At 63.1% G+C, this 53,963-nt stretch carries 60 protein-coding genes (1 of these 60 running past the window's edge); 33 read left to right on the top strand and 27 right to left on the bottom strand.

The window, feature by feature from the left end:
* A protein-coding gene (locus NKJ84_RS12820) for a GNAT family N-acetyltransferase (RefSeq protein WP_352506743.1) crosses the window boundary here: on the bottom strand, positions 1-431 show its 5' portion. The gene continues 58 nt to the left of window position 1, outside the view; only the first 431 of its 489 coding nucleotides appear in the window; the start codon lies at positions 429-431; its stop codon lies beyond the left edge, outside the window.
* On the bottom strand, positions 424-1,200 hold the full coding sequence (locus NKJ84_RS12815) for a transglycosylase SLT domain-containing protein (RefSeq protein ID WP_352506742.1): 777 nt from the start codon (positions 1,198-1,200) through the stop codon (positions 424-426). The genes NKJ84_RS12820 and NKJ84_RS12815 overlap by 8 nt, the downstream gene beginning before the upstream one ends.
* A 207-nt stretch (positions 1,201-1,407) precedes the next feature.
* Here NKJ84_RS12815 and NKJ84_RS12810 point away from each other — a divergent pair, with 207 nt between their 5' ends.
* Complete coding sequence (locus NKJ84_RS12810; protein ID WP_352506741.1) at positions 1,408-1,980, top strand: methylated-DNA--[protein]-cysteine S-methyltransferase; 573 nt, start codon at positions 1,408-1,410, stop codon at positions 1,978-1,980.
* A 52-nt stretch (positions 1,981-2,032) separates the two neighbouring features.
* Here the strand turns inward: NKJ84_RS12810 and NKJ84_RS12805 are convergent, their stop codons facing one another.
* Positions 2,033-2,359, bottom strand: coding sequence for a hypothetical protein (locus NKJ84_RS12805; RefSeq protein ID WP_352506740.1), 327 nt, complete (start codon positions 2,357-2,359; stop codon positions 2,033-2,035).
* A 299-nt stretch (positions 2,360-2,658) separates the two neighbouring features.
* On the opposite strand from NKJ84_RS12805, the gene NKJ84_RS12800 reads away from it, so the two are divergent.
* Both NKJ84_RS12800 and NKJ84_RS12795 read left to right on the top strand, forming a co-directional pair.
* A complete protein-coding gene (locus tag NKJ84_RS12800) occupies positions 2,659-2,871 on the top strand; it encodes a cold-shock protein (RefSeq protein ID WP_023678332.1) in 213 nt (70 codons plus the stop codon).
* A 275-nt stretch (positions 2,872-3,146) separates the two neighbouring features.
* Positions 3,147-3,347: a hypothetical protein gene (locus tag NKJ84_RS12795; protein WP_352506739.1), complete on the top strand. Its 201-nt coding sequence runs from the start codon at positions 3,147-3,149 to the stop codon at positions 3,345-3,347.
* 342 nt (positions 3,348-3,689) lie between these two features.
* Here the strand turns inward: NKJ84_RS12795 and NKJ84_RS12790 are convergent, their stop codons facing one another.
* The 3 genes from NKJ84_RS12790 to NKJ84_RS12780 all read right to left on the bottom strand — a co-directional run bounded on the left by NKJ84_RS12790 (position 3,690) and on the right by NKJ84_RS12780 (position 6,300).
* Positions 3,690-4,298 (bottom strand): glutathione S-transferase family protein, encoded by a 609-nt coding sequence (locus tag NKJ84_RS12790; RefSeq protein WP_352506738.1) that lies wholly within the window; start codon positions 4,296-4,298, stop codon positions 3,690-3,692.
* Between the two features lie 257 nt (positions 4,299-4,555).
* Positions 4,556-5,410: an EAL domain-containing protein gene (locus NKJ84_RS12785; RefSeq protein WP_352506737.1), complete on the bottom strand. Its 855-nt coding sequence runs from the start codon at positions 5,408-5,410 to the stop codon at positions 4,556-4,558.
* Positions 5,407-6,300 (bottom strand): EAL domain-containing protein, encoded by an 894-nt coding sequence (locus tag NKJ84_RS12780; protein WP_352506736.1) that lies wholly within the window; start codon positions 6,298-6,300, stop codon positions 5,407-5,409. The genes NKJ84_RS12785 and NKJ84_RS12780 overlap by 4 nt, the downstream gene beginning before the upstream one ends.
* Positions 6,301-6,504: 204 nt before the next feature.
* On the opposite strand from NKJ84_RS12780, the gene NKJ84_RS12775 reads away from it, so the two are divergent.
* Entirely contained in the window at positions 6,505-7,707 is a 1,203-nt protein-coding gene (locus tag NKJ84_RS12775; RefSeq protein WP_352506735.1) for a pyridoxal phosphate-dependent aminotransferase, read from the top strand.
* A 6-nt stretch (positions 7,708-7,713) separates the two neighbouring features.
* Here NKJ84_RS12775 and NKJ84_RS12770 read toward each other — a convergent pair whose 3' ends face one another.
* Together NKJ84_RS12770 and NKJ84_RS12765 are read right to left on the bottom strand one after the other, a co-directional pair.
* On the bottom strand, positions 7,714-8,109 hold the full coding sequence (locus NKJ84_RS12770; protein ID WP_352506734.1) for a (R)-mandelonitrile lyase: 396 nt from the start codon (positions 8,107-8,109) through the stop codon (positions 7,714-7,716).
* A gap of 30 nt (positions 8,110-8,139) precedes the next feature.
* On the bottom strand, positions 8,140-8,739 hold the full coding sequence (locus NKJ84_RS12765) for a methyltransferase family protein (protein ID WP_352506733.1): 600 nt from the start codon (positions 8,737-8,739) through the stop codon (positions 8,140-8,142).
* A gap of 143 nt (positions 8,740-8,882) precedes the next feature.
* Here NKJ84_RS12765 and NKJ84_RS12760 point away from each other — a divergent pair, with 143 nt between their 5' ends.
* The 3 genes from NKJ84_RS12760 to NKJ84_RS12750 all read left to right on the top strand — a co-directional run bounded on the left by NKJ84_RS12760 (position 8,883) and on the right by NKJ84_RS12750 (position 13,302).
* A complete protein-coding gene (locus tag NKJ84_RS12760; RefSeq protein ID WP_352506732.1) occupies positions 8,883-9,749 on the top strand; it encodes an alpha/beta fold hydrolase in 867 nt (288 codons plus the stop codon).
* Between the two features lie 163 nt (positions 9,750-9,912).
* A complete protein-coding gene (locus NKJ84_RS12755) occupies positions 9,913-11,964 on the top strand; it encodes an elongation factor G (RefSeq protein ID WP_352506731.1) in 2,052 nt (683 codons plus the stop codon).
* Between the two features lie 840 nt (positions 11,965-12,804).
* Positions 12,805-13,302: a methyltransferase family protein gene (locus NKJ84_RS12750; RefSeq protein ID WP_352506730.1), complete on the top strand. Its 498-nt coding sequence runs from the start codon at positions 12,805-12,807 to the stop codon at positions 13,300-13,302.
* A 256-nt stretch (positions 13,303-13,558) separates the two neighbouring features.
* On the opposite strand, the gene NKJ84_RS12745 is transcribed toward NKJ84_RS12750, so the two are convergent.
* Both NKJ84_RS12745 and trxB read right to left on the bottom strand, forming a co-directional pair.
* Positions 13,559-14,455 carry a LysR family transcriptional regulator gene (locus tag NKJ84_RS12745; protein ID WP_023719100.1) on the bottom strand — a complete coding sequence of 299 codons (897 nt, stop codon included), beginning with the start codon at positions 14,453-14,455 and terminating at the stop codon, positions 13,559-13,561.
* A 97-nt stretch (positions 14,456-14,552) separates the two neighbouring features.
* Entirely contained in the window at positions 14,553-15,527 is a 975-nt protein-coding gene (gene trxB, locus NKJ84_RS12740; protein WP_254819256.1) for a thioredoxin-disulfide reductase, read from the bottom strand.
* Between the two features lie 254 nt (positions 15,528-15,781).
* Between trxB and NKJ84_RS12735 the strand changes: the two genes are divergently transcribed.
* Positions 15,782-16,258, top strand: a complete 477-nt coding sequence (locus tag NKJ84_RS12735; RefSeq protein ID WP_352506729.1) for an Lrp/AsnC family transcriptional regulator — start codon at positions 15,782-15,784, stop codon at positions 16,256-16,258.
* Positions 16,259-16,528: 270 nt separating this feature from the next.
* Here the strand turns inward: NKJ84_RS12735 and NKJ84_RS12730 are convergent, their stop codons facing one another.
* From NKJ84_RS12730 to NKJ84_RS12720, 3 genes are all read right to left on the bottom strand, one after another.
* Positions 16,529-17,104 (bottom strand): D-sedoheptulose-7-phosphate isomerase, encoded by a 576-nt coding sequence (locus NKJ84_RS12730; RefSeq protein ID WP_254819255.1) that lies wholly within the window; start codon positions 17,102-17,104, stop codon positions 16,529-16,531.
* A gap of 7 nt (positions 17,105-17,111) precedes the next feature.
* Complete coding sequence (rfaE1, locus tag NKJ84_RS12725; RefSeq protein WP_352506728.1) at positions 17,112-18,590, bottom strand: D-glycero-beta-D-manno-heptose-7-phosphate kinase; 1,479 nt, start codon at positions 18,588-18,590, stop codon at positions 17,112-17,114.
* A gap of 139 nt (positions 18,591-18,729) precedes the next feature.
* Positions 18,730-19,362, bottom strand: a complete 633-nt coding sequence (locus NKJ84_RS12720; protein WP_352506727.1) for a LysE family translocator — start codon at positions 19,360-19,362, stop codon at positions 18,730-18,732.
* A 176-nt stretch (positions 19,363-19,538) separates the two neighbouring features.
* Here NKJ84_RS12720 and rfaD point away from each other — a divergent pair, with 176 nt between their 5' ends.
* From rfaD to waaC, 3 genes are read left to right on the top strand one after another with little or no spacing between them, the layout of a single operon-like run.
* On the top strand, positions 19,539-20,489 hold the full coding sequence (gene rfaD, locus NKJ84_RS12715) for an ADP-glyceromanno-heptose 6-epimerase (protein WP_352506726.1): 951 nt from the start codon (positions 19,539-19,541) through the stop codon (positions 20,487-20,489).
* The gene (waaF, locus tag NKJ84_RS12710) at positions 20,462-21,469 is read left to right on the top strand and encodes a lipopolysaccharide heptosyltransferase II (RefSeq protein ID WP_352506725.1); all 1,008 of its coding nucleotides are present in this window, start codon (positions 20,462-20,464) and stop codon (positions 21,467-21,469) included. The genes rfaD and waaF overlap by 28 nt, the downstream gene beginning before the upstream one ends.
* Positions 21,466-22,440 (top strand): lipopolysaccharide heptosyltransferase I, encoded by a 975-nt coding sequence (waaC, locus tag NKJ84_RS12705; protein ID WP_352506724.1) that lies wholly within the window; start codon positions 21,466-21,468, stop codon positions 22,438-22,440. The genes waaF and waaC overlap by 4 nt, the downstream gene beginning before the upstream one ends.
* Positions 22,441-22,577: 137 nt before the next feature.
* Here waaC and greA read toward each other — a convergent pair whose 3' ends face one another.
* Together greA and NKJ84_RS12695 are read right to left on the bottom strand one after the other, a co-directional pair.
* Positions 22,578-23,051, bottom strand: coding sequence for a transcription elongation factor GreA (gene greA, locus NKJ84_RS12700; protein ID WP_023719113.1), 474 nt, complete (start codon positions 23,049-23,051; stop codon positions 22,578-22,580).
* 316 nt (positions 23,052-23,367) lie between these two features.
* Positions 23,368-23,925 carry a tetratricopeptide repeat protein gene (locus tag NKJ84_RS12695; RefSeq protein WP_254819249.1) on the bottom strand — a complete coding sequence of 186 codons (558 nt, stop codon included), beginning with the start codon at positions 23,923-23,925 and terminating at the stop codon, positions 23,368-23,370.
* A 236-nt stretch (positions 23,926-24,161) separates the two neighbouring features.
* Here NKJ84_RS12695 and NKJ84_RS12690 point away from each other — a divergent pair, with 236 nt between their 5' ends.
* From NKJ84_RS12690 to NKJ84_RS12680, 3 genes are all read left to right on the top strand, one after another.
* The gene (locus NKJ84_RS12690; RefSeq protein ID WP_254819248.1) at positions 24,162-24,587 is read left to right on the top strand and encodes a DUF3775 domain-containing protein; all 426 of its coding nucleotides are present in this window, start codon (positions 24,162-24,164) and stop codon (positions 24,585-24,587) included.
* A 76-nt stretch (positions 24,588-24,663) separates the two neighbouring features.
* Positions 24,664-25,629 (top strand): extensin family protein, encoded by a 966-nt coding sequence (locus tag NKJ84_RS12685; RefSeq protein ID WP_352477870.1) that lies wholly within the window; start codon positions 24,664-24,666, stop codon positions 25,627-25,629.
* A gap of 115 nt (positions 25,630-25,744) precedes the next feature.
* Complete coding sequence (locus NKJ84_RS12680) at positions 25,745-26,584, top strand: extensin-like domain-containing protein (protein WP_352506723.1); 840 nt, start codon at positions 25,745-25,747, stop codon at positions 26,582-26,584.
* Here the strand turns inward: NKJ84_RS12680 and NKJ84_RS12675 are convergent.
* Positions 26,566-26,883, bottom strand: coding sequence for a hypothetical protein (locus NKJ84_RS12675; RefSeq protein ID WP_352506722.1), 318 nt, complete (start codon positions 26,881-26,883; stop codon positions 26,566-26,568). The genes NKJ84_RS12680 and NKJ84_RS12675 overlap by 19 nt on opposite strands.
* 250 nt (positions 26,884-27,133) lie before the next feature.
* Here NKJ84_RS12675 and NKJ84_RS12670 point away from each other — a divergent pair, with 250 nt between their 5' ends.
* Entirely contained in the window at positions 27,134-27,841 is a 708-nt protein-coding gene (locus NKJ84_RS12670) for an LssY C-terminal domain-containing protein (protein WP_352506721.1), read from the top strand.
* A gap of 42 nt (positions 27,842-27,883) precedes the next feature.
* Here the strand turns inward: NKJ84_RS12670 and NKJ84_RS12665 are convergent, their stop codons facing one another.
* A complete protein-coding gene (locus NKJ84_RS12665) occupies positions 27,884-28,903 on the bottom strand; it encodes a zinc-dependent alcohol dehydrogenase family protein (RefSeq protein ID WP_352506720.1) in 1,020 nt (339 codons plus the stop codon).
* 125 nt (positions 28,904-29,028) lie between these two features.
* Here NKJ84_RS12665 and NKJ84_RS12660 point away from each other — a divergent pair, with 125 nt between their 5' ends.
* A complete protein-coding gene (locus NKJ84_RS12660; RefSeq protein WP_352506719.1) occupies positions 29,029-29,955 on the top strand; it encodes a LysR family transcriptional regulator in 927 nt (308 codons plus the stop codon).
* A gap of 76 nt (positions 29,956-30,031) precedes the next feature.
* Positions 30,032-31,342: a hemolysin family protein gene (locus tag NKJ84_RS12655; protein WP_352506718.1), complete on the top strand. Its 1,311-nt coding sequence runs from the start codon at positions 30,032-30,034 to the stop codon at positions 31,340-31,342.
* A 117-nt stretch (positions 31,343-31,459) separates the two neighbouring features.
* On the opposite strand, the gene arr is transcribed toward NKJ84_RS12655, so the two are convergent.
* The gene (gene arr / locus NKJ84_RS12650) at positions 31,460-31,867 is read right to left on the bottom strand and encodes an NAD(+)--rifampin ADP-ribosyltransferase (protein ID WP_352506717.1); all 408 of its coding nucleotides are present in this window, start codon (positions 31,865-31,867) and stop codon (positions 31,460-31,462) included.
* Positions 31,868-32,077: 210 nt separating this feature from the next.
* Here arr and NKJ84_RS12645 point away from each other — a divergent pair, with 210 nt between their 5' ends.
* On the top strand, positions 32,078-32,371 hold the full coding sequence (locus tag NKJ84_RS12645) for a hypothetical protein (protein ID WP_352506716.1): 294 nt from the start codon (positions 32,078-32,080) through the stop codon (positions 32,369-32,371).
* Between the two features lie 52 nt (positions 32,372-32,423).
* Here NKJ84_RS12645 and NKJ84_RS12640 read toward each other — a convergent pair whose 3' ends face one another.
* On the bottom strand, positions 32,424-32,714 hold the full coding sequence (locus NKJ84_RS12640) for a hypothetical protein (RefSeq protein WP_352506715.1): 291 nt from the start codon (positions 32,712-32,714) through the stop codon (positions 32,424-32,426).
* Positions 32,715-33,081: 367 nt separating this feature from the next.
* On the opposite strand from NKJ84_RS12640, the gene NKJ84_RS12635 reads away from it, so the two are divergent.
* From NKJ84_RS12635 to NKJ84_RS12625, 3 genes are all read left to right on the top strand, one after another.
* Entirely contained in the window at positions 33,082-35,079 is a 1,998-nt protein-coding gene (locus NKJ84_RS12635) for an ABC transporter ATP-binding protein/permease (RefSeq protein WP_352506714.1), read from the top strand.
* Between the two features lie 258 nt (positions 35,080-35,337).
* The gene (locus tag NKJ84_RS12630; RefSeq protein WP_352450557.1) at positions 35,338-35,811 is read left to right on the top strand and encodes a VOC family protein; all 474 of its coding nucleotides are present in this window, start codon (positions 35,338-35,340) and stop codon (positions 35,809-35,811) included.
* Positions 35,812-35,892: 81 nt separating this feature from the next.
* A complete protein-coding gene (locus tag NKJ84_RS12625; protein ID WP_352506713.1) occupies positions 35,893-36,687 on the top strand; it encodes a class I SAM-dependent methyltransferase in 795 nt (264 codons plus the stop codon).
* 33 nt (positions 36,688-36,720) lie between these two features.
* Here the strand turns inward: NKJ84_RS12625 and NKJ84_RS12620 are convergent, their stop codons facing one another.
* Positions 36,721-37,614 (bottom strand): transcriptional regulator GcvA, encoded by an 894-nt coding sequence (locus NKJ84_RS12620; RefSeq protein WP_352506712.1) that lies wholly within the window; start codon positions 37,612-37,614, stop codon positions 36,721-36,723.
* A gap of 204 nt (positions 37,615-37,818) precedes the next feature.
* On the opposite strand from NKJ84_RS12620, the gene NKJ84_RS12615 reads away from it, so the two are divergent.
* The 5 genes from NKJ84_RS12615 (at position 37,819) to NKJ84_RS12595 (ending at position 40,952) form a co-directional block, all read left to right on the top strand.
* On the top strand, positions 37,819-38,004 hold the full coding sequence (locus NKJ84_RS12615) for a DUF1127 domain-containing protein (protein WP_352506711.1): 186 nt from the start codon (positions 37,819-37,821) through the stop codon (positions 38,002-38,004).
* A 73-nt stretch (positions 38,005-38,077) separates the two neighbouring features.
* Positions 38,078-38,563 carry a VOC family protein gene (locus tag NKJ84_RS12610; protein WP_254819234.1) on the top strand — a complete coding sequence of 162 codons (486 nt, stop codon included), beginning with the start codon at positions 38,078-38,080 and terminating at the stop codon, positions 38,561-38,563.
* Entirely contained in the window at positions 38,560-39,324 is a 765-nt protein-coding gene (locus tag NKJ84_RS12605; protein ID WP_352506710.1) for an SDR family oxidoreductase, read from the top strand. Before NKJ84_RS12610 ends, NKJ84_RS12605 begins: the two co-directional genes overlap by 4 nt.
* Positions 39,325-39,559: 235 nt before the next feature.
* Positions 39,560-39,994 carry an FKBP-type peptidyl-prolyl cis-trans isomerase gene (locus tag NKJ84_RS12600; RefSeq protein ID WP_352506709.1) on the top strand — a complete coding sequence of 145 codons (435 nt, stop codon included), beginning with the start codon at positions 39,560-39,562 and terminating at the stop codon, positions 39,992-39,994.
* A 280-nt stretch (positions 39,995-40,274) separates the two neighbouring features.
* Positions 40,275-40,952 carry an HAD family acid phosphatase gene (locus NKJ84_RS12595; protein ID WP_352506708.1) on the top strand — a complete coding sequence of 226 codons (678 nt, stop codon included), beginning with the start codon at positions 40,275-40,277 and terminating at the stop codon, positions 40,950-40,952.
* A 49-nt stretch (positions 40,953-41,001) separates the two neighbouring features.
* On the opposite strand, the gene NKJ84_RS12590 is transcribed toward NKJ84_RS12595, so the two are convergent.
* A complete protein-coding gene (locus NKJ84_RS12590) occupies positions 41,002-41,982 on the bottom strand; it encodes a quinone oxidoreductase family protein (protein WP_352506707.1) in 981 nt (326 codons plus the stop codon).
* Between the two features lie 98 nt (positions 41,983-42,080).
* On the opposite strand from NKJ84_RS12590, the gene NKJ84_RS12585 reads away from it, so the two are divergent.
* A complete protein-coding gene (locus NKJ84_RS12585; protein WP_352506706.1) occupies positions 42,081-42,473 on the top strand; it encodes a winged helix-turn-helix transcriptional regulator in 393 nt (130 codons plus the stop codon).
* A gap of 72 nt (positions 42,474-42,545) precedes the next feature.
* Here NKJ84_RS12585 and NKJ84_RS12580 read toward each other — a convergent pair whose 3' ends face one another.
* On the bottom strand, positions 42,546-43,151 hold the full coding sequence (locus tag NKJ84_RS12580) for an NADPH-dependent FMN reductase (protein ID WP_352506705.1): 606 nt from the start codon (positions 43,149-43,151) through the stop codon (positions 42,546-42,548).
* A gap of 90 nt (positions 43,152-43,241) precedes the next feature.
* On the opposite strand from NKJ84_RS12580, the gene NKJ84_RS12575 reads away from it, so the two are divergent.
* Positions 43,242-43,610, top strand: a complete 369-nt coding sequence (locus NKJ84_RS12575; RefSeq protein WP_352506704.1) for a winged helix-turn-helix transcriptional regulator — start codon at positions 43,242-43,244, stop codon at positions 43,608-43,610.
* Positions 43,611-43,660: 50 nt separating this feature from the next.
* Here the strand turns inward: NKJ84_RS12575 and NKJ84_RS12570 are convergent, their stop codons facing one another.
* From NKJ84_RS12570 to NKJ84_RS12555, 4 genes are all read right to left on the bottom strand, one after another.
* The gene (locus NKJ84_RS12570) at positions 43,661-44,026 is read right to left on the bottom strand and encodes a hypothetical protein (RefSeq protein ID WP_352506703.1); all 366 of its coding nucleotides are present in this window, start codon (positions 44,024-44,026) and stop codon (positions 43,661-43,663) included.
* 98 nt (positions 44,027-44,124) lie between these two features.
* The gene (locus tag NKJ84_RS12565) at positions 44,125-44,520 is read right to left on the bottom strand and encodes an acyl-CoA thioesterase (RefSeq protein ID WP_352506702.1); all 396 of its coding nucleotides are present in this window, start codon (positions 44,518-44,520) and stop codon (positions 44,125-44,127) included.
* Positions 44,521-44,720: 200 nt separating this feature from the next.
* Positions 44,721-45,689, bottom strand: a complete 969-nt coding sequence (locus NKJ84_RS12560) for an MBL fold metallo-hydrolase (protein ID WP_352506701.1) — start codon at positions 45,687-45,689, stop codon at positions 44,721-44,723.
* Positions 45,690-45,970: 281 nt separating this feature from the next.
* Positions 45,971-46,897: a LysR family transcriptional regulator gene (locus NKJ84_RS12555; RefSeq protein ID WP_352506700.1), complete on the bottom strand. Its 927-nt coding sequence runs from the start codon at positions 46,895-46,897 to the stop codon at positions 45,971-45,973.
* Between the two features lie 106 nt (positions 46,898-47,003).
* Here NKJ84_RS12555 and NKJ84_RS12550 point away from each other — a divergent pair, with 106 nt between their 5' ends.
* From NKJ84_RS12550 to NKJ84_RS12535, 4 genes are all read left to right on the top strand, one after another.
* Positions 47,004-47,795 carry an alpha/beta fold hydrolase gene (locus tag NKJ84_RS12550; protein WP_352506699.1) on the top strand — a complete coding sequence of 264 codons (792 nt, stop codon included), beginning with the start codon at positions 47,004-47,006 and terminating at the stop codon, positions 47,793-47,795.
* Positions 47,796-47,922: 127 nt separating this feature from the next.
* The gene (locus NKJ84_RS12545; protein ID WP_352506698.1) at positions 47,923-48,474 is read left to right on the top strand and encodes a GNAT family N-acetyltransferase; all 552 of its coding nucleotides are present in this window, start codon (positions 47,923-47,925) and stop codon (positions 48,472-48,474) included.
* Positions 48,475-48,981: 507 nt separating this feature from the next.
* Positions 48,982-50,598 carry a GMC family oxidoreductase gene (locus NKJ84_RS12540; RefSeq protein WP_352506697.1) on the top strand — a complete coding sequence of 539 codons (1,617 nt, stop codon included), beginning with the start codon at positions 48,982-48,984 and terminating at the stop codon, positions 50,596-50,598.
* Positions 50,595-51,806, top strand: coding sequence for a mandelate racemase/muconate lactonizing enzyme family protein (locus NKJ84_RS12535; RefSeq protein WP_352506696.1), 1,212 nt, complete (start codon positions 50,595-50,597; stop codon positions 51,804-51,806). Before NKJ84_RS12540 ends, NKJ84_RS12535 begins: the two co-directional genes overlap by 4 nt.
* Before the next feature lie 615 nt (positions 51,807-52,421).
* On the opposite strand, the gene NKJ84_RS12530 is transcribed toward NKJ84_RS12535, so the two are convergent.
* On the bottom strand, positions 52,422-53,360 hold the full coding sequence (locus NKJ84_RS12530; protein WP_352506695.1) for a diacylglycerol/lipid kinase family protein: 939 nt from the start codon (positions 53,358-53,360) through the stop codon (positions 52,422-52,424).
* A gap of 345 nt (positions 53,361-53,705) precedes the next feature.
* Here NKJ84_RS12530 and NKJ84_RS12525 point away from each other — a divergent pair.
* The coding region (locus NKJ84_RS12525) for a hypothetical protein (RefSeq protein ID WP_352506694.1) at positions 53,706-53,963 on the top strand (258 nt) is incomplete at its 3' end.

The raw sequence follows: 53,963 nt of genomic DNA, 5'->3' as shown, positions 1-53,963 counted from the left end.
GCGTTCTCGACGGTGTTGGTCTTGAGATCAACATGCGCCGCGCCCCTTGCCTGAAACACCGCGAAGGCGTGGCGCATCAGCGCCTCGGCTATGCGCTTGCCGCGCGCCTCGGGATGAACGGCAAGATCCTTGACGAACCCCGTCGCCCAGCAGAGCGCCGCGCCCGCCAACCGCCCCTTGCCGTCGATGACCAGGAAACACAAAGCGGGATCGAATTCCGCGTCGCCCGAAATGCGTGGCCACCATTCGTCGAACGGCCCATCGGCGCCGTCGTCGAACACCGCGGTCAAAAGTGCATGCAAAGCGAGCGCATCGGCGGCTTCGAAGCCGCGCATGAAAAAACCTTCTGGCCAGCGCGGCGCCAGAAGCGCGTCGTCCAAAATCTTGCGCAGTCTTATGTCGTTCGGCGCCGGCGGACGCGGCTCAGGCATCGGGTTGCATACGGCGCCGCAGGTTGTCGCTGCCGAGGCCGGTTTCGCTCAGCATCCCCTTGCGCTTGGCGTCGTAATAATAGCCGCTCTGGTAGAGCCGGTCGGCGCGCTTGGGATTGCCGCCCGACACCAGCCAGGCGCCGCGCAGATATTTCACCGCATATTTCAGGTTGGTCTCGGCGTCGAACAGGCCGCTCGCCGGTCCGTCATAGCCCATGCCGCGCGCCGTCGCGTGCTTGATCTGCATCAGCCCCCAATGCCCGTGATTGTAGGCTTTCGGGTTGAAGGTGCTCTCGCGGTTGACGACGCTGCGCACCAGATCGACCGGCACCTGATAAAGCGCGGAATATTTCTCGATCAGCCGCTCGATCTCGCTGCGGGCGCCGGCGTTCGACTGGCCCTCCGCCGGGTCGGTCGCGGCCAGAACGGCCGGGTTTTGCGGCACCGTGTAGGCAACCGGCTGAATGCCGGGCATGGCGGCAGTCTGGCCGGTGACCGGCATGGCGACGGCAGCCACTGCGGTGGCTGGCTGGGCATTGGTGGTCATGACGGCCGGGGTCGTTGCCGCCAGCGGCGTCGGCCCGGCAAAGGCGGCGGCCGGCTCGACCGTCAGTGCTGCTGTCTGGGCGAGGCCGGACGGTTCCGGCAGCACCGAAACAGTGTCGGGCAGCGCCAGCGTGAAGCCGGCATCGGTGTTGGCCGAGTTTTCCGTGAAGGCAGGCGTCGGGGTCGCCGGCGAAGTCGAGGTGCAACCGCTGAGAGCGGCCACGGCCAACACCGCCGCTAGGACGGGAAAGAGGAATTTTGCTGGCAAGCGGCGCTCGGGTCCGGTTCGTCGGGTGTTAAGAAGTCCTTACACCAGCATCTTTCCCCGGGCAATCCGCGGTAGACGGTGGTTTTCGGGTGGCGATCCGGGCCGGGAAATGCGATATTGTTCTGGATTTGTACTTCGAAGGATTCCGGAAAGGAGCACGCCATGGACGCCTCTCATGCCACCGCCGGCCACGCGGTCTTCGAAACCGTGCTCGGCTACATGGGTATCGCCTGGAGCGAAGCCGGGCTAACCCGGCTCTGCCTGCCGCAGCGCAACCGCGACGCGGTAGAGCGCCGGCTGCTGCGCCATACCTCCGACGTCGAACAAGCCGTGAAGCCCGAGCCGCAATGGGTTGCCGAGCTGATCGCGTCGATCACGGCCTATGCCGCCGGCGAGGATATCGATTTCTCCGGCGTGCCGGTCGATCTCAGCGGCGTCGACGAGTTCCGCCTGGCGATCTATGACGCGGCGCGAAAGCTCGCCTTCGGCGAAACCACCACCTATGGCGAACTGGCAAAACGCGCCGGCCATGCCGGGCTGGCGCGTGAGACAGGCGCGGCGCTTGGCGCCAACCCGGTGCCTCTGATCATTCCCTGTCACCGCATCCTTGCCGCCGGCGGCAAGATCGGCGGCTTTTCCGCCCCCGGCGGCTCGGCTACCAAGGAAAAGATGCTGGCAATGGAAGGCGTACGCGTCGGTCCGCCGCCGCCCGCGCAGGTGTCGTTCGGGTTTTAGGTGTGCTGATATTCAGGTGAGGCCGGCACCCCCGCGCACCATCTCGACCAGCCTAATCCGGAAGCAGGCGCCGGCGGAAGCGCCGATCGATCTCCACCCGCTTGCATTTGTAGACGGTGCACGAATTCGTATCGGCACTCGGCACCGACGCCCGCGCCCTGACCTCGCCGATGTCGCAGAATTGCTGGCTCCGCACATAGCGGTCGTAGAGCGCCAGGCCCGGCACGCGCGTCGATCTGTAGCGCAGGATGACCGCCCCCTCGCGCGCGATCGTCGCCTGCACCTTGCCGCAGCTCATGCGGGTCGGGTCGTAGCGCGAGACCGCCTGCGCCTCGGCGGCCACCAGCGTCAGGCAAGCGGCAAGCAGAACGACTTTCATGTCCCTCTCCCCAAAACCCGGTCGCGCCCGAAGCCGGCGCGATCCTCCCGCGTCAGGCGCGCAACGACGACGCTCTCACGCGATTGGGGCGGCCGTTGGGCAGCGTTGCCGCCGCGCCATTTTCCGCCCCGTCTTGTTTTTTGCGCGAAGGCATACTATATGCGGTCCATTGATATTTCGGCCGATCGATCCGGGCCTCGCGATATTCGCGTTTGCTGACGTTCTATCTCCAAAATCTCGATACAAACCGGCTGGGTTTCGGTCCAGTCAAACTAAAGCAAACGTAAAGGACTATCGAAATGGCAACAGGTACGGTCAAGTGGTTTAATTCCACCAAGGGTTTCGGCTTCATTCAGCCTGACAGCGGCGGCGCGGACGTTTTCGTTCACATCTCCGCAGTCGAGCGTGCTGGACTGTCGACCCTGGTCGAAGGCCAGAAGATCAACTTCGAGATCGAGCAGGACCGCCGCACAGGCAAGTCGTCCGCTGGATCTCTGAGCAAGGCAGCCTGATTTTGCGAATGGCGTGCGCCGGGCGATAGCCCGGGGCGCGCGGCAAGTCACGGATGTACTGGCGGTCGCGCGAGAAGCGCGCCGGAGCGAAAGACCCCGACAAGCCGAAGCAGCAGATTGCTGCCGGCCCGGCCAAAACGCTCCCGATCAGGCTACCAAGCATGGGAAGGCGGGATTTTGTCCCGCCTTTTTGCTGTCTGGATTCCAGTGAACCGCTGCCTTGGGCCTATAGTCCCACTTCGTGGTGTTTTGGCCTAATGTGGTACTATTAATTCATGAGCAAGCTTGAACAGATTGAGAAATCCGTTGCCGAACTAAGCCCCGAAGAGCTCAAGGCGTTTGCCGCATGGTTCGAGGCTCTGCAAGCCGACATGTGGGACCGGGAGATCGAAGCCGACGCCAAGGGCGGCAGGCTGGACAAGCTTGCCGAGCAGGCCTTGGCTGATCATCGCGCCGGCCGGACCCGGCCTCTGTAAATCATTTTGCCACTCCCTCGTTTTGGGAGGCTTACTCAAAACTGCCCTCGTTGAGCAAAGGCGAACAGACGTTTCGCCAAACTGAGTTCCGACCCGTTCCACCCATCGCTGCATTTCAAACAGGTCGGCCGCTACTGGTCGGCGCGGGTTGATCTGTTCGCCACCACGACGACGTGGTCTGGTTCTGGATCGGCCCCCATTCCGAATATGACCGCCTGCTGAAATAGTACTATCCGGATTTCACGCCACCGGCCGAAGGCCGCAAGCCCGACCGGGCGTCGCGCCTTTTGGCGCGCCCCGTCCGGAGCGAGCCGCGAAGCGGCGACAAGCGTGAGGACAGAACTAAGGCAACCAGTCCAGCGGCACATGCCCCGGATCGGCCTCGACCCGTTGCAGCCAGGCGGCAACCGCCGGATAGGCGTCGAGCTGAAACCCGCCCGTCTCGGCCGTATGCGTATAGGCATAGAGCGCGATGTCGGCGACGCTGAGCGCACTGCCCGCGAAGAAGCTGCTCCCGGCCAGGTGCTGGTCCATGACGCCGAGCGCCTTGTTGCCGCGCTCCAGCGTCACCGCCAGCCGCTCGGGTGTCGCGTCTTTCGCGCGTTCTGGAAAGGTGAGCAGCGCTCTGCGCACCGCGATATAAGGCTCGTGGCTGTATTGCTCGAAGAACAGCCACTGATAGGCCAGCGCGCGTTCGTATCTGTCCGCCGGCAGAAACCGCGTGCCTTCGGCGAGGTAGAGCAGGATGGCGTTGGATTCGGCCAGCCGCCGGCCGTCGTCGAGTTCGAGCAGCGGCACCATGGCGTTCGGGTTCTTGGCGACATAGTCGGGCTTGCGCGTCTCGCCGGTATGCGAGCTGACCTCGACATTGGTGAAAGGGATGCCGAGCTTGGCCATCAACAGGCGCGGCTTGTAGCAATTGCCGCTGTCGATCATTCCATAGAGTATCATCGATGCTCCCCTTGCTCGCAACCACCCGTCTCAAGGCTTGATCCAGCCTCTATCGCGGCAGCGGCGGCTTCATCCAGTGATTTGTTTTGGCGTAACCATCAGCGCCGCTGATGCATTACAGGATATGTCGAGATTCAAGTCAGGCCGAGCCGAGAAGGGCGGGTTCCGAGAACCGGAGCGTACTGTTTGGGTACGTGAGCACTGGAAGCGCAGGACCCCCCGTTCGCAGGCCGGCATCACTTGAATATCGGCATATCCTAGCCGAACAAGGGGATGACGTTGCTGTCCCTGCCAAGCAGCCTGTCGATCGACAGCGGCTCCTCGTCGAACAGCGTTCCGGCCAGCGCCGGCCGGGCAAGGTAAAAGCCCTGCAGCAGGTCGACGCCGCCATCCAGCGCGACGCGCAGATGCGTGGCGTTCTCGACGCCTTCGACCAGCACCTTGGCGCCGCGATCGTGCAGCGTCGAAACCAGCGGCCGGAAAAACCGCTCGGCGGCGGCATGGCGGCAGAATTCGGCGAACCAGGTGCCGTCGATCTTGACGATGTCGGGCTGCACGAGGGCGACCCTTTCTTCGGTAGAATGCCCTGTGCCGAAATCGTCGATGGCAATGCGGACGCCGTCGCGCCGCATCTCGCGCGCCAGGCTGACAAGCACCTTGTCGCCGGCAGCCTGCTCGGTGATCTCGCAGACCAGCATGCCGGGATGCAGGCCGAAATCCGCCAGATGCCTGGTCATCAGCCTGATTTCGGCCAGCGCCCGTGCGGGGTCATCGTTGATCAGCGGATTGTAGTTGAAAAACAGGTCGAGCCCGTCGACGCCGATGTTGCGGAAGTTGCGCAAATGCAGCACCCGGCACATGGTTTCGACAAACAGCCGATCCGCTGCCGGCACACCTTCGAAGAAGATTTGAGGCGCCACCGGCCTGCCTGCACGATGCGGCTCGATCAGTCCCTCGACCGCGACGGCGGCGAGAAACCTGCCGCGCGGCGCGAAGACCGGCTGGTAGGCGCTCCTCAGCCGGAATGCGCCGTAGACGCCATATTCGATGCCGACCTCGTCGGCAAAGATCGCCTCGCCGACCTTGCGCCGCATGTCGGCCCGCCCGGTCACGATGTCACCCTGCGGCCAAAGGCCCGCATCGGCCGCCGCGATGGCGAAACGGCCGCAGAAACCTTCTCAGCATCGGCCGGCACCGCGGCCGCCTGCCCGCTCTTGTCGAAGACGTGGAAGCTGGTTGGCGCAAGCTCGGGGCGCGCCAGCACATAGCCCTGCACCATCGAGGCGCCCGACTTTTCGGCAAGCTCGAGCTGCCAGCCCGTCTCGATGCCCTCGAACACCGTACGGATGCCTTGCTCTTCGAAGCTTGTCACCATGGCGGTCAGCAAGGCGAAGCCGGCACCGGACTCCATCAGCGTCATGATCCAGTCGGCGTCGAACTTGACGATGTCTGGCCTGAGTTCCTTGATGCGATTGATGTCGGATTCGTCGGCGCCGTAATCGTCGACCGCAATGCGCAAACCATTGCCCCTGAGCGCCTCGACGAAATTGTAGAGCGTTTCCTGCGACGCCGATTTCTGCTCGGTGACCTCGCAGACGACGCGGCGCGGATCGATGTCGGCCTCGTGCAGCACCAGCCGCATGTCGCGCAGCGCCTTGTCGGCGATGCTGCGATCGGTGAACACCGATGGATCGAAGTTGATGAAGATGGAGGCGTCTCGCGGCAGGCAGGCGCCGGCGTTCAGAAGGTGCAGCGTCCGTGTCAGCGCCTCGATGTGCAGGCGGTCGACCGCCGGACAGCTGTTGAAGAAACTCATTGGCGGCTGCGGCTCGCCGTCGCGGAACGGCCGGATCAGCCCCTCGAACGCGACGACGGAAAGCTTGCCCTTGTTGAAGGCGAAGATCGGCTGGAAAGCGCTTTGCAGCGTATAGACCCCCCAGACACCGCTGGCGGTGCCGTCATCATGGCGGACGATATGGGCAAGCTCCATGCTGCGCGTCACGGTTCCTCGCTATGCGAGACAGGCGGACCGGCTACGGTCCCTGCCGTTCAAGCTTTTACCGATCGTTGATGAATTTATTGTTGCCAGCATTGCGCGCTGGCTCATTCGACAATGCCTGCGCTGGGCTTGCGCTTGACCAGATGATGCGACATGAGAGGCGCCGCGGCGCCTTCGCCGCGCCGGTCCTTCCTGGAGATATCTGTCATGGCCTTTCTTGCCGACGCCCTTTCCCGCGTAAAGCCTTCCGCGACCATCGCGGTGACGCAGAAGGCGCGCGAGCTGAAAAACGCCGGCCGCGACGTGATCGGGCTGGGCGCCGGCGAGCCGGACTTCGACACCCCCGACAACATCAAGAGCGCCGCGATCGAGGCCATCCGCCGCGGCGAAACTAAATATCCGCCGGTCTCCGGCATCGTGCCGCTGCGCGAGGCGATCGCGAAAAAATTCAAGCGCGAGAACAATCTTGACTACCGGCCGGAGCAGACCATCGTCGGCACCGGCGGCAAGCAGATCCTGTTCAACGCCTTCATGGCGACGCTGAACCCCGGCGACGAGGTGATCATCCCGCGGCCTTACTGGGTGAGCTATCCCGAAATGGTGGCGATCTGCGGCGGCACCTCGACTTTTGCCGACACCTCGATCGACAACGGCTTCAAGCTGACGGCGGCCGTGCTGGAAAAGGCGATCGCGCCGCGCACCAAATGGCTGTTGATGAACTCGCCGTCGAACCCCTCGGGCGCCGCCTATACCGAAGCGGAGCTCAAGAGCCTGGCCGACGTACTGTTGAAGCATCCCCACGTCTGGGTGCTGACCGACGACATGTACGAGCACCTGACCTATGGCGACTTCGTCTTCAAGACCATCGCCGACGTCGAGCCTAAGCTCTATGAGCGCACGCTGACCATGAACGGCGTGTCGAAAGCCTATGCCATGACCGGCTGGCGCATCGGCTATGCAGCAGGCCCGGTGCCGCTGATCAAGGCGATGGACATGATCCAGGGCCAGCAGACCTCCGGCGCCTGCACCATCGCCCAATGGGCGGCGGTCGAAGCGCTGAACGGGCCGCAGGATTTCATCCCGAAGAACAAGGCGATCTTCCAGGGCCGGCGCGATCTCGTCGTCTCGATGCTCAACCAGGCACGCGGCATCACCTGCCCATCGCCGGAGGGTGCGTTCTACGTCTATCCCTCCTGTGCCCAGCTGATCGGCAAGACGACCAAGAGCGGCAAGGTGATCGACAGTGACGAAACCTTTTGCTCGGAACTGCTCGAGGCCGAGGGCGTGGCGGTTGTTTTCGGCTCGGCCTTTGGCCTCGGCCCGAACTTCCGCATCTCCTACGCCACGTCGGAGGCTCTGCTCGAAGAAGCCTGCACGCGCATCCAGCGCTTCACCGCCGCGCTGGTCTGAGACGTTTCAGCCGCCATACTGCTCGTCGCTGACCTTCTCCAGCCAGTCGGCATGCACGCCCTCCAGCGCCTCCTGCATGGCGATGTGCGTCATCGCCGATTTCGGCGCGGCGCCGTGCCAGTGCTTTTCGCCGGGCGCAAAGGAGACGACGTCGCCGGCCCTGATCTCCTGGATCGGCCCGCCCCAGCTTTGCGCGAGACCGGCACCGGACGTGACGTAGAGCGTCTGGCCGAGCGGATGCGTATGCCAGTGGGTCCGGGCGCCGGGCTCGAAACTGACCAGTGTGGCGCGTAGCCGCGCCGGTGCCTCCTTCTCGATGATCGGCGTCTGCAAAACCCGGCCAGTGAAGTATTTTTCCGGCGCAACAATCGTCGGCACGCTGCCACAGCCAATAATCTTCATCGTCGCAAATCCTCGATCCAATCCAGTGTCTTAGAGACTACCACTTTCGTCCGATGCCGGCTGCATCTCCTGCCGGCTGCGGGCAAAACGCGGCCAGAACAGGCCGGCACGTCCGCTATAGGCCTGGTAGGCACCGGCCAACCTTGTACGTGAAAATTTTCGCTCTTCGTCCAAGGCCGCGATCACATAGATCGCAACGATGCCGGCGACCGGCACGACCGCCCACACCGACCAGGTCGCGATACCCCATCCGATCCAGAAGATGATGTAGGATGTGTAGAACGGATGACGGACATGGCTATAAGGGCCTTCGGTCACCAGGCTGTCGGGATTGTCCGGATCAAACGCGAAACGCAGCCGCGCCTTGCGCGAAACCGAGATCGCCCACCAGAACAGCGCCGAGCTTGCCAGTTCGACGGCAAACCCGCCGATCTTCGCTGCAACCGGTTGCCGCTCGATCCACAGCAGCGCCAGAAAGAACAGCGCCGTGCCGACCACGACGGCCGAAATGATCATGGCGCCTTGAGACATGCTCGGCGACTGGAAATGCCCGCGCATCGACCAGGCATATTGGCCGAGCGTCGCGATGCTGCTGATCGAGAGGAGAAGGTCGAGCGTGGATTCCATCATCAGGCTCCGGGGGTTAGCTGTGGTGGATTCGGCCATCATAGCCGGCAGAAACCGAGAAATCATTTCTTAACCACCGTTCTAAACAACATGGTGACCTCAGCATGCGATGTTGACCTCGAGACAATTCGAAGGTCCAACCGGATATGGCCGTTTCCCACCGCACGATCCGCACGCCGCAAGCGGATTTGCGCCTCAGCCAGTCGTCGGGACCCGGCATCCCGCTTGTCCTGATCCACGGCTCGGGCAGTTCGCGCACCGTATTCGCCCGCCAGTTCGACAGCCCGTTGGCCGCCGCCCATCGGCTGATTGCTTTCGACCTGCCCGGCCATGGCGAATCGTCGGACGCCCGCGATCCGGCGACGGACTACACCATCGCCGGCCTTGCCCAATCGGCGGCTCAGCTCCTCGATGCCTTGGGCATCGGTCGCGCCGTTGTCTTCGGCTGGTCTCTTGGCGGGCACGTGGCAATCGAGCTCGCGAGTTTTCACCGCGCCGTCGGCGGGCTGATGCTGACCGGCGCGCCGCCGGTATCGAAGGGTCCTTTCGGCATGCTGCGCGGCTTCCATGCGCATTGGGACATGCTACTGGCGTCCAAAAAGACGTATTCCGAACGCGATGCCGAGCGCTTCGAAACGCTCTGCTTCGGAGACACCGCCGACCCGTCCTTTCGCAAAACCATCCTGCGTACCGACGGCCGGCTGCGCGCCGCGGTGACGCGCGGCATGCTCACCGGCAAGGGCGCCGACCAGAGACAGGTGATCGAGCAGGCCGCGTTTCCGGTCGCCGTCGTCAATGGCGAGAACGACCCGTTCGTCCGGCTCGGCTATTTTGAAACGCTCGCCTACGGCTCGCTGTGGGAGCATTGCCACATCATTCCCGGTGCCGGGCATGCGCCTTTCTGGGAGCGTGCGGACCTGTTCAATCCGTTGCTCGCGCGCTTTGCCGAGACGGTGTCAGTGCAGCGCATTGAGGCAACGCCACTGGCGTCGCGCCGAACCGGCACCGGCTGAACCGGCCCCAACTTCAAATCCCTTCAACCTCAAATCCCTTGCCCTCCCGGCCTGCCCGTGGGACGATGCCCTTTGGGTAGGTGGCAAATTGAAAAAAGCCTCGCCCGCGACGGCCGACAGGCCGGCCGCCGCTCACAGGGAAACGCCTGAGTGGAGGTCAGCCATGGGTACTCGCGCCGGAGGACGACGCACGGGACCGAAATGCATTGCCATAGTCGGTCCCTTTGCAAGCGGTAAGACGACACTTCTCGAAGCCATACTCGCCCGTACAGGCGCCATTCCCCGCCAGAATCCCGTTTCGTCCGGAAATACCGTTTCCGATCATTCGCCGGAAGCGCGCGCTCACGGCATGAGCGTCGAGGCGACCTTCGCCACAACCGATTTCATGGGCGAGCCGTTCACCTTCGTCGATTGTCCCGGCTCCATCGAATTCTCCTTCGAAGCCGAGCCGGTGCTGGCTGCCTGCGACGTCGCCGTGGTCGTCGCCGAGGCTGACGAGAAGAAGATCCCTGCCCTGCAGCTGATCATGCGCAAGCTCGACGATCTCGGCGTGCCGCGTATGCTGTTCCTGAACAAGGTCGACAAGGCGATATCAGGCGTGCGCGACACGCTGAAGATGCTGCAGCCGGCAAGCACGGTGCCATTGCTGCTGCGCCAGATCCCGCTGCGCAAGGACGGCGTCGTCATCGGCTCGATCGACCTCGCTCTGGAGCGTGCCTACATCTATCGCGAATATGCCGAGAGCGAGGTCGCCCAGATCCCGAGCGACGACAAGGCGCGCGAGCTCGAGGCGCGCTTTTCCATGCTGGAGACGCTCGCCGACCATGACGACCGCCTGATGGAGCAATTGCTGGACGAGATCGAACCGCCAAAGGACGCGATCTTCGATGACCTCGCCGCGGATCTGCGCGACGGCACGGTGACGCCGGTGCTGATCGGCACCGCCGAGAAGGGCAACGGTGTGCTGCGCCTGTTGAAGGCGATCCGTCACGACGCACCCGATATCGCGGCGACGCGCCAGCGTCTCGGCGCTCCCGACGGCAATGCCACCGTGGTCCAGGTGATGAAGACCATCCACACCGCGCATGGCGGCAAGCTGTCGGTCTCGCGCATCCTGTCCGGTCAGGTCGCCGACGCCGCCGAGCTGTTCCTTCCCAGCGGCGAGACGGCAAAGGTCTCCGGCATCTACAAGATGCTCGGCAAGGACCAGGTCAAGCTGACTTCGGCCAAGGCCGGCGACACGGTGGCGCTCGGCAAGCTGGACGCCGTCAGGACCGGCCAGACGCTGAGCTCGACCAAGGGCGGCATCAAGCCGCTGGTCACGCTGACCCCGCCGCAACCGGTCTTCGCCTTCGCGCTGCGGCCGAAAGAGCGCAAGGACGAGGTCAAGATGTCGGCGGCCATCCAGCGCCTGGCCGAGGAAGATCCCTCGCTCAGTCTGCATCACAACCAGGATTCAGCCGAAACCGTGCTGTCCGGTCATGGCGAGATGCATGTGCGCGTCGTGCGCGAGCGGCTGGAAGGCAAGAACCAGATCCCGGTTGAAGGCCATGTGCCGGCCGTGCCCTATCGGGAGACGATCCGAAAAGCGACGCAGCAGCGCGGCCGCCACAAGAAACAATCGGGCGGCCACGGCCAGTTCGGCGACGTAGTGCTGGAGATCAAGCCGCTGCCGCGCGGGTCAGGTTTCCAGTTCACCGATACGATCACCGGCGGCGTCGTGCCGAAGACGTACATCCAGTCGGTCGAGACCGGCGTGCGCGATTACCTGAAATCCGGCCCGCTCGGCTTTCCGGTCGTCGATGTTGCCGTCAACCTTTCCGACGGCTCCTACCATGCGGTGGATTCCTCCGACATGGCCTTCCAGATGGCGGCGAAGCTGGCGATGAAGGAAGGCATGGCCGCCTGCTCGCCGGTGCTGCTCGAACCGGTGATGAAGGTCGAGATCGTCACGCCGTCGGATGCGACGTCGAAGATCATCGCGCTGATCCCGCAGCGGCGCGGCCAGATCCTCGGCTACGACGCGCGGCCCGACTGGCCGGGATGGGACGTGGTCGAGGCGACCATGCCGCAGGCCGAGATCGGCGACCTCATCATCGAGCTGCGCTCGGCCACGGCTGGTGTCGCCAGCTATCGGGCCGTCTTCGACCACATGGCCGAACTCACCGGGCGGTTGGCCGACGAAGCGCTGAACGCCAACGGCAAGGCCGCCTGAACAGCAGCTTGCGGCGGCCAGAACACAAGGAAGCAAACAAGGAAACGGCGCCCGGATCATTCGGGCGCCGTTTCGTTGCGGACCGACTTCGTGGGAGGCGAAACGGCAGGTCCGCCGCATGCTTGCCGCCGGTGTCTGGCGGCGGAGGATGGTTCGGACGCGGTAGCTGCCTGAGCCCGGGTCGTCCGAGTGATGCCCCCATCCCCCGGACGAGCCACACCGCGTCCTATGCTCTGCTTACCCGATTTGGCGTGCCAACGCATGTTACCCGAGGTTACATGTCACTGTTACGCGCCAGTTCCGGCCGATTTTCCGGCGAAGTGTTGGTTTCGGGCAACAAAAAAGCCGGATCAATGAAGACCCGGCTGAGTTTGATTGGAAGTGCCTGTTAAGGCTAACCTCCAGAGGGGAACACTCGAGAGCGCTAATGGGAGGAGAACGCGCTCAGGAGATGATCTATATATGTGCTCTTCATGCCCAAGAAACAAGCATCTATTTTGCAACACTCACATGCAAAAAGGCGCCGGCTGTGGTCTAATCCGTCCCGAAGCGCAATAGGACCAGTTGAATCGCTGAAATACAGCGTGCGGCAAGGCAAAAATCGATCCGCAGCCGCGAATCAGCAGCGATTCCTGCTCGGAAAGTCGAAAAACGCACAATGACGTGGAATCGTGCAGCACGCGTTTGTTTTTTCGGCAGCCAGACCTTGCTGGTGCATGCCGCCCAAAAAGCCCGCCATCGAGCTTGACCTGAGGGTGTAGCGGTTTGGGTTACATGCCGGACAAGACCTGAAGCGCTTTGCAGGAGACCGTTCAAGGCCGCACCCGTAAGGAGAGCTATATGCGAGCCACTTCGGCGATCGCCGGCAGCGTCATCTTCCTTGCGGCAGCGCCCGGCGTGGTCGCCGGACTGCTGCCTTGGCTGCTGACCGATCGCTATCGCCTGCCCTGGTCGAGACTGCTCGGTTTCGTTCCTGTGGGCTGGCTGCTGATTGTGGCCGGCACAATCGTGCTGCTGCACGCCTTTGCCCGTTTTGCTCTGGAGGGCCTGGGTACGCCAGCCCCGGTCGCGCCGACCGGGAGGCTGGTCGTCGGCGGCATCTATCGCCATGTCCGCAACCCGATGTACGTCGCCGTGCTGTCGATCGTCCTCGGCCAGGCACTGCTGTTTTCGAGCGGGACGGTCGCCGCCTATCTAGTCATCGCCGCGGCCGCCATGATCTCCTTCGTAAAACTATATGAGGAACCGACGCTTGCCCGCCGCTACGGCGCCGAATACGAAGCCTACCGCCGGGCCGTACCAGGCTGGCTGCCCCGGCTGACGCCTTGGCGCGGCTAATTTCTGGACGCCGACAATTGGCGAAACCGGTGAGACAGCTCCTTTCTCCCCGTCACCATACGGGGAGAAGTGCCCGGCAGGGCGATGGGGGGGCATCAGGACTGCCCATCGAAGGGCAAGTGCGACGAAGGCTGGCGCTGCCCCTTCTCTGGCTGCCGCCATCTTCTCCACGTATAGTGACGGGAAGAAGGACGAATTCGCCGAAGCCTTCGCCATCGCCCGACGTTGCTCAGAAGTCGACGAGCGGCACTGGTAACTAAAACGACCAGCTGCGCGCCTTGGCGATGATGAAATCGCGGAAGACATGCAGCTTCGCCTGGTTCTTCATCGCGTCGGGATAGGCGAAATAGGTATCGAAGGACGGCACTTCGGTTTCGGGCAACAACTGCACCAGCCCGGAATCCTTGCTGACCACATAATCCGGCAGCATGGCGATGCCGGCGCCGCCCTGCACCGCTCGCTTGATCGACAGAATGTCGTTGATCTGCAGCGTCGGCACCCTTTGCCCACCTTCGAAATCGCCGACCGTCTCCAGCCAGTTCAGTTCCGACAGATGCGCCGGCACCGGCACGCCGAAGGTGACGATGCGATGGGCCTTCAGCTCGGCGATCGAATTCGGCTTGCCGTATTTGTTCACATAGGAGGGCGCCGCGTAGAGATGGAAATGCACGGTGAACAGGCGGCGCTGGATGAGGTCCGGCTGCTGCGGCTGGCGCAGCCTGATGGCGCAGTCGGCCTGGCGCATGGTGAGATCGAGCTCCTCATTGGCCAGGATGAGCTGCAGGCTGACCTCGGGATAGAGCTCGATGAATTCCTGCACGCGCTCGGTCAGCCAGCCGGCGCCGAGGCCGACCGTGGTCGTCACCCTGAGCACGCCGGAGGGCCGGTCCTTGGTTTCGGTCAATCGTGATTTGATGGTTTCGAGCTTCATCAGCACGTCGTGTGCCGTGCGGAACAGCATCTCGCCCTGCTCGGTCAGCACCAGGCCGCGGGCATGGCGATTGAACAGCGGCACGCCGACGTCATGCTCGAGCGCGCTGACCTGCCGCGAGATCGCCGATTGCGACAAATGCAGTGTTTCCGCGGCATGGGTGAACGACCCCGCTTCCGCCGCGGCGTGAAACACGCGTAGCTTGTCCCAATCCAACGCCATGATTTCCCCTCGTCCTGTTTTCTGGCGTCCGCCTGTTTTGGCGTCTAAATGAAAAATCAGGCTTTTGCGCGGCTTGTCTCAGCCGCTTGTTCAACAATCACTCCGCCGCTTCGCGGTGAACCTCGATCCCCGCCAAATATTTTTCCGCCTCGAGCGCGGCCATGCAGCCGAGACCGGCCGCCGTCACCGCCTGGCGGTAGATGTCGTCGGTCACATCGCCGGCGGCGAACACACCCGGCATATCGGTGCGGGTCGAATCCGGCGCCGTCCACAGATAGCCGTTCGGCTTCTGCTTCAGCTTGCCGGCAAACAGCTCGACCGCCGGCGCGTGGCCGATCGCCACGAACACGCCGTCGACCACCAGATGCATCTCCTGCCCGGTCACCACGTTGCGCAGCTTCAGCCCTTCGACCGACGGCGGCAGCGGCGCCTTGCCGGGCCTGCCGGTGATCTCGTCGACCACCGTGTCCCAGATGATGCGGACATTGTCTTTCTGCAGCAGCCGCTCGCGCAGGATGCGCTCGGCGCGGAAATCGCTGCGCCTGTGGATAACGGTGACGCTCTTGGCCAGGTTGGAGAGATAGAGCGCTTCCTCCACAGCCGAATTGCCGCCGCCGATCACCGCGACATCCTTGCCGCGATAGAAGAAGCCGTCGCAGGTGGCGCAGGCGGAGACGCCAAAACCCATGAAGGTCTGTTCGCTCGGAATGCCCAGCCATTTCGCCTGCGCGCCGGTGGCGATGATCAGCGCGTCGGCGGTATAGATCGTGCCGGAATCGCCCTTGGCGCGGAACGGCCGCACGTTCAGGTCGACCTCGGTGATGATGTCGTTGACGATGTCGGTGCCGACATGCTCGGCCTGCCTGAGCATTTCGCTCATCAGCCATGGACCCTGGATCGGTTCGGCGAAGCCCGGATAGTTTTCGACGTCGGTGGTGATCATCAGTTGCCCGCCCTGCTGCAGGCCGGCGACCAGCATTGGCTTGAGCATGGCGCGGGCGGCATAGATTGCCGCCGTATAGCCGGCGGGGCCGGAGCCGATGATGAGAACAGGCGCGTGCTTGGTGATCATGAAAAGCCTCTGCGGGGAGCAGCCATGGATTGTGGCATAAACTCTCGTCGATTGTTGCGCGTAATGTAAGTGTTGCCTGCGACGCCAGCAAGGCAAGTTGCCGTTCGTCCCCGGAAAGCTTCGGCACCGGCGACGGCGACAAGCAACCGCAGCGAGATGATGCGAAAATCCTCGATCCAGCGGATGGAATAGACAGCAAAGTCGTTTAACTACAAAGTCGCGAAAGATTCTTTCGCGTCACCACGGAAGCCGCCATGCCGATCAAGGCCGATCTCGATGCCATCGACTGGAAGATCCTGCGCGAGCTTCAGCAGGACGGACGCATGACCAATGTCGAACTGTCGAGCCGCGTCGGCATTTCGGCGCCGCCGTGCCTGCGCCGCGTCCGGCGGCTGGAAGAAGCCGGCGTCATCCGCGGCTACCGTGCCCTGCTCAACGCTCCGGCACTCGGCCTCGACGTCGTCGCCTTCTGCCTGATCGGCCTGCATCACCAGGCTGATGCCGAGCTCAAGACCTTCGCCGAGCGCACCCGCGGCTGGCCGATCGTGCGCGATGCCTGGATGGTGTCGGGCGAATCCGATTTCCTGCTGCATTGCGTGGCGAGCGATCTCGGCACCTTCCAGACCTTCGTCATCGAGGAACTGGCCTCGGCCCCAAATGTCGACACGGTGCGAACCGCGCTGACCATCCGCCGGGTCAAGGACGAAGGGCTGGTGGCGTTTTCGGCTTGAGACCAGGCAAAGCGCCGGAGAAACAAAATCCGGAAACAAAAAACCCGCCTCGGCGGGCGGATCGTCGGTGGGAATCATCACCACAGTTAAATTAGTAGCATAGCTGCCGGCACAAAGCAAGAACAAAATGTGGCTATGCGTCAAATAATAATCGCTACAGACTGGCGCTGCCCTCACCTTGCCCTCCCCGTGAAGGACGGGGGAGGGGTCGCCAGCGTTGCGGCTACTTCTCCCCGTTGACAATTGACGGCCTCTACTGGCCTGGCGCAATCACCCTGCGTCGCAGAGGCGCGTTTCGACCAGTTCGCAGAGATGGTGGTAAAGGCACAAATGCCCCTGCTGGATGATCGGCGTCGAGGTCGAGGGTACGTTGAGCAGGATGTCGGAGAGCGGCTTCAGCTTGCCGCCGGTGTCGCCGGTCAGGCTGACCACCGTCATGCCCATCATGCGCGCTTGCTGGGCGGCGGCGAGGATGCTTGGCGAATTGCCGCTGGTCGAGATGGCGAGCAGCACGGCGCCTGCCGAACCATGCGCCTCGACCTGGCGCGCAAACACCGTGTCGAAGCCGTAATCATTGCCCCAGGCGGTCAGCACCGCCGCGTTGGCCGGCAGCGCGATGACGTTGTAGGCCTTGCGCTCCCTGAGGAAGCGGCCGACCAGCTCGCCGGCGATATGGATGGCGTCGCTGGCCGAACCACCATTGCCGGCTATCAGCAGCGCCTTGCCCTGCGAAAGCGCGGCGACGACGGCGCTGACCGCCCGCTCCATCTCGCTGGTCAGGTCGCGCTCGATCATCGCCGAAATCGCGGCCGCCGAGCGGGCCAGGTAATCGTTCAGTTCGGACATGAAACCCTCAGTTCCCGGCGCGCAGTCTGCCGATGGTGCCGGTCGTGCTCTTGCCGGCGACGAGATCGACCAGCACGACGCGCCCCCCGGCCTTCTGCACGACATCGGCGCCAACCACCTGATCGACCGTATAGTCAGCGCCCTTGACCAGTATGTCGGGGCTCAGCGCCTCGATCAGTGAAAGCGGCGTATCCTCCTCGAAGATGACGACGGCGTCGACCGAGGCAAGTGCTGCAAGCACGCAGGCCCGGTCATGCTGGTCGTTGACCGGGCGTCCCGGCCCTTTCAGCCGGCGCACCGAGGCATCGCTGTTGAGGCCGAGCACCAGCCGGTCGCACTGGCTGCGCGCCGCATGCAACAGGCTGACATGGCCGGCATGCAGGATATCGAAACAGCCATTGGTGAAGCCGACGCTCAAGCCCTCGTCCTTCCACGCAGCCACCAGCCGTGCTGCGGCGGCGGCATCGAGGATCGCATCCTTGTGGGCGACCGGACCATGCGAGCGAAACAGCGCACCGGTGAGTTCCTCGATCGTCAGCCGCGCGGTGCCGCGCTTGCCGACGACGACGCCGCCGGCGGCGTTGGCGATCGATCCGGCCATCACACGATCAGCCCCTGCTGCAAGAGCCAGCGCGAAGGTCGCGATTACCGTGTCGCCGGCGCCCGAAACGTCGAACACTTCGCGCGCCTGCGTGGCGATATGGCGGGCGTCGTCCGCACCGACGACGCTCATGCCCTTTTCGCTGCGCGTCGCGACGACGAAATCGAAACCGTGCGCCGAAATCAGCTTGCGCGCCGCCGCCTCGATCTGGTCATCGGCAAACACTGCGCGGCCGACCGCCTCGCCGAGTTCCTTGCGGTTGGGCGTGATTGCCGTCGCGCCGGCATAACGCGCATAATCCCTACCCTTCGGGTCGACCAGCACCGGCTTGCCCGCTTCCCGGCAGATCGAGATCAGCTCACCGGCGACGCCGTCGAGCAGCACGCCCTTGCCATAGTCGGACAGGATGACGATGTCGGCGCGCACCAGCGCTTCGCGAAAATGCCCGACCAATGTCGCGTGCTCGGCATCGCCCAGCGGCTTGATTTCCTCTTCGTCGAAACGCAGCACCTGCTGGTTGAGCGCGCTGAAGCGGCTTTTGGACGACGTCATGCGATCGGCATCCTGTGCCAGCCCACCGGTGTCGACGCCAAATTCGCCGAGCATGCGCATGAGGTTCTTGCCGGCCTCGTCGGCGCCGATCACCGAGACCGGTATGACGGCAGCGCCGAGCGAAACGATATTGGCGACGACATTGCCGGCGCCGCCCATCGCCAGCGTTTCGCCGCGCCCGTGCAGCACGGGGATCGGCGCTTCCGGCGAAATGCGCTCGATCACGCCGTTGACGAAACGGTCGAGTATGAAATCGCCGACCACCAGCACGGTGGCGCTGCCGAAGCGCGAAATGGCGCGGTGAAGTGGTTCAGGAGAGGGCAGCTTGATCATGTTAACGCGCGGGAGGGCCGATTTTCGGTGACGGGGAATTCGATTGGCAGGGCCGGCCGTTCATGGCGATGCCGATATACCGCAATTTCAGCCGACGCAACGGCAGGCCTTCGACCGATCGCGGTGGCGAGGCAATGCGTCAGCTTTTCTGCAACGCGACATGCACGCCCAGTCCGACAAGCACCGCACCGCCGGCGCGCCGCATCAGGCGCTGCGCCCGGCTCGACTGCCTTAGCCTGGCGATCACTGCGCCGGCCAGCACCACGCAAACAATGTCGGCCGACGAGAACATCAAATTGACGATCGTTCCAAGCACGACGAACTGCAGCCAGACCGGAAACGCTGCTGAGGCATCGATGAATTGTGGCAGGAACGCCATGAAGAAAATCGCCGTCTTGGGGTTGAGCACCTCGACGGCAACGCTCTCGAAAAAGGCGCGGCGGGCGGATTTCGGCTGAATTCCCGGCAAGACAACGTCGCTTTGCGCCTTGGCGCGAAACAGCGAAACACCGAGCCAGATCAGATACAGCGCACCGACCAGCTTGACCGCCATGTAAAGCACCGGCACGGCATGGAACAGCACCGACAGGCCGACAGCGGCGACGAAGACATGAACGTAGCCGCCAAGATGGATGCCGAGCGCCGCCATCAGGCCGGACCAGCGGCCGCGCGCCATGGTTTGCGCAGCGGCATAGAGCATGGCGGGGCCGGGGATATAGGCGAAGATCGCCGTGGTGGCGAAAAAGGCGACAAGCAGTTCGGTTGACGGCATTACCTTGCTCCTGTCGCCGGTTGGCCGGCAGGCCGACTGAAACGTGACGTTTGCGGCGGCACTGTGGCGCTCATCCAACCGCCCCGCCACCTGCTTTGTCGACAGCCCGGCCCGCCTCCCCTATAAGGCCAGAATCCGACGAGGGCTACAACCGGCACAAGGTACCAGAGGATTTCATGATCATCGTCACGGGCGGCGCCGGCATGATCGGTTCCAACATCGTCGCTGCGCTCAACGCTGACGGTTTCAGCGACATCCTCGTCATCGACGACCTCACCGACGGCCACAAGATCGCTAATCTCGCCGATCTCGAGATCGCCGACTATCTCGACAAGGACGACTTTTTGGCGCGGATGGAGGCCGGTGACCTCGGCCGCATCGAGGCGGTTTTCCACCAGGGTGCCTGCTCGACCACCACCGAATGGAACGGCAAGTTCATGATGGAGGTCAACTACACCTATTCGAAGCACCTGCTGCACGCCTGCCTGGCCTTGCGCGTACCCTTCCTCTATGCCTCGTCCGCTTCGGTCTATGGCGGCGGCGCCGAGTTCCGCGAGGAGCCGGAATGCGAGCGGCCGCTGAACGTCTATGCCTATTCGAAAAAGCTGTTCGACGACTATGTCCGCCGCACCGTTTTCGATACCGATCACTCGCCGGTCGCGGGCCTGCGTTATTTCAACGTCTATGGACCGCGCGAGGCACATAAGGGCGCCATGGCCTCTGTCGCCTTCCATTTGTTCAACCAGGTCGAACGCGGCGAAAACCCCAAGCTGTTCGGCGCCTATGGCGGTTTCGGGCCCGGCGAGCAGAGCCGCGACTTCATCCATGTCGGCGATGTCGCCGAGGTCAATCTGTGGCTGTGGAAACGCGGTTCCAGCGGCATCTTCAACTGCGGCACCGGCAAGGCCCAGCCGTTTCGCGCCATTGCCGAAACGGTGATCGATACGCTTGGCAAGGGCCAGATCGAATTCATCGAGTTTCCCGACCACCTCAAGGGCAGCTACCAGAGCTTTACGCAAGCTGATATGTCCCGCTTGCGCGCAGCCGGTTACAATGGCCAGTTCCGCACAGTGGAAACCGGCGTCAGAGACTATGTCGAATGGCTGAAAGCCCAACGATCCTCGTGATCGGCCCACGCTGGGTGGGCGACATGGTGATGGCGCAGTGCCTGTTCCAGGCGCTGAGGGAGCTTCATCCGAACGCCGCCATCGACGTGCTGGCGCCGGCGTGGGCAGCACCGCTGGTCAAGCGCATGCCCGACATCCGCCAGCAGATCGACCTGCCGCTGCCATCTGGCGCGTTCGAATTCCGCGTCCGAAGGCGCTTCGGCCGCCTGCTGCGCGGCCGCTACGACATGGCCTTTGTCCTGCCGGGAAGCTGGAAGTCGGCGCTGATCCCGTTCTTTGCCGGCATTCCGCGCCGTGTCGGCCATCTCAAGGAAATGCGCTACGGGCTGCTGACCGACATCGTGCCCTTGCCCGATCGCCTGAAACGGCGCACCGCGCAGGCCTATTTCAGCCTTGCCCGCGGCGGCGCCTTCCATGCGCCGAAGCTCGCTGTCGATCAAGCCAGCCAGGCGGCACTGCTCAGCCGTTTCGAGCTGACGGCGGGGAAATTCGTGGCACTCATGCCCGGCGCCGAATTCGGCCCGGCCAAACGCTGGCCGAGCGAACACTATGCCGGCCTTGCCCGCGAGATGATGGCGAAAGGGTTTGGCGTCGCGCTGTTCGGATCGAAGAACGACGCTGAGGTGACGGCTGAAATCGCGGCGCTGGCGCCGGGCGCCTCCGACCTTGCCGGCCAGACGCGGCTGGAGGATGCCATCGACCTGATCGCCGCCGCGAGGCTCGCCGTCTCCAACGACAGCGGGCTGATGCATGTCGCCGCCGCCGTCGGCACGCCGGTCGTCGCCGTCTACGGCTCGACCTCGCCCGACAACACGCCGCCGCTCGCCGAGCACCGCGAACTGGTCTGGCTCGGCCTGTCCTGTTCGCCCTGCCACAAAAAAATCTGCCCGCTCGGTCATCTCAACTGCCTGAAGACGTTGGAGGTCGAACGCGTCGTGGCGGCGGCGGAGCGGCTGCTGGAAATGCCGGCCGCCGCATGAAGGTGCTGATCGTCAAGACGTCGTCGATGGGCGACGTCATCCACACCTTTCCCGCAGTGGAGGACGCGCGCCGCGCCCGCCCGGATATTTCCTTCCACTGGTGCCTGGAAGAGGCCTTTGCCGGCATCGTGGCGCTGCATCCAGCCATCCAAACCATCCACAGCGTGGCGATCCGGCGCTGGCGCGGGAAGCTGCTCGAGCCCGGCACATGGCGGGAAGTGGTCGGCCTGCGCAGCGCCTTGCGCGCGTCCCGCTACGACCTCGTCCTCGATGCGCAAGGCTTGCTGAAATCGGCGCTGGTTGCGCGGCTGACGGCAGCACCGATCGCCGGCTTCGACCGCTCGAGCGCCCGCGAGCCTTCGGCGAGCCTGTTTTATGGCCATCGCTACGCCGTGCCGCTCGGCCTGCATGCCATCGAGCGCACGAGACGCCTGTTCGGGCTGGCGCTCGGCTACGAGCCGGATTTTTCCCGGCTTGAATCGGGAATCGTGCCGCCAGCCGGAAAATCGACTTTTGTCGGCGAAAAGACAGCCTTCCTGCTGCACGGCACCAGCCGCGAGGACAAGAAATGGCCGGTCGCGGACTGGATCGAAATCGCCAGGCTTCTCGTGGCACGAGGGATGACCCCGGTCACCACCTGGTCGAACGACCGGGAACAGGCGGTTGCCGAAGCGATCGCCCGCGTCGTTTCGCAAACCGTGGTGGTTCCCAGGTCGCCGCTTGCCGAGATCGCCGCCGTCATCGGCAGCTCGACGCTGGTCATCGGCGCCGACACCGGCCTGACCCACCTCGCCAGCGCTTTCGGCCTGCCGACGGTGGCTGTATTCCTGGCGACGGAGCCCGGCCTGACCGGCCCGCGCGGGCCGTTCTCATCGACGCTACTGGCCGCGCCTGGCCGCAGCGTCACGCCGCGGGAGGTGATGGCGGAAGCTGAGAGATTGCTGGCGCTTAAATTACAAGGCGCTGCATAGGACCTTTTCAGAATTCGCTCTGGCGAGTCGAATAGCATGGTTTTCGAGAACCGGAGCGGAGCGTACTTAGAGTACGTGAGCACCGGAAGCGCAGAAAACCGCGCTAGTCGGCCGCCAGAGTAGAATTATCAAAGGTCCTAGATGAACTGCACCTGGACGATCTCATAACCCCTGGCGCCGCCCGGTGCGTTGACCTCGATGGCATCGCCGACTTCCTTGCCGATCAGGGCGCGCGCGATCGGCGAGGAGATCGAGATGCGGCCGGACTTCACGTCCGCTTCCTGGTCGCCGACGATCTGGTAGGTCTTTTTCTCCTCGGTATCCTCGTCGACCAGCACCACGGTGGCGCCGAACTTGACCTTGTCGCCGCTGAGCTTGGTGACGTCGATCACCTCGGCCCGCGCGATCAGGTCCTCGAGTTCGTTGACCCGGCCCTCATTGAGGCTCTGTGCCTCTTTTGCCGCGTGATATTCGGCATTTTCGGAGAGGTCGCCATGCGAGCGCGCTTCGGAAATCGCCTCGATGATACGCGGCCGCTCCTGTTGCTGGCGCCAGCGCAGTTCTTCCTTCAATGACGCGAACCCCTCGCCTGTCATCGGGACCTTGTTCATAATGCCTGACCTTTCCTGCCGCCGCCCCCGCAATCGGGAGCGACCTTGTCGATGGTACAAAAAGAAAACGGTCCGGCAGCCTCGCTAACGGAACCGTCTCACCACAATCTTTGCAAGATATAGCAATCTTCGCGGGTTTTTCACGTCCAAAAAGTCGGATTTTGAAAAATCATCCACCGATTGCGCGGCTGACCTAACGTCAAGGAGCGCATCACGTGTACCGTGATGCCAAATTCCAGTTCGGAGCAGCATGCGAGCACAGCAAAAAACCGGCTGCGATCGCCGCAGCCGGTATGAGCAGCGTCCGGAGGTCGGATCAACTCCTCATGAAATGATCGATCTGCTCCGACAGCATGCCGTATTCGCGAGATCCCTTGCCCGTGCGCTTCTCGATTTCGCGGAGCTGTTCCTGGGCGCCGGCAAGATCGCCGATCTGCAGGTGCGCCTCGCCGAGATATTCGCGCACCAGCGTGTAGTTCGGGTCGATGCGCAGCGCTTCCTCGTAGTAGCCGAGGCCAACGGTGACGCGGCCGGAATGGCGGTGCGAATAGCCGAGATAGTTGAGGATGCGCGGGTCCTGCTTGTTGGCGGCGAGGCTGAGCACGGCGATCGCCTCGTCATAGCGTCCATCCATCGCCAGCGCGCGACCGGCATCATAGATGCTGTCGTCATCCAGCATACCTTGCTTGGGCGAGACACATTTCTTCTGCTTCTTGTCCCAGGCCTCCCCCTTCTTGCACTGGCTCTGGCCGCCGCCGCCATTGCCGCCGCCGCCACCACCACCTCCCCCGCCTTCACCAGCCGAAAACGCCGGAGCCGCAATCAGCGGCAGGGCGGCAATGGCCATGGCGTAAATCAGCAATCGTCTGCGCATTACACTCTCCTTTGAACCTGACAATGCAACACTAACGCCGGGCCAAAGCCGTTTCGTCCCGGAAAATGTCATCCTATCTCAAAACCGCGATCTCTCCCAGCAAGGCCATCTTATTCCGGGAAGAGAGGGCATCATAAATCATGGTTCACGATTAACGCCCACGCGCAAGAGAACGTGACGAGCGCTGCAAATCCGCTATCATCGGGCCGACCGAGCACGAAGCAGGGAGACGGCCGGTGCAGCAACGCGTTGAACGAGACTGGGAGCTTTCGATCGGTCCCGACACCGTGCGCCTGTTCATCCTGAAGGCGAAGGCGCTCAGCGCCGCCGTCAACGAAGACTATGCCGACGGTGCCGAGCACGAGGTAGAGCTTGACGGCAACGCGCACGACAACCACCATCATGACGGCCTTGCCGAGGAAAGCTCCGAAGATCTCACCGAGGAAGAACTGCGCGAGCTGATCGACGATCTCAATGTCGACGAAGCGGCCGAACTGATTGCGTTGGCCTGGGTCGGCCGCGGCGACTATGACGCGACGGAATGGACGGACGCGCTGACCGCCGCCCGCGAGCGCGCCAACAAACGCACGGCAAAATATCTACTCGGCATGCCGCTGCTGGCGGACTGGCTCGAGGAGGGGCTGGAAGCGATCGGCGCGTAACAGCGCGGTTACCGATTGTGATCGCCAGCCCTCCTCGCCCAAGGCAACTTCCCTGCATTCTGGCCGTTGCGATCCAATGGCGGCGTTTGGCTTTTTCAGATTGGGCAGATTGCTGCTGGCCGTTGCGGCTACGCCGCTGGCGGGACCCGTTTCGGCCAAGGCGCCCGAGCTGCCGCCAACCGCACCGGTTCCGCAACTCAACCAGCAAGTCACTCCGCCAGCACCAACCGAGATCCCGGTCCCCGAACCACGCCCCGCTCCGGAGGCTGAGCGGCCCAAAAACGGTCAGCCTCAAAACGATCAGCCCCAAAATGGCCAGTCCAGGACCGAGCAGCCGAAGCCGCCGGCGATCGCACCACAGCCGCCTGAAAAGCCGGCGCAGGCCGAGCCGCAGGCAAACCCATCGGTCGCGCCACAAAATCCGGCCGAGGCAGACAAAAAGGCGGAGCAAGAAATCCTTCCCGATCCTCGATCGGTCGCAATTGCCGAGAAAGAAATGCCGGCCGAGGAATTGGCCTGCCGCAGGCGGCTGAAATCGATGGGCGTCGATTTCGAGGAGCGCAAGCCCGAGCATGATACGGCGGTCGGTTGCTCGATCCCCTACCCGATCGTGCTGAGGACGCTCGGCAAATCCATCGCCATCGGCCCGGAGCCCGAGCTCAATTGCCAGATGGCTGAAGCGGCCGCACGCTTTGCTGCTTCGGTCATCCAGCCTGCTGCAAAGGCCGAGTTCGGCATGGATATCAAATCGATCGGCCAGGCCTCCGCCTTCGTCTGCCGGTCGCGCAATGGCGGCGGCAAATTGTCGGAGCACGCCTTCGGCAATGCGCTCGATATCGCCAGCTTCACGCTTTCGGACGGGAAGGAGATCGATGTCGGCCCGGCGCCGCCGGAAAAGGACGCGAAATTCCTGGACACAGTGCGCAAGGCAGCCTGCGGACCGTTCAAGACCGTGCTTGGCCCCGGCAGCGACGCCGATCATTCGCAGCATCTCCATTTCGATCTCGAACCGCGCCGCAATGGCGGCACGTTTTGCCAATGACGCCGGCCGCGATGATGGGCGCCGCAATTTGGCCGCAGACGTGAACGGCGCCGCTGATTTTTCCTTTACTCTTCAGGTTTAGAGTCTGTGCCATCTGGGGACAGGAACCCTTCCGATGGCCGGGCTAATTCGCGCTGCGCTTGTCGCTGCGCGGCACACAGGACGCGCGCGCATGGCCGGCAGGCTTGCCGTCGTGATTGCCATTGCGGCGGTCTCCGCCTGCAACACCGGCAGCGTGCTGTCGCTGCAGCCGGCCGTCGACGTCGGGAGCCAGACCGCTGCCGTTCCGCCCTATTCCGGCCAGCAAGATTCCGGCCCAGAATATTCCGGCATGCAGCGCCTCGTCCCATCCAACCCCTATATGACGGCCGCCTATCCGCGCATGGACAATCCGATGTCGCCGGCCGAACAGATGCCGGCCGCAGAGATCGATTGCCGCAAGGAGCTGAAACGCCTCGGCGTCGTCTACACCGACGTCGCGCCGATCCATGAAGGCCAATGCGGCATCGATTATCCGGTCAGGGTCTCGGCCATCGGCAGCGTCGCGATGAAGCCGGCCGCGACGCTGACCTGCGACATGGCCGCCAGCTTTGCCGGCTGGACCAGGAATGAACTCGTCCCGTCGGCCCGCTGGCGCTATTTTTCAGGCGTCAAGACCATCCACCAGGGCTCGAGCTATTCCTGCCGCAGGATCGCCGGCGAAGGTGTTTTGTCGGAACACGGCAAGGGCAATGCGCTCGACGTGATGAGCATCGAGCTTAACAATGGCGACGACATCGACGTCCGCAAGCCCGGCCTGTTCGCCTTCCGCACGCGCGGCTTCCTCAACAATGTGCGGGCCGACGGCTGCCAGTATTTCACCACCGTGCTCGGCCCCGGCTACAACTACGACCACCGCAACCATTTCCATTTCGACATCAAGAATCGCAAGAACGGCTACCGCGCCTGCCGCTGACCGTTCCGGTTTTCAGATGAAATGCGACAAGTTATTTCGTGCAACAGCGCCTGGATCAGCCGCGTTGTGTGCCGCCGGTGGAAGCCATGCTGCGCCACCAGGTCCTGGACGTGCCACAAGTTTCTGTCGCGGATTCCGCTTTCCTCGAGCATGCTGACGGTGCGGAACAGATACTGCGCGGACGAACCCCAATGTCCGGCTGCCCGCGCCAGCGTCTGCGTCCAGATCAGCGAGCCGTAGGCAAAGACCCAGAGCGCTTTGGCGCCGGTATTCCAGAAGCAGCTGCTCGACAAGATCATCGAACTCCGCGTCGCTATGCTCGGTCGTCCCCGGCTCGGGGCCGGGATCCGGCTCGACCCGTTCGACCAGCGCGATAAGGTCGGCGGTCAACGCCATGGCAGTGCCGCGCGCCGGTTTACCCTCCATCACGCCCTCATTCGTGCTAGCCGGTTCTACGCCATTTCATGCTAAAATATGAGGATAGACCGGCTGCGCGCCGCTTGCCAAGGATTTCGACGGCCCGACGGGCCTGCCAGTTCGAGCCAATGCATGAGCCAACGAAGCCTTCGACGACGTGCAACGACCTGGCTGGTGGCATGCTGTGCCGCTTATCTTTCGCTCGCCTATTTCGCCGCGCCTGAGTTCTGGACGTTACGGGACCGCAATTTTCGCAATCAGCAATTCGAGATGGTGACGCACACGCCGCAAGGCATTCCGGGCGATCCGATCAATGTCGGCCTTGTCGGCACCAAGAAGGAGCTTGTCCATGCTTTTGCCGTCGCCGGCTGGGATACGGCAGACGCGGTCTCGCTGAAGACGGCGATCGAGATCGGCGAAAGCGTGCTGTTTGACCGCCCCTATCCCGACGCGCCGGTCAGCCGGCTGCTGTTCGAAGGCCGCGCCCAGGACCTAGCCTTCGAAAAGCCGGTCGGCGACAGCGCCGACCGGCGCCACCACGTCCGCTTCTGGCAGACCGCTGCGACCGGAGACGACGGCCGGCCGCTTTGGCTTGGCTCGGCAAGCTTTGACCGCGGCGTCGGCCTCAGCCATGACACCGGCGCGATCACTCATCACATCGGCCCCGACATCGACGCCGAGCGCGATGGGCTGATGCGCGACCTGTCCGCCGCCGGCATGCTGATCTCGACCAGCGACATACCAGGGGTCGGCGCCACAAAGACCGGGCGCAACGGCGAAGGCGATCCCTATTTCACCGACGGCAAGGCCATCATCGGCGTACTGCTGCAACTGCCGTAGGCGCGCAATCGGCCCGTCTGACAGCCATTTCGCCCGATGGGCTCAGGGGACGGTGATCACGATCTTGCCGAACGGTCCGGTCTCCAGACGCTCGAATGCCTGCGGCACCTCGTCGAAGCCAAACACCCTGTCGATCACCGGCCTGATCGCGAGCGTCTCGATCGCCTGGTTCATTCGTTCGAAGGCGCGGCGGTGGCCGATCGATATGCCCTGCACGACGATCCGGTTGCGCAGGAACGGAATGATCGGGAAACTGAGCTCCATGCTGCCGAGAAGGCCGATGAGCGACAGCCTGCCGTCGGCGCCCAGCGCATTGAGCGAGCGCCGCGCATTGTCGCCGCCGACCATCTCCAGCACGTGCCTGACGCCGGCGCCGTCTGTCAGCTCGCGGGCGACCTCGTCCCATGCCGGATGGCTGCGATAATTGATCCCCTTCCAGGCGCCGAGCGCTTCTGCCCGCTCGAGCTTCTCGTCGCTGCTCGAGGTGACGATGGCGCGCAGGCCGAAAGCGGCGGCGAACTGCAGCGCAAACAGCGACACGCCGCCGGTGCCTTGGATGAGAACGGTCTCACCCGGGATAGGCTTGGCCGCCTCGACCAGCGCGAACCACGCCGTCAGCGCCGCGATCGGCAGCGTCGATGCCTCGACATCGCTGAGCGACGGCGGCGCCGCCACGGCGGCATCCTCGTGAAAGAGCACATGCTCGGACAGCATGCCGGGCAGTGACGAACCAAGCGTATGCTTGTGCAGCACCGGCGGGGCGTTGCCGTCCGGCCAGTCGGCGATCACCTGACCGAGCACGCGCTGCCCGATGCCGAAGCGGCTGACTTCGCTGCCGGTGGCGACAACTTCGCCAACCGCGTCCGATGTCGGCACGAACGGCAAGCTGAGGTCCGGTATCAGCACGCCATCGACGATCATCCTGTCCTTGTAATTCAGCGATACCGCTGTGACGCGTACCAGAAGATCATGCGGCCCGGGTCGGGGCAGCTTTCCCTCGGCCGGCTTCAAACTGGACAGGCCGAAACCGGTCATCTGCCAGGATCTGTTTTGGGTGCTCATTGGTTCGCGCTCCGTGGTTGATGGTGCGCGAGACATTTATGCCGTTTCACTATGGAGAAAAGTGCTTCCATGTGGCATGTTATGCAACAGATTAAGGAGCAAAACTCTACAATAGGAGCGCTTCATTGGAATCGGCCGATTTGCAAGGCATCGTCGCATTCGTTCACGCGGTGGAGGCCGGCAGCTTCACCGGCGCCGGCGCGCGGCTGCATGTCACGAAATCGGCGGTCGGCAAGTCGATCGCGCAGCTGGAACAGCGATTGGGCGTTCGCCTGCTCAACCGCACCACCCGCAGCCTGAGCCCGACCAGTGAGGGCCTGAGCTATTACGAAGCCTGCGTCAGGGCACTGGCCGAGATCGAAGCCGCGCAGTCGCTGCTGGCTTCGCGCAAGCAGGTGCCTTCCGGGCGGCTGCGTGTCGACCTGCCTTTGGCCTTCGGCCGGCGGTGCGTCGCCCCGGTTCTGTTCGACATTTCCAAAAAATTCCCGGATCTGACGATGGAAATCTCGTTCAACGACCGGCGCGTCGACCTGATCGAGGAAGGCATCGACCTGGCGGTGCGCATGGGCGACCTCGACGACAGCTTGTCGCTCGCCGCGCGCCGCATCTATGCCCAGCGTTCGGCCATCGTCGCCGCCCCCGCCTATCTCGACGCCCATGGCAGGCCGCACTCGATCGAGGACCTGCCCAGGCACAGCCTCATCGGCTACGGCCGCGACGGCACGGTCCATCCCTGGACCGTCAGGCATGCCGACGGCCGTCTCGAAAAATTCGCGCCCAAGGCGCGGCTGGTGCTCGGCCACGGCGAACCGATGCTCGATGCGGTACTGGCCGGCTGCGGTATCGTCTATCTGCCGACATGGCTGACGGCCGGCAGCATCAGGCGCGGCGAGCTCGAAATGGTTCTGTCGGACTGCCTTGTCGAAAACACCGTGGTGCATGCCATCTGGCCGGTAACACGCAATCTCGCACCAAAGGTGCGCGTCGTCGTCGACGCCCTGATCGAGCATTTTTCCGCGCCGCCCTGGGATGCGGCCTGGGGTGCCGCCTGATTTGCCCCGCTCGCTAGATTTAAAAAGCGCGACCGTCCTATTTTCGAAAACCGCGCGGCAATGCTATGGACCCGGCATGCTTTATGCTGAAATTGCCATCGTGGTCGTCCTCATCTGCGTGAACGGCCTTCTGTCGATGTCCGAACTCGCCATCGTCTCGTCGCGGCCGGCGCGCCTCAAGACGATGATCGACCGCAACGTCAAGGGTGCCGGCCGGGCTCTGGCGCTCGGCGCCAATCCGGGAAAGTTCCTGTCCTCGGTGCAGATCGGCATCACTTTGGTCGGCGTCTTGTCCGGCGCCTTTTCCGGCGCCACGCTCGGCGAGCGGCTGGCCACCTTCCTGGCATCGGCCGGCGTCCGCGAAAGCCTCGCCGACCCGCTCGGTGTCGGCATTGTCGTCGCCATCATCACCTATGGCTCGTTGATCATCGGCGAACTGGTGCCCAAGCAGATCGCATTACGCGACCCCGAACGGGTCGCCGTCAGGGTCGCTCCGGCAATGACCATCCTCGCCAGCGTTTCGGCGCCGCTGGTCTTCCTGCTCGATTTTTCCGGCCGCGCCCTGCTGTGGCTGCTTGGCCAGCACGGCCAGAGCGAGGAGAGGGTCACCGACGAGGAGATCAAGATGCTGGTCGCCGAAGCCGAGCACCACGGCACCATCGAATCCGACGAACGGCGCATGATCGCCGGCGTGATGCGGCTCGGCGACCGCGCCGTGCGCGCGGTGATGACGCCGCGCACCGAGGTCGACTGGATCAATCTGCAATCCGACGAGGCGGCCATCAGAAAGCTGCTGATGGACACCCAGCATTCGCGCCTGCCGGCCGGCGACGGCGGCGTCGACGCCATGATCGGCGTCGTCCAGACCCGCGACGTGCTGGCGGCGATGCTCGGCGGCCGCGCTCTCGACCCGCGCCGGCACGTGCGCACGGCCCCAATCGTGCATGACCAGGCCGATGCGCTGGACGTGCTTGCGACACTGAAGGAATCCGACGTGCCGATGGCGCTGGTACATGACGAATACGGCCATTTCGAAGGCATCGTCACCCCGGCCGACATACTGGAAGCGATTACCGGCGTCTTCCGTTCGGATCTCGATGCCGGCGAAGAGGAAAACGCCGTCAAGCGCGAGGACGGCTCATGGCTGCTTGCCGGCTACATGCAGGCCGACGAGATGGCGGAGGTCCTCGGCATCGACCTGCCCGAGAACCGCGACTACGAAACCGTCGCCGGCTATGTGCTGTCGCATTTGCATCATCTGCCGGCGACCGGCGAATGCGTCGACGCGCAAGGCTGGCGCTTCGAGGTCGTCGACCTCGACGGCCGCCGCATCGACAAGCTTATCGCCACCCGCCTGCCCGGCGGTCACCGCGAGGTCGTGCGGTAACGAGCGACGCGGTCGGTCTGACCTGTTGTGGACGTTGAACCGTATTTCGCGGCGACTGCCACCGACCGTAGGTCAGAGCCAGGCCCGGCAATTGCAGGACATATGCCTATTTAGCGATCAATCGATCGCCTCGATGCCTTGCGCCTTCAGCCGTTCGAGATGGTCCTTCATCTCTTTCAGCCGCTCGGGGGAGTGGCCCTGCCACTCGGTGACCTCGCCCGTGATCCTGAGCGGCTCGCGGCAGCGATAGGACTGCGTCGGATTGCCGAGAAATTTCTTGTCCGTAAGATTGGGGTCGTCCATGACCGGGCCGGTTGGTTCCACGATGTAGATCCTTTCGCGTCCGTCACCGGCGGCCAGTTCTGCACCCCAGATAGCGGCATCCAGAGTGCCGGTTAGATAGACCCAGGCTGCCTGCTTTCGCGCCCCGTAATTGGAGCTGTAACCGGCTTCGATCAGGTCTCCCGGTTTAAGGTCGGCCCGGGTGCCGTGGTAGAATTGGCGCGGCTTGTCGGGGGCTGTCATCGGCTCATCCTCGCTGTCTCAGGCGTCATGGTGTTGTGGTGCGCACTATTTCATGCACGTCATCGAATCAAGCGTCTGGCAGTGCGGTTATCGGACCTCCGCTCTCGGCAGTCCTGATATCTATGTCAGTCATCCCGCCCGATGCACGCTATCGGTCGGCCGCCGGCGTGGTTATTATAGACGCCCTGTACCGTCGCTATGGTGAACAAAATGGATCTGCAAGCCTTCAGGGATTCGATTGCCGAACCACAGCCGCCAGCCGGCTTGAGTCCTGCCCTGCAGGCGCTGTGGTGGGATGCAAAGGGCGATTGGACTAAGGCGCACGAGTGCGCGCAGCAGCGCGACAATACGGCGGGCATGCACGTGCATGCCTATCTCCACCGCAAGGAAGGCGACCAGTCGAATGCGGAATATTGGTATCGCCGCAGCAACGCGGCGCCGTCGACCTTAACGCTTGACGAGGAATGGCAAGAGTTGGCACGTACACTTTTGCAGCAAAGCTGACGCTTGCTCAGTCATCGTAAAATGGCCGGTCCTGCATCCACTCTCCGGGGTTTCAGCTGGCGCCCTGTGGCTTGTCCCTGCCGTTCCATTCCGCATTGCGCGCCTGCGCCTCTTCGGCGATCAGCTTGAACTCCCGCATCTTCGTAGCTTCGATGGCAAATGCGCGGCTTGGCAGGACGCCAGGGTCCTCCTGACTGTTCTGAAACTGAAAACGGGCCTCCAGTTCGGCCCATATTCGCTCGGGTGCCGTATCCTTGCTGGCAAGCAGCGCAACGACCAGCGCCAGAGTCTCGCGCTGGGCGTTCAGCCGCCCTTCGATCTCTTCATTCGGCAATTCGGACATGCGGGTCGCTTCCGGTTTCTGGCTCAACGGCAAAATCGCACCCTTGTTCCGGAATTCGGGGCTGGCGCGGTCCGGCTGGGCAGCAAATGCTCGCAATCGCAATCGAGATGATCTCTCCTCCTCGATCCTGTTGACTCGGGCCGATGGCACTTTTCGCGCCGCTTGCGTCCAGCCTCTTCGAATGCAGCATGCGGACAAATCTTGAGAGCCTGAGCGAATTCTGCCCCGCAACGATCAAAGCCTGTCATCGAGAACGACCATAGGCTGCTGCGAGCACCGGAACAGCTGCGAAGCCTTGGCGTTGTTGGCATCTCGGATCTCGAGCGGACGCTATGAAACTTTCTGATTTTTAAGCCGTTATCGCCGGATGCCCGAGGCTAAATTTAAGCTGAAATCGGTTGACGGCGCCCGAACGCGCGATGCCGAGAAGTCGCGCCGCGAGAAACAATCGACTGTCGAAGTCGCGTCAGAGGTCGTCGGCCAGCCCGCGCCGCCGCCGGATGTCACCGAACCCGATCCTGAGCTGACACCTGAAGAGGCAGAGCGGGCGCGCAAGAGATACCTGCTTAAGCGCTTCTGGATCAGCGCGAGCGGTTACTGGAGCGGCAGTGGCGACAGGGTCGCCTGGCCGTTGACGATCGGGCTGTTGGTCCTGATCGTCGCCAATGTCGGCTTCCAGTATGGGATCAATGTCTGGAATCGCGCAATTTTCGACGCCATTGAGCAACGCAATGCCCACACCGTATATTGGCTGAGCGCCGTATTCCTGCCACTCGTGATCGGAAGCGCCAGCCTTGTGGTGGCACAAGTCTTCTTTCGCATGAGGATACAGCGCCGCTGGCGGTCCTGGCTCACCACCGCGGTCATCGCGCGCTGGCTGGCAAGCGGCCGCTACTATCAGCTGAACCTCGTCGGCGGCGATCATAGCAACCCCGAAGCCCGCATCGCCGAGGATTTGCGGATTGCCACCGAATCGCCCGTCGATTTCATCGCCGGTGTCATCGTCGCATTTCTGTCGGCCTCGACCTTCATCGTGGTGCTCTGGACGATCGGCGGCGCCCTGACCCTGACGATTGCAGGTTCGACCGTCACCATTCCCGGCTTCCTGGTCATCACCGCAGTGCTCTATTCCGCGATCACGTCCACTTCGATGGCGGTCATTGGCCGCCATTTCGTCCACCTCTCCGAGGAAAAAAATCAGGCGGAAGCCGAGTTCCGCTACACGCTGACGCGCGTGCGGGAAAACGGCGAGAGCATCGCATTGCTCGGCGGCGAGGAGGAGGAGCGCAGCGGCATGGACAAGACATTTGCCCATGTGCTCAGGCAATGGGCGCTCCTTGCAGGCCAGCACATGCGCACGGCACTGGTGTCTCAGGGGTCGAGCCTGTTTGCGCCTGTCGTGCCGGTCTTGCTTTGCGCTCCAAAGTTCCTCGAAGGCAGCATGACACTTGGACAGGTCATGCAGGCTGCCTCGGCCTTTGCCATCGTGCAGGGCGCGTTCGGATGGCTGGTCGACAACTATCCCCGTCTCGCCGATTGGAACGCCTGTGCACGGCGCATCGCCTCGCTGATGATGTCGCTCGACGGGCTCGAGCGGGCGGAACAGAGCAACACGCTGGGACGCATAAAGCGCGGCGAGACCGGCGGCGATGCGATGCTCAGCCTGAACAATCTCTCCGTGTCGCTCGACGACGGCACCGCCGTGGTCAAGGAAACCGAGGTCGTGATCGAACCAGGCGAGCGGGTGCTCGTCGCCGGCGAATCCGGCTCGGGCAAGAGTACGCTGGTGCGGGCCGTCGCGGGTCTGTGGCCATGGGGTGGCGGCAGCGTCAACATCCGCGCCGACAGACGGTTGTTCATGTTGCCGCAACGGCCCTACATCCCGACCGGGACGCTTCGCCGCGCTGTCGCCTATCCAGGCGCCGCCGACAACTGGACGCTGGATAAGATCAAGGCTGCCCTCGACAAGGTGGGGCTCGACTACCTCAACGACCGGATCGAGGAGGACGCGCCATGGGACCAGACCTTGTCGGGTGGCGAAAAGCAGCGCCTCGCCTTTGCGCGTCTTCTGCTGCACCGCCCCGATATCATCGTGCTGGACGAGGCAACGTCGGCACTCGATGAGAAGAGCCAGGACAAGATGATGGAGATGATTATTCGCGAATTGCCGAAGGTCACCATCATAAGCGTAGCGCACCGCGCCGAGCTGGAGGCCTTCCACAGCCGCAAGATCACATTGGAGCGGCACAAGGGCGGCGCAAAACTTGTCAGCGATATCGAACTCGTCCCGCGCAAGGACAGACGGAACTTGCTCATGCGCCTTCTGAGGCAACGGCGCGCCAACGGAAAGCCAGCGCGACCTTGAGCAAAGCGGCGCTGCCCTACGCAAAGAGTGAGGCCGCCGGTCGGACCAGGCGGACCATCGCCGGTTCGAGTCACTGCCCGCATCTGGTCCTGAAAGCACCAGCCGTGGTACCTTGATTCCGGGCAGCTGCTGCTGCCGGAACGTCGATGGCACGAGCGCATTTCCATGTCCGGTGCAACGCCGAGGCCAGCTGTGAAAAACCCGGGTTGATTTCAAAAGCCCCGATTGATTTCGAAAGCAAAGGGACCAGCAATGACAATCGCCAAGAACACGATCTGCCTTTGGTACGACAAGGACGCCGAGGCTGCGGCCCGCTTCTATTCCGAGATTTTTCCCGACAGTTCGGTGAAATCCGTCCACCGCGCTCCCAGCGACTACCCGTCCGGCAAGGCAGGCGACGTGCTGACGGTCGAGTTCACGGTCGCCGGCATCCCCTGTCTCGGCCTCAATGGCGGGCCCGCGTTTAAGCACAACGAAGCCTTCTCCTTCCAGATCGCCACCGACGATCAGCAGGAGACCGACCGCTATTGGAACGCCATCGTCGGCAATGGCGGCCAGGAAAGTGCCTGCGGCTGGTGCAAGGACAAATGGGGCATCTCCTGGCAAATCACGCCGCGCGTGCTGACCGAAGCGATGGCCGCCGGCGGCGATGAAGCAAAGCGCGCATTCGAAGCGATGATGGAGATGAAAAAGATCGACGTTGCAGCGATCGAGGCGGCGCGGCGCGGCTGACAGTTCGGGGTTAGCCCGACGCGAAAAGATCAGGGCAGAGCGGCCGGAAATGCTGCCGGCCCACCTCCAGACAGGCGTGCGATGGTGTTGAACTGCGCTGAGTTTTACGACGCCGAACTGCGGCGGCACAACGAGGTATTCAGGGCTGCGGTCAAGGCGGGAACGCGCGATTGCGTGCTCGATATCGGATGCGGTTCGGGACAATCCTCTCGTGATGCCGCCCGTGTCGCGGTGGAAGGGAGCGTGCTCGGCGTGGATGTATCGGCGCAGATGCTCGAGATCGCCCGGAGCCGTAGCGCCGAAGAAGGATTGCGAAACGTCGCCTTTGAGCGCGGCGATGCGCAATTGCTGGTATTTCCGCCTGCCGGCTTCGATCTGTGCATCAGTCGATTTGGCGTGATGTTCTTTGCCGATCCGGCGGCGGCGTTCGCCAATATCGGCCGGGCGATGCGACCAGGGGCACGTCTTGTGTGGATGGTATGGCAATGCCAGGACCGTAATGAGTGGGCAACTGCCATTCAGGGGGCAATTGCGCCGGGGACCGCCATATCGGCGGGCGCCGCCACCCCGTTTTCGCTTGGCGACCCCGCCATCACCGCGGAGATCTTGCGTGCATCCGGTTTTGTTTCGGTCGACTTTGCCGAAGTGCGTGAGCCGGTCTTCTACGGCCAGGACGTCGATGCGGCCTATGACGCTTTGCTTGGCCTGCAACTGGTCAAGGATCCGCTCGCCCGCGCGGATGTGGATGTCGACGCGGCGCTACGGCGGTTGCGCGATCTGCTCGACGCGCACTTGACCGCGGACGGTGTGCTTTTCGACTCGCGCGCCTGGATCATCACCGCAGTTCGGGCGAGCCGACAGTCACCGGGCGATTGACCCGTAGACGATCCTGTTCTCTCGGCCTTCCTGTCAGTCCATTTGCGGCGTGACTTCTGAAAGCAGCCAATCCCTGAAAGCCTTGACCTTGCGCTGACGGATCGCCTCCGGCGGGTAGACGAGATAGAAGCTGGAAGGGGATTTCAGGGCGTGGCCGAAGGGGCGGACAAGCCGCCCGGCGGCGAGGTCGGCCGCAACGAGCATGGTCCGACCCAGCACCACCCCCTCGCCTTGTGCAGCCGACTCCATGGCAAAGGTGGCAGAGTCGAAGGTAATCCCGCTCTGCGGGTCCACGCCCTCGACCCCGGCGCTCGCCAGCCAGGTCGCCCAGTCGATCGGAAAGCTGTCACGGATCAGCGTGTGGTGTCTGAGGTCCTGAGGCGTGCGCAGCGGATGCGCACCCTCAAGAAGCTTTGGGCTGCACACTGGAAACACCTCCTCGCCGGTGAGGAACTCCGACGTGAGCCCCGGATAGTTTCCGCTGCCATAACGGACGGCGACATCGATGCCGTCGCCGAGGAAGTTGGTCAGCTTCCCGCTCGTCGAAACCCGTACATCGATGTCGCCATGCGCACGGTGAAAGCGGTAGAGGCGTGGCACCAGCCATCTCCCCGCGAAGCCATCGGAGGTGCTGACGTTCAGTGTCGAGCTCGAATAGCGGGCCGTTGCCGCAGCAGTGGCGGCGGCCAACTGGTCGAGCACCTCGCGCACCGCCCGCGCATAGGGCTCGCCGACGGCGGTCAGGCTCACCGAACGCGTACCGCGCTCGAACAACTGCACACCGAGCTGATCCTCAAGGTTCTTGATCGCCCGGCTGATCGCACCGTGGGTGACATGAAGTTCCTCTGCCGCCTTGGAGAAACTCAACAGGCGCGCCGCCGCTTCGAAGCTCGGCAAGGTGGTGAGGGGAGGCAGCTTCCGGGGCATGGATCGATACCTATATGTGAGCGATGCTCACACATTGTCGCCGATAAGTCGTTTGTCGTCCAGGCCGGAAGACGGCATGTTTGCTCGCGTATTCAGTCATTCACCGCCGCTGCAAAAGGCGATTTGATGTGACTTATACTCTCGCTGACGAAAGTCGCGGGGCAACTGCTGAAACCAAAACTGCCGCCACTCTGGGAGAGCACCATGAACGCCAAACGAGTTGAACCCATCGTCGACGTCCTGACCGGCATGGCCGGCCGCATCCTCGCCTCGAGCAGCCGGCGCCGGACCGAGCGGCAGATTGCACGCTTCTCGACCCGCCGGCTCGAAGACCTCGGGTTTGCCCGCGACTGGGACGGCTCGGTCTATCGGCCGTCGGACTACCGCTAAGCCTGAATGAAAGCAACAGCGGACAGGCTCTTCGCCAAAAATCGCTGCCGCAAGGAATTAACGGAGAACGGACATGGCCACCATCCACCCATTCCTCTGGTTCAACACCGACGCCAAGGAGGCCCGCGATTTCTACCTCTCGGTCTTCAAGAACAGCAAAGCGCTCCAGACGCTCGAATACACCGACTGGGTGTCCGGAACCAACAAGACGGTCCCGCATGCCACCTTCGATTTCGAGCTCGAGGGTCTGCACCTTACAGCGCTCAATGCCGGGCCGCAGCCGCCTTTCAACGAGCGGCTCTCACTCTACATCGAGACCAGGGACCAGGCCGAGACAGACTACTACTATGAGGCGCTCACCGCCGGCGGCGGCAGGGAACAACCCTGCGGCTGGCTCACCGACAAGTTCGGCGTCTACTGGCAGGTCATCCCGGAAATCCTGCCGCGGCTCAGCGCCGACCCGGACCGCGAAAAGGCCAACCGCGTCCGGCAGGCGATGTACGGGATGCGCAAGATCATCATCGCCGACCTCGAAGCCGCCTACGACGGCAAAGCTTGACCCTCACCGAAATCGCAAACGAATGGAGACCTCCCATGACATCGCTCGTGGACAGGAAAGTCATCGTCATCGGCGGCAGCTCCGGCATCGGTCTCGGCGTCGCGGAAGCTGCTCTCAATTGCGGAGCGAAGGTCGTGATCGTCAGCCGGTCGCCCGCGAAACTGCAGGCGGCCGAACGGACGCTCAATACGGGGCACGTGACCAGCTTGGTTGCCGATATGACCGACGAAGCGGACGTCGCTCGCCTGTTCGAGGAGATCGGTCCCTTCGACCACCTGGTATCGACCGCCGGAACACTGCCGCCCGGCGATCCGATCGGCAGTACCGACATGGAGGCTGTGCGAGGCTTCGTCGACAACAAGCTGATTGGGGCCGTCATGCTCTCCAAGCACGCTGTGCGCACCCTGAAGGCCGGTGGCTCCATGACCTTCACCTCGGGCATCAACAAGGACAAGCCGCCAGTGCCGGGAGGCTCGGTCGTCTCAGCGATTGCCGGCTCATTCAGCTACTTCGCCCGCGCCCTGGCGCTCGAACTGGCCCCGACGCGCGTCAATGTCGTGTCTCCCGGATGGGTCGACACACCGATGTGGGACATTGTTGGAGAAGCCAAATCCAGCTTCTTTGCCGACATGGCTGCCCGGTTGCCGTCGAGAAAAATTCCGACCGCTGCGGACGTCGCCGCCGCCTATGTCTACCTCATGGAAAGCGAGTTCACGACCGGCGAGACAATCCGCATCGATGGCGGCCATAACCTGATCTAGCCGCCATTTGCACGCCGCCTGAATGGGTTGAGTCGGCATGACCCGCTAGTCCGGCGCACTCCTGCCGAAGGCGACGAACGCTGGCGGATCATGCCGGCGTAGCCCAATCGGGGTTTACATCGGCAGCCAGGTCCCTAGTTTTAGCGTTTCGCGCCGCGCACCCGAGTGCGTGGATGATCGAGGACGGGACTGTGAGCTCTGGCCGGCCCCTCGAAACTTTCAAAGGATGGCTATCATGACACAGGCCAAGAATGGCGACACCGTGCGCATCAATTACAATGGCCGCCTGGCTGACGGCACTCAGTTCGATTCTTCCGGCAACGAACCGCTGCAATTCACGTTGGGTGAAGGACAAGTGATCGCCGGTCTCGAAACCCATGTCGAGGGTATGGAGGTGGGCGCGAAAAGCACCGTCACCATTCCCGCCGACGCCGCCTATGGCCCCCACCGCCCCGAAGCGGTGATGACCGTCGACCGCGCCCGCGTGCCAGACAACATCAACGTCGATATCGGCACTCGATTGCAGGTCAGAACCGCAGAGGGGCGCCCGATGCCGGTAACAGTCGTCGGCGTGGACGACACCAGCGTCAAGCTCGACGGCAATCATCCTTTGGCGGGACGGGATCTGGTGTTCGACGTTGAACTGGTCGAGATCGTTCAGGCGGCGTAGGCACGGCAAAGCGCGTAACGGCATGATTTTTCGGGTGACGCATTTCGACCGGCGGTTCCGGCGGTGCGTCACCTGTCGGGGGCAAAGACCGCGACGGCGGAAATCGTGTAGCGTGCAGCAACCCATAGAGACATTCGGCATCTGGAATGTCCAATTCAGCGTCGCAGTCTCGAGGACCTGTGGAAGACCTCGCTTGACAGCCGACTTCTCGTGACTGCAAAGTCTCGTGATGCGGGCGATTGGTTGGAATAGAATTGCGCGTGTCGGGGCAATCGTGCTGATGATCGGCACAAATGTTCCTGGGCCGGCGCGTTCCGACTCGCTCCTTCTCACAAGCCCGTCCCAGCCAGCCAATGTCGGCGATGCGATGCTGGCGGCTGCCAATTATCATGATTCCGGCGACTATGATCGCGACCTTGCCGCTGTGGCGAAGCAGGCAGGCGACTGGGTCGTCAAGCGCGCAATGGAGGTGCCTCGCCCCGCACTGGTGCTCGACATCGACGAGACGGCGTTGGCCAACTGGGAAGTGATCACACGTGACAATTTCGGCCGCCCGATCGGCGGCGCCTGCGACATCGCAATCGACGGCCCCTGTGGCTGGGCCGCCTGGGATCAGCTTGCGAAGGATCCGGCTATCGACCCTGTGCTGGAGGTTTTCCGGCAGGCGCGAACGGCGAAAGTCGCGGTGTTCTTCATCACCGGACGTCCGGAGGACCAACGTCAGGCAACCGAACAGAACCTGCAGTCGGCCGGCTATGCCGGCTATGAGCACCTTTACATGGTCCAGCCTGGGGCCAAATACGGCTCCGCAGCAGATTTCAAGGCACCCATAAGGGCCGAAATCGAAAAGGCCGGCTACACGATAATTGCCAATGTCGGTGACCAGCCATCCGACCTGTTCGGGGGGCATGCCGAGAAGCTGTTCCTGCTGCCTAATCCGTTCTACCGGGTTCGCTGACGGCCTGTACGGCACAAGCCCGGATCCTCGGCTCCTTGCCGACCACCTGCTAAGGTATCAAGACGACCTTGCCGGTTGCGCCGCGCTCCTCCAGCAGGCGGTGTGCGTGGCTGGCCTGGTCGAGTGGGAAGCGGCCACCTTTGGTCACCACAAGCTGACCACCAGCGGCCAGATCGAAAAGTTCCAAAAGGCCGTCACGGAGCCCGTCCGTAGACAGCAACGGAAGCAGGGCAAAACCCCTCAGCGACTGGTTGCGGCCGATCATCGCCTCCATCTCCGGGGCGCCGAGCGCGTATCTGCCAAGGGCGGCAAACACCAGCTCTCCGCAAGGCGCAAGGGCCTCGAGCGCGGCCGCCGTAAGCGGGCCGCCGACGATGTCGTAGATGGTGTCGACGCCAGCGCCACCTGTCGCTGCCCGGACGTGCTCCGGCCAATCCGTGTTGCTGTAGTCGACGGCGGCATCGGCTCCCAGCGACAAAGCAAGGTCGAGCTTGGCCTTGCTGCCGGCTGCCGCGATGACACGGCTCGCGCCGGCGCGCTTGGAAAGCTGGACGAGCAACGAACCGACGCCACCCGCGGCAGCGGCGACCAGCACCGATTTGCCGGCCGGCCGGCTTTGCCGCGATAGATGCAGCGCCGTCAGCCCTTGCACCATCAATGCCGTCGCGTCTTCGAACGAGAGCGCATCCGGCAGCGGCACGGCCAGGCTTGCGTCGATCGTCACATACTCGGCACAGCCGCCAAACGGCTGGCTCGAGGCGAACAACGGCGCAGCGACGCGCATGCCGAGCAAGGAAGCCTCCACCCTATGCCCAAGCGCCTCCACGATCCCGGCGGCTTCGACACCAAGGATCATCGGCAGTTGCGGCGTTACCGCATAGCGATCCGCGCGCATCAGCACTTCGAAGAAATTCACCCCGGCCGCATGAACGCGGACCAGGACCTCGCCGGCTTGCGGCTCAGGCTTCGGCACCGAGACTATCTCGAGAACGTCGGCCTCGCCGAAACGGTTCAGTTGAATAGCTCTCATCCCAGGCACCGATCGTTATTGGCATCGGCCACTGTTTGCCACTATCTGCCTGGCTTCGACTACACACCGATTTGTCCGCTGCTGACCGGGAGGTGACCATGGCCAAGCTGATCAAGAGGCTGCCGATGCTGCCGGCGGAGCGCGCGCTGAAAGTGATTTCGGGCCGCTGGAAGGCCGTCATCCTGTACCATCTCTTCGACAGGCCCCGGCGGCTGTCGGCGCTGCAGGCGCTGATGCCCGGCATTACCCAGAAAGTGCTGATCCAGCAGCTTCGCGAAATGGAAGAGCACGGCCTCGTCCGCCGCGAGATCTTTGCCGAGATCCCCTCGCGCGTCGAGTATTCGGCGACGCGGCTCGGCCTCAGCCTCGAGCCGATCCTGCTGGCACTTTGCCAGTGGGGCCAGCATCACGCCGACGAGCTGAATGAGATGGACCGTCTTGCCGATTGCATCATCAGGCCACGGCAAGCGCGGGACGCCCATGCGGTGTGAACAAAAAGGGCGGCGCATGCGCCGCCCCAATGCTTGGGAGAATTAATCCTTGGGAGGACTGTTCGAACCTGCTCAGGCCGCCTTGACTTCCTCGGCGACGGCATCGGCCTGACGCGCCGTGTTCAGCACCCTGGCCCACCATGCAATGTCGTTGACCAGCGCGGTTGCCGCCTGGTTGAGGTGCTCGAACTCGTCGAGCTTCTTGTCACCTTGCTTGACCGCAAGGAAATCAACCCAGGAGATGTGTACGGCGGACTTCACCGGCGCCATCTGCAACTCGACCGCATGCAGCCTCAGCTGCTCGACGGCGCGCGCGCCACCGACGCTGCCATACCCGACGAAGCCGGCCGGCTTCTTGTTCCACTCGTTGGCGGCGTAGTCGATGGCGTTCTTCAGCACGGCCGTCGGGCCATGATTGTATTCGGCGGCGGTGAAGATGAAACCGTCCAATCCGGCGACCTTCTTTTGCCAGCGCTGCGCCACTTCGTTCTGCGACGGCGCCCAGGCGGAGGATGCGACCTCATCGAAGAACGGCAGCGGGAAATCGCGCAGGTCGACGACTTCGACGTCGATATCGGCATGCGACTTGGCGATCCTGGCAATCCATTGGGCCGGCACGTCGGCAAAGCGCGCGGCGCGGGTCGAACCAATGACGATGGCGATTTTGGGTTTTGACATAGGGGGGCTCTCCTTACAGCAATACTGGTATCGTTTAGATACCTGAGCTATATGAGTAACCGGCCGCTCAATGTGCAAGGAGGCACTTTTTTGTTACCAAGGCACCCGTACCGCACCGAGGACTGCCGCGCCGTCTCGGAAATCCTGCAGCGCGTCGGTGACAAATGGACTGTGCTCGTCGTTGGCAAACTCGGCAACGGGCCGCTGCGTTTCAACGAGCTGCGCAGCGCGGTCGGCGGCATTTCGCAAAAGATGCTGACCACCACCTTGCGCGGGCTCGAGCGCGACGGCTTCGTCACCCGCACCGTGTTCCCGACCATCCCGCCGCGGGTCGACTACGAATTGACTGACCTTGGCTACGAGCTGCTGGTGCCGGTCGATGCGCTCGGCGAATGGGCACGCAAGAACACCGAGCGCGTCAAGGCCGCGCGAGAAAAATTCGACGCCATGCACAGCTGAACCCTTGCGCTGTAAGGGTTTGAACCTGTCGCGGATGCTCCGGACGAGCCCTACTGCTGTAATTGCATCTTGCTCTTCGGCAGCTTCTCGATCCGGTTCCATTTCGGGTTGGGACTGACCACCTTGCCGCCAATCGTGCAGGTCGTGGTCGTCTCCTTGCGGCAATTGCTCACCGTCGTGCCGCTGGTGTCGCATTTCGTCGCCGAGCAGATCTCGCACTTGGCCGCCTGCCCGTTGATGGTGCGGTTTTCCGACGTGCAGGTGGCGCCTGGATCGCCTTTTTTGACCTCGGCAAAAGCGCTTGCGGACGACAGGCAGAGCAAGGCTGCAAAGGCACCCGCCAGGGCAGCGTTCAGCATGTGTTGACGCATTGTCTTTCCTCCCAAGATCCCATCGGTCGCGCTGCAGGCGCGCATGCGGGAACCCGTTAGCCAAAGACCACGCGGGATTGCTGTCCGCATCCCCCGCGCGGGAGAGACGGCTATTTAAATCCGTCTTCTGGAATCAGGCCGGGTCAGCCTTCGGCCGGAACCGCCTTCGGCTTGCCTTCGCCGTCCAGCGCCACCATGACGAAGTCGGCATGGGTGACCTTCTCCATCAGGTCGGAGAGATAGCGCTGCGCCCAGGCCTCGACCTTGAGCGTCATCGAGGTGCGGCCGACGCGTTCGACATGCGTATAGATGCACAGCGTGTCGCCGATCTTCATCGGCTTGGCGAAGGACATTTCCTTCACCGCCGCCGTCACCACGCGGCCCTTGGCGCGCTCGGCGGCGCGGATGCCGCAGGCGAGATCCATCTGTGCCATCACCCAGCCGCCAAAAATGTCGCCTGCCGCATTGGCGTCGGAAGGCATGGCCAGCGTCCTGAGCGTCAGATCGCTGATCGGCCGCCCGTCCGCGTAATGCACCATTTGGCCAATCCTCTCGAAGCCGATTGTCCCGATCCCGTATCGTCATGGCACGGACTGGTCAACGCGCCACTGAACAGGTCGCGGCCTGAGGTTCGGCTATCGGTCGACGGTGTTGAACAGATGCTGTGCGGAGCTAGACGAGCGCACCAGCAGGATTGCATTCCATGGCCGAGGTAAGAAAGCTTACCAATAGGCGTGCTTCACAAAGCGGGCCAGGGCGTTGGGACGTAGGCGTAGGCGTTGCCCTCGCGAATAACATGACCGATGCCTGGAAAGGGCAGGTGCATGCCTGCGACGAGCAGGCCATCCGCCGACACCATGTCGAGCACCTTCTTGCGTGTGGCGATTGCGGCCTCCTGGTCCACGTCGAAGGCGATTGCCCATTCCGGATGCGCAAATTGCAGCGCGGAGGCGTGGATTACGTCAGTGAAGAGCAGCAGGTTGGCGTCACCAGAGCCAATTCGAAGCGCGAGATGCCCCGGCGTGTGTCCAGGCGCAGGCAACGCCCTGATCCCGGGCGCGATCTCGACTTCGCCTTCGATCTTCCGGACCTTGCCATGGTAAGGCACCAGCGATTTGCGCGCTATTTCGAAGTACGGTTTCATCTGGTCGGGCGCCTTGGACCGGATCCCGTCATCGTGCCAGAAAGCGAATTCCGGCGCGGCAACCACGACCTCCGCTGCCGGGAAGGCGGCCTTGCCTCCAATACCGACAAGGCCGTTGGCATGGTCGGGATGGAGGTGGGTGATGATTACCGTGTCGATTTCTTCCGGCCTGATGCCGGCGGCGGCGAGCGCCTCAGGTATATGTCCCAGTATGGGCCCCATCGCCGATGCCGTGCCGGTATCGATCAGCACCCGTCTGTCGCCTTTGGTGACAAGGTAAGCATTGACCGAGGTCGGGAGTGGTTTTGGCAAGAATGCCTTTGCCAGCAGCGCTTCGGCGGCAGCCGGATCTGCGGAAGGGAAGAGTTCGAGGCCGAGATTGAGGTAGCCGTCGCTCAGTGCAGTGATCTCGAGGTCGCCGAGCATGAACCTGTGGGCGGTCGCAAGCGAAGCCGGAGACGCGGCGATAGGCGCAGCGTTGCCCGCAAAGAGGCTGATCGGGGAAAGCAGCAGGGCGCCGGCACTAAAGGTGCCGAGGCCGAAGGTTCGACGGTCGATATTCATGGTCTTGTCCTTCGAATTGCAGATGAAGCTAGTCCCAGGCTACGTCGTCGCTGGCAGGGCGGATGCCGACCGTTGGACTACCCACGGAAAGTGGAAAACCTTCGGGCGGGGTCGGCGCGGTTCATGGCCAACTCCTTGCGACATCAATAATGCGCCTCACAAACTGCGGGAATAGCGATGGGATGCAGTTCACTGCTGCAGATTATGCAGCAGTGAACTTAAGTGGGTAAGGCCGCTGGTTTGGCCCTCCGAACGGCCTCGCTGAGCCCCGGCTTGGCCGCCTACTGGACAGGTTGCCGGGGTTCGAGCGCTCGGCGCAACGTCGGCGCCTCTTGCTCGATATGATCCCACAGCCGGTTCGAGATCGGCCCGTGCGGCCGGTCGCGGCGGCGCGCCACCACCAACTCCTCGGTGCGGCCTGGCAGATGACGGCCGGCAACGGATTGCAGGCGTCCGTCGCGCAGCTCATCCTCGATCAGGAAGCGGGGCATGTGGCCCCACGCGAGGCCCTGCAGGATGATTTCCTTCTTCATCCCCTGGTCGGCCACCATGCATTGAGGCGCACCCTCGATCATGAAGTAGTCTTGTTGCGGTGAATGGCGGGCCGTGTCGCGCATGACACATTGGGTGAACGCGTGCATCTGATCCGGCGTGATGGGGTGCTTGATGCGCTCCGGTAGAAAGCCCGACGCCACTACGGGAACGAATGGCACCTTGCACAGATCGATCCATTCCACCCGCGGATCGCTCTTGTCGATCCAGTGCAGGATCAAATCGGCTTCGTCATCGAAGAGGCGCTCCCACGGGCCGCCCACCGCCTCGAAATGCAGGTGCAGGCGTGTGCCCGGACACTGGGCGAAGAACCGTCCGAGCATGCCCAGTGCCTGCGGGCGCGGGCACAGGTCGCCGATCACCACATGGATCTCGCTTTCTTCGCCCATTGACAGCTGAGCAGCATGAAGCCGCAAGCCCTCGAGCTCGCGCAGCAGCGATTGTGCCCTGCGATGGAACGACAGCCCTGCCTCGGTGGGGCGCACGCGATAGCCGCTGCGATCCAAGAGAACGAGGTCGAGTTGCCGCTCCAGCTTTGCAACGGCTGCGAACACCGCCGGGTGCGAGCGATGCAGCATGGCCGCCGCAGGCTGAAAGCCGCCGCAGCGGACCACGGCATCGAAGCATTGCAGGTCGTGCAGGGTGAATTCGGCCATGTCAGCTTCTATTACAGAGATAGTCCTATCTTTGTAATATCATCAAAAGCGCGCCGCAACTAGGCTTTGCCACATTCAACGCTCCAAGAAGGAAGGTGTATTCACCATGAATGAGCTGGATTTCGTGACCGTCGGCGATGGCACACGCATCGCCTACCGCATCGACGGCGACGCCGGGAACCCCGTGCTGATGCTGTCGAATTCCATCGCCACCACACTGCGGATGTGGGACATGCAGGTCAACGAGCTGTCGAAGCATTTCCGTGTTCTGCGTTATGATTTTCGCGGCCACGGAGGGTCAAGCGTTCCGGCCGGTGCTTATTCGCTCGACCGGCTTGGCCGCGACGTGATCGAGCTGCTCGATGCCTTGGCCATTGAACGCGTACACTTCCTCGGTCTGTCGTTGGGCGGCTTCGTCGGGCAGCGGCTCGGCATCCACGCGCCCGAGCGGATCGAACGCTTGATCCTGAGCAACACCTCGTCCTACCTCGGACCGGCAAAGCAGTTTGACGAGCGGATTGCCGCCGTGCTGCAGGCGCCGGACATGGCGGAAACCGCCGAGATGTTCCTGGGCAACTGGTTCCCTGCGCGTATGCTGGCGGCCAACGAGCCCGTCATCGAGGAATTTCGCGCCATGCTGCTGGCTATCGACCGGCAAGGCTTGGCTGGTCTGTTCGCGGCGGTTCGCGATGCGGACCTTCGCCGAACCGCAGCGCTGATTTCCAGGCCAACGTTGGTGATCGCCGGCCGGCACGACACTGTGACAGCCGCCAGCCATAGCGAGTTGATCGCGGCGACGGTGCCCGGCGCGAAACTGGTTGTCCTGCCCGCGGTCCACTTGTCGAATGTCGAGTACCCCACCGAGTTCATGGAGGCCGTGCTTGGTTTTCTGCGCTGAGATGGAGCACGACAGGGACGCTGAGTGAAACCCCGGTTTGAACATCCCCGCATGGACCGCAACCTATGATGCGCTAGCGCGCAGTGCAGGCTAGACTGGGCAATATCAATAGCGGATGACGGCTGACATGGAACTTGGCTTTCGCCCATTAACGCCCGATCTGTGGCCGGCGCTCGAGGACCTGTTCGGTGACAGCGCCGTCTGCAGTCGCTGTTGGTGTATGTATGGGCGGATCGGTCGTTCTTACCGAAAGAGACCCGGCGAGGAAAACAAGGCAGCGTTCCGGCAAGCCGTCCAGCATGGTCCGCCTCCAGGCATCCTCGCCTTCGACGGCGATACGGCTGTCGGCTGGTGCCGGGTGACGCCGCGAGATGCCCTGCCCTGGCTCGATCGGCTGTGGCAGCTCAAGCGTGTGGATGATGCGCCGGTCTGGTCCTTGTCCTGCCTGTACGTGCGAAAACGATACCGCAGGCGGGGCGTAACATTCCAGCTGATAGCAGAGGCACTGGAACTCGCGAGGCGCGCAAATGCTCCTGCGCTCGAAGCCTATCCTTTCGACGCGGACGTATCGCCGAGTGCTTCCGGCAGCGGATATGCCTCCACCTTCGCGCGCGCCGGGTTCAGGGTCGTCGCTCGCAGGACGCCGGCCCGCCCGATCGTGCGCTATGATTTCAGGTAGATTGCCGATCATCGCCTGTAATGGTTGGACGGCTTGTCGACAAAGCACAGCGAAGGCATGGCCAGCGTCCTGAGTGTCAGATCGCCGATCGGCCGCAGATTCTCGACAACGGATGAACCGAATCGTCTAACCAGGACTGATAGATGAGTAGCTCTCAAATGGATAAGTATGTCTGGGCCTCGGTCTTATATTACACCGTGGCTGCAGTTGGATTTGTGGTTATTTTTGTCTCGATCAATGTGCTTGGAATTTTGTGGGGCCTGCTTGCAATATTCGGGTATTTGGCGCTGGTTACATCTCTCAACATATGGCGACGCAATCGACATCCGCGAAGCGTCTATCAAGTCGAATTGACCAAACGAAGACTGGACGGCTAATCACCGCTGGATGAAAACTCCGAGCATCGCGCCAGTCGCTTTTTTCACATCAGATGCCGGAAGACCCGGCGACGCCGCGCCGCGCGCGAGTCTAGGTTAGAGGCCGAATTCCGGAGCCGCCCAATCCACCATGCAGACCTATGATTTCATCATCGTCGGCTCCGGTTCGGCCGGCTCGGTCCTGGCCGAGAGACTGTCGGCTTCCGGCCGCTTCTCGGTGCTGGTGCTGGAAGCCGGCGGCAGCGACCGCCGCTTCTACGTGCAGATGCCGCTCGGATACGGCAAGACCTTCTTCGACCCGGCGGTCAACTGGAACTACAAGGCCGAGCCGGACCCCGGCCTCGCCGGCAATGTCGACCACTGGCCGCGCGGCAAGCTGCTCGGCGGCTCGAGTTCGATCAACGCCATGGTCTGGATCAGGGGCGCGCGCGAGGATTTCGATGCCTGGCGGGATGCCGGCAATCCCGGCTGGGGCTTCGATGACCTGCTGCCTGCGTTCAAGGCACTGGAGGATAACCAGGCGGGCGCCGACCAATGGCGCGGCGTCGGCGGGCCGCTGCATGTCACCGACTGCTCGACCTCCGTCCATCCGCTCACCAAGCGCTATCTCGCCGCCGCCAACCAGGCCGGCCTGCCGCTCAACCCGGATTTCAACGGCGCCTCGCAGGAAGGCGTCGGCGTCTACCAGATCACCACCAGGAACGGCCGCCGCATGTCGGCGGCGCGCGCCTTCCTGCGCCCGGCGATGAAGCGCAAAAATGTCCGCGTCGAGATCAACGCGCTGGCGACAAAGATCCTGTTCGAAAGCAAGCGTGCCGTCGGTGTCGAGTATCTCCAGAATGGCGCGACGAAAACCGCCCGCGCCGGCCGCGAGATCATCCTGTCGGGCGGCTCGGTCAATTCGCCCCAATTGCTACAGCTTTCAGGCATCGGCCCGTCGGCGCTTCTTGGCGCGCTCGGCATTCCCGTCGTTCACGCCAACGAGAATGTCGGGGCAAACCTGCAGGACCATGTCGGCATCAACTACACGTTCAAGGGCAGGCTGCCGACGCTCAACCAGATCCTGCGCCCGTGGTGGGGCAAGCTGCTGGTCGGCATGCAATACGTGTTTTTGCGGTCGGGCCCGCTGTCGCTGTCGATGAACAATGCCGGCGGCTTCTTTCGCACCGATCCGGCCGCGGCACGGCCCAACATGCAGCTCTATTTCCAGGCGTTTTCGACCGTCATTCCGAAGAGCGGCGAACGCCCGATCCTTACGCCCGATCCATGGCCGGGCTTTTCCATCGGGCTGTCCAATTGCCGTCCATCGAGCCGCGGCGAAATCATGATCCGCTCCGCCAATCCGCGCGATTATCCCAAAATCGTCGCCAATGCCTTTTCGACCGAGGCGGACGTCGCTGAAATGCTGGCGGCGGTGAAATTCGTCAGGAAGATCGCCTCGATGCCGGCGATGGCCGAGATCATCGAGGAAGAGGTTTTGCCCGGTCCCTCGATCACCTCCGACGCGGATCTCATTCAGGATTTCAGGAAGCGCTCGGGCACCGTCTATCACCCGGTCTCGACCTGCCGCATGGGGCCGGACGCGGCGCACGCCGTCGTCGATCCGCGCCTCAAGGTACACGGCATCCAGGCGTTGCGCGTCATCGATGCCTCGATCTTTCCCGACAACATAACCGGCAACACCAACGCCGCCGCGATCATGACCGGATGGAAGGGCGCCGAACTGGTTCTGGAGGATCAGAAATGAAAATCACCGACGTCAAGACCTGGGTGGTCGGCAATCCGCCGCCCGGCATCGGCGGCAAGTATTTCATCTTCGTCAAGCTCACCACCGATGGCGGCATCGTCGGCTATGGCGAAGCTTACAACGCTACCTTCTCGGCCCATGTCACCGCAAAAATGGTCGAGGACATGGCAGAGCGCTATCTCGTCGGCCGCGATCCGCACGACGTCGAAAACTTCTTCCGCCGCGCCTATTCGTCAGGCTTCACCCAGCGCCCCGACGTGTCGGGCATGGGCTGTTTCTCGGCGCTCGAAATCGCCTGCTGGGACATCATCGGCAAGGAGGCCGGCAAGCCGGTCTACAAGCTGCTTGGTGGCCAGGTGCACGAAACGCTGCGTTCCTATACCTACCTCTACCCGCACAGCGGCAGCGTCCACTCCGAGGACGCCCGCGGCAAGAACGTCTACAACGACCCCGATCTGGCCGCCGCCTGCGCGCTCGAATATGTCGAGCAGGGTTTTAACGCGGTCAAGCTCGACCCGGCCGGCCCCTACACCGCCTTCGACGGCCACCAGCCGCGCCTCGTCGACATCGACCTCTCCGCCCGGATGGTCAAGGCGATCCGCGAGGCGGTCGGCACCCGCGCCGATATCCTGTTCGGCACGCACGGCCAGTTCACAGCTTCGGGGGCGCTGCGCATGGCCCGCGCCATCGAGCCTTATGACCCGCTGTGGTTCGAGGAGCCGGTGCCGCCCGACATGCCCGAGGTGATGGCGCAGGTCGCCCGTGCGACCTCGATCCCGATAGCCACCGGCGAGCGGCTGACGACCAAGTTCGAATTCGCGCGTGTGATCGAGAACCGCGCGGCGACCATTCTGCAGCCGGACCTTGGCCGCTCCGGCGGCATTCTCGAAACCAAGAAGATCGCCGCCATGGCCGAAGCCTATCACATCCAGATCGCGCCGCACTGCTATTGCGGGCCGATCGTCGGCGCCGCCAACATCCAGCTCGCGGTGACGCTGCCCAACTTCCTCATTCTGGAATCGCTGAAGCAGTGGGGCGGATTTCACGAGAAGCTGCTCAAGAAGAAGATCGAATGGCAGGACGGCAATGTCATCCCGTCGAAGGAGCCCGGCCTCGGCGTCGAACTCGATGAAGCCGTTTGCGAAGCGCATCCCTGGACCGGCAAGGACCTGCATTTGCAGATGATGCAGACACCGCTGATGCCGTGAGCGCCAGCCTGATCCGCAACGGCTTTGCCGTCACCGTCTACGACCGCGGCCCGGCGCCTGGTTCCTCGGCACAGAGGATTTGACGGGTCGCTTGCGTTGACGGAACCGCATGCCTTGGTGATTAGCGCAAACGCCCATCGCTTCGTCATCCTGGGGCGGAGCAAGGAGCGAAGCGACGCGGCGCAGACCCCGGGATCCATGCCGCGACTTCAGAGCGCTGCTGCGGTGCAAAATTCTGCTCCGCTGCACTCTTTGATCAAGGTTACGGCATGGATCCCAGGGTCTCCGCGACGGAGCTTCGCTCCTGCTTCGCCCTGGGATGACGAAGTTGGGGGGGATTCGGCCAATCTCCAGGGTTTGCGATTTACCACCGACAGGAACGACCGACGTTCGCTGCCGATGGGCCGCCACCTGCCAAAATCACTGTTTCAAGGAATTGGTCGACCATGATCGTCAGGCTTCTGGAAGATGCGATCGGAACCGATCTTCGCGCGCCTGGTTTCCCGGCCAAGCTCGAGGCCTGACATCAGGCAATTGTCACGCGATTTCAGCACATTGGCCGGATCGCTGGAATCACCGCCGAAAGAACTTGAATCAACCCCTCAATGCCTTGATTCAATATCTCAGCGTCAAGGCGCCGGGTAGGATCTCGAAGGTCGCCGGTATGCGACCCGGCGATTCGCCGTCTATGTCGATCAGCGCGGCGTTCTTTTGCACATCGCCGAGCGGCTCGACAACCACTTTCTTGCCGCGCAGGATGGTGATCGCCGGATGGTTGCGGTGCCGCCCGCCATAGAGCAGGCGGATGTCCCAGATCAGCTTCAGCTTGCCGGCGGCGCGCAGAATGACGATGTCAAACTCGCCGTCGTTAAGCTCGGCATCGGGCGCGATCATCATGCCGCCGCCGAAGAATTTGCCGTTGGCCACCGCCACCAGTGCCATGCGCGCCTCGACCGGGGCACCGTCGTCGATGGTGATCGCAACGTCCTGGAAGCGGTAGCGGAGGAACTCCCAGACCGTGCGCCAATAGAACAACGCCTTGGCCGAAACCTTGCCCTTGCGCTTGTCGGCGTTGACGGCACGGTCGGTGACGCCGGAGAGCCCGAGGCTGGCGATGTTGATGAAATGGCGGCTGGCCAGCGCGCCGTGGTCGTCGACATAGCTGATGCACCCGGCATCGACCTTGCGCCCTTTGGCCTCGGCAATCCGCTTCAGTGTCAGGTCGACATTGTTCGACAGGCCGAGCCCGCGCGCGAAGTCGATGCCGGCGCCGCACGGCAGCAGCCCAAGCTCGGCCGTCCGGCCGCTTTCTCGGAAAGCTTTCAGCAGCCCGTCGGCGACCTCGCTGGCGGTGCCGTCGCCGCCGGCCGCGATCACCAACTCGAAGCCGATGGCGGCAAGGTCGAGCGCCAGCCGTTCGGCATCGCCCTCGGCCTGCGTTTCACGCAGCTCGAAATCGCCGAAATGTCTTTTCAGCGACGCCGCAACCTCGGGCCAATGCCGCTTGAGCCTGCCGCCGCCGGCGATCGGATTGAGAACCACCGCGACCTTCAAGCCCGCCTCCCCAAGGCCATCGAACACGCCTTCCAATCATTTGCCGGCATTGAAGCCCCCGCCGGCCCGCGGGGCAAGATCGAATGTCCGACAATGCGGTTTTGGCCTCGAGGCGGCAAATCCCGGCCGGCGGCGGCAGAGATCGGAAAGTCCCTGTTTTGGCAGGGTCAGTCCCCGATAATCCCGCTATCCACAGGCACGCGGCAGTTCCGCCAAACACTTATCCGACATACATTAAACCCATCTCAGGCGGCTACCGATCGCCACGCCGAAAGGCACAGCGGAACGGCGGATTTCCTGAGGCCCGTACGGCCCTGAACGAGAACAGGCTTGCCTGTTGGAGGGATGGAAGCCGAGACCTACGGGGCCGCGGAAAGCGTGCGAACGCCGACGGCGGACCGATGCTGCCATGAAGGACGGCAAAAACCTTCGATGGCGCGCCGGGCAAAGCTCGCAAGAGTGGAGACCGGCGTGGTCCGGAACGGACGCTACCCTCGGGTGTGTTTGGACCGGGGACATCGCGAACAGCTGTGCGAGGACATCGCGAACAGTTTGCCATCCTATCGTTGGCTTGCATTGAGGTCGATGGTCTGGATTTTCTGG

The sequence above is a fragment of the Mesorhizobium sp. M0048 genome (assembly GCF_040323405.1).
In the GTDB taxonomy this organism is placed as follows: Bacteria; Pseudomonadota; Alphaproteobacteria; order Rhizobiales; family Rhizobiaceae; genus Mesorhizobium.
Note: the sequence above shows the minus strand (reverse complement) of the source record. Positions and strands in the feature narration are given on the sequence as shown.

Coding starts and splice junctions, on each gene's coding strand:
- NKJ84_RS12755 (WP_352506731.1), top strand. CDS start 9,913: ATGGGTACTCGCGCCGGAGGACGACGCACGGGACCGAAATGCATTGCC.
- NKJ84_RS12540 (WP_352506697.1), top strand. CDS start 48,982: ATGCAGACCTATGATTTCATCATCGTCGGCTCCGGTTCGGCCGGCTCG.
- NKJ84_RS12565 (WP_352506702.1), bottom strand. CDS start 44,520: ATGGTGCATTACGCGGACGGGCGGCCGATCAGCGATCTGACGCTCAGG.
- NKJ84_RS12535 (WP_352506696.1), top strand. CDS start 50,595: ATGAAAATCACCGACGTCAAGACCTGGGTGGTCGGCAATCCGCCGCCC.
- NKJ84_RS12570 (WP_352506703.1), bottom strand. CDS start 44,026: ATGCGCGCCTGCAGCGCGACCGATGGGATCTTGGGAGGAAAGACAATG.
- NKJ84_RS12625 (WP_352506713.1), top strand. CDS start 35,893: ATGGTGTTGAACTGCGCTGAGTTTTACGACGCCGAACTGCGGCGGCAC.
- NKJ84_RS12750 (WP_352506730.1), top strand. CDS start 12,805: ATGCGAGCCACTTCGGCGATCGCCGGCAGCGTCATCTTCCTTGCGGCA.
- NKJ84_RS12790 (WP_352506738.1), bottom strand. CDS start 4,298: ATGATACTCTATGGAATGATCGACAGCGGCAATTGCTACAAGCCGCGC.
- NKJ84_RS12550 (WP_352506699.1), top strand. CDS start 47,004: ATGAATGAGCTGGATTTCGTGACCGTCGGCGATGGCACACGCATCGCC.
- greA (WP_023719113.1), bottom strand. CDS start 23,051: ATGAACAAGGTCCCGATGACAGGCGAGGGGTTCGCGTCATTGAAGGAA.
- NKJ84_RS12775 (WP_352506735.1), top strand. CDS start 6,505: ATGGCCTTTCTTGCCGACGCCCTTTCCCGCGTAAAGCCTTCCGCGACC.
- waaC (WP_352506724.1), top strand. CDS start 21,466: ATGAAGGTGCTGATCGTCAAGACGTCGTCGATGGGCGACGTCATCCAC.
- NKJ84_RS12720 (WP_352506727.1), bottom strand. CDS start 19,362: ATGCCGTCAACCGAACTGCTTGTCGCCTTTTTCGCCACCACGGCGATC.
- NKJ84_RS12765 (WP_352506733.1), bottom strand. CDS start 8,739: ATGATGGAATCCACGCTCGACCTTCTCCTCTCGATCAGCAGCATCGCG.
- NKJ84_RS12760 (WP_352506732.1), top strand. CDS start 8,883: ATGGCCGTTTCCCACCGCACGATCCGCACGCCGCAAGCGGATTTGCGC.
- NKJ84_RS12595 (WP_352506708.1), top strand. CDS start 40,275: ATGATCGGCACAAATGTTCCTGGGCCGGCGCGTTCCGACTCGCTCCTT.
- rfaE1 (WP_352506728.1), bottom strand. CDS start 18,590: ATGATCAAGCTGCCCTCTCCTGAACCACTTCACCGCGCCATTTCGCGC.
- NKJ84_RS12675 (WP_352506722.1), bottom strand. CDS start 26,883: ATGATCTTGTCGAGCAGCTGCTTCTGGAATACCGGCGCCAAAGCGCTC.
- NKJ84_RS12610 (WP_254819234.1), top strand. CDS start 38,078: ATGGCCACCATCCACCCATTCCTCTGGTTCAACACCGACGCCAAGGAG.
- NKJ84_RS12615 (WP_352506711.1), top strand. CDS start 37,819: ATGAACGCCAAACGAGTTGAACCCATCGTCGACGTCCTGACCGGCATG.
- NKJ84_RS12655 (WP_352506718.1), top strand. CDS start 30,032: ATGCTTTATGCTGAAATTGCCATCGTGGTCGTCCTCATCTGCGTGAAC.
- NKJ84_RS12545 (WP_352506698.1), top strand. CDS start 47,923: ATGGAACTTGGCTTTCGCCCATTAACGCCCGATCTGTGGCCGGCGCTC.
- NKJ84_RS12600 (WP_352506709.1), top strand. CDS start 39,560: ATGACACAGGCCAAGAATGGCGACACCGTGCGCATCAATTACAATGGC.
- NKJ84_RS12665 (WP_352506720.1), bottom strand. CDS start 28,903: ATGAGCACCCAAAACAGATCCTGGCAGATGACCGGTTTCGGCCTGTCC.
- NKJ84_RS12585 (WP_352506706.1), top strand. CDS start 42,081: ATGGCCAAGCTGATCAAGAGGCTGCCGATGCTGCCGGCGGAGCGCGCG.
- arr (WP_352506717.1), bottom strand. CDS start 31,867: ATGACAGCCCCCGACAAGCCGCGCCAATTCTACCACGGCACCCGGGCC.
- NKJ84_RS12645 (WP_352506716.1), top strand. CDS start 32,078: ATGGATCTGCAAGCCTTCAGGGATTCGATTGCCGAACCACAGCCGCCA.
- waaF (WP_352506725.1), top strand. CDS start 20,462: ATGGCTGAAAGCCCAACGATCCTCGTGATCGGCCCACGCTGGGTGGGC.
- NKJ84_RS12635 (WP_352506714.1), top strand. CDS start 33,082: ATGCCCGAGGCTAAATTTAAGCTGAAATCGGTTGACGGCGCCCGAACG.
- NKJ84_RS12695 (WP_254819249.1), bottom strand. CDS start 23,925: ATGCGCAGACGATTGCTGATTTACGCCATGGCCATTGCCGCCCTGCCG.
- trxB (WP_254819256.1), bottom strand. CDS start 15,527: ATGATCACCAAGCACGCGCCTGTTCTCATCATCGGCTCCGGCCCCGCC.
- NKJ84_RS12620 (WP_352506712.1), bottom strand. CDS start 37,614: ATGCCCCGGAAGCTGCCTCCCCTCACCACCTTGCCGAGCTTCGAAGCG.
- NKJ84_RS12805 (WP_352506740.1), bottom strand. CDS start 2,359: ATGAAAGTCGTTCTGCTTGCCGCTTGCCTGACGCTGGTGGCCGCCGAG.
- rfaD (WP_352506726.1), top strand. CDS start 19,539: ATGATCATCGTCACGGGCGGCGCCGGCATGATCGGTTCCAACATCGTC.
- NKJ84_RS12555 (WP_352506700.1), bottom strand. CDS start 46,897: ATGGCCGAATTCACCCTGCACGACCTGCAATGCTTCGATGCCGTGGTC.
- NKJ84_RS12670 (WP_352506721.1), top strand. CDS start 27,134: ATGAGCCAACGAAGCCTTCGACGACGTGCAACGACCTGGCTGGTGGCA.
- NKJ84_RS12745 (WP_023719100.1), bottom strand. CDS start 14,455: ATGGCGTTGGATTGGGACAAGCTACGCGTGTTTCACGCCGCGGCGGAA.
- NKJ84_RS12680 (WP_352506723.1), top strand. CDS start 25,745: ATGGCCGGGCTAATTCGCGCTGCGCTTGTCGCTGCGCGGCACACAGGA.
- NKJ84_RS12685 (WP_352477870.1), top strand. CDS start 24,664: ATGGCGGCGTTTGGCTTTTTCAGATTGGGCAGATTGCTGCTGGCCGTT.
- NKJ84_RS12590 (WP_352506707.1), bottom strand. CDS start 41,982: ATGAGAGCTATTCAACTGAACCGTTTCGGCGAGGCCGACGTTCTCGAG.
- NKJ84_RS12730 (WP_254819255.1), bottom strand. CDS start 17,104: ATGTCCGAACTGAACGATTACCTGGCCCGCTCGGCGGCCGCGATTTCG.
- NKJ84_RS12580 (WP_352506705.1), bottom strand. CDS start 43,151: ATGTCAAAACCCAAAATCGCCATCGTCATTGGTTCGACCCGCGCCGCG.
- NKJ84_RS12810 (WP_352506741.1), top strand. CDS start 1,408: ATGGACGCCTCTCATGCCACCGCCGGCCACGCGGTCTTCGAAACCGTG.
- NKJ84_RS12800 (WP_023678332.1), top strand. CDS start 2,659: ATGGCAACAGGTACGGTCAAGTGGTTTAATTCCACCAAGGGTTTCGGC.
- NKJ84_RS12640 (WP_352506715.1), bottom strand. CDS start 32,714: ATGTCCGAATTGCCGAATGAAGAGATCGAAGGGCGGCTGAACGCCCAG.
- NKJ84_RS12735 (WP_352506729.1), top strand. CDS start 15,782: ATGCCGATCAAGGCCGATCTCGATGCCATCGACTGGAAGATCCTGCGC.
- NKJ84_RS12560 (WP_352506701.1), bottom strand. CDS start 45,689: ATGAATATCGACCGTCGAACCTTCGGCCTCGGCACCTTTAGTGCCGGC.
- NKJ84_RS12795 (WP_352506739.1), top strand. CDS start 3,147: ATGAGCAAGCTTGAACAGATTGAGAAATCCGTTGCCGAACTAAGCCCC.
- NKJ84_RS12770 (WP_352506734.1), bottom strand. CDS start 8,109: ATGAAGATTATTGGCTGTGGCAGCGTGCCGACGATTGTTGCGCCGGAA.